Genomic DNA, 54,536 nt, shown 5'->3' on the forward strand with positions numbered 1-54,536 from the left:
CAGGCGGCCGCAGTCAGGGCAACGACACTGACCAGCAGCGAAGCACCCAGCCTCGATAGGTAACCGGGTCGCGTTTTCAACTTCATGGTGTCCTTCAGCTTCGAAAAATCGGGGGGTTCGCATAAATCCGAGCACTGCTCGGATTTGGCAAGTAAACCTCACCTAAGTACATCCGTCAATCGCTTGCGTCGACTACGCACACCGATCCGACGCCGCTAAGCTCGGTCGGACCATGACTGCGCCATCACCTGACAAGAAGTCCGCCGCGACATCGGAGCGCCGCCGGAGTTACAACACCGGGATCACTGCGGACGCGGTGCTGACCGTGGCGTTCGGGCTCAGTCGCGAGCACGGAGTCGAGGGCTGGTCGCTGCGGCAGCTGCTCGGCGAACTCGATACGTCGTTCTCCGTCGTCTATCGACTCGTCGGAGATCGGGACGCACTCTCGGCTGCGGTGGTCGACAGTGCGGTGTCGGCCGTGAACGTGCCATCTGCACAAGAAGATTGGCGTCAATGGCTGACGCATCTGCTCTTGCAGATGCGAGAGGCCTTGATCGAGTGTCCAGGCGCGGCACAGTGGCTGCTGATGAACGGAGTTGCCACCCAGCGCAGCCGGGAACTCATGGAGGCCGGATTGGCATCGCTGATCGACGCCGGGTTCGGGGAAGAAGCCGCTCAGGCTTACACCGTCGCCTTCACCTCGACAATCACACTGATCGCCATGAACGACGCCAGGCGCATTCCCAGCGGACAGCCTTCACCCGATCACAGCGCGATGCTGGAACGACTGAGTAACGACGGACCCTCAGATCCTCGTTCATCGATGGAGACACTGATCGGGAAGTTCGCCGGTCCACCGGATGCTGCGGAAGCAACACGGGCAGAACACTATCGCTACACACTCGACCGTGTCCTCGACGGCCTCGAGGCGCGGCTGAACGCAATCAAGGAGTCACAGAAATGACCGAGGGTCGCTGTCGCAGTTGTGCGACAGCAACCCTCGGATGAGTTGGATTCTCGATATGTCTAACGGAACAGGTTCGCGACGAACGGAATCGTGTCAGCCTGTGATTCGACCAAAGCGCCGCTGTGATCGGTGTTGTAGGTCTTGAACGTGACCGGTTCACCGTTGGCGACCAACGCTGCAACCAGCGAAAGTGCAGACGGTGCAGGGACATCCACGTCGAGCAAGCCCTGGCCGATGAAGATGGGGCGATCGTATCCACTGGTCGGTACACCCATGTAATCGTTCAGCAGACCCTGGAAGTTCGGGATCTGACTGAGCGGGCGGGAGAAGATGTCACCGAGGACCAGATCCTTGGATGCCTCGTCCAGGTCTGCGGCGCAGAGCTTTTCGGCCGAGTCGACCTTTTCCCTTCCCAAGTCGTTCAGGTAGGAATTCAAGTCGATCTCGGGGTGCGCTTCCCGCAAGCCCGCGAGGATGTAGAGCGCGTACGACGTCAATCCGCCGCCGAGGGCGATGGGCGGGAAGCCCGGACCGGCAGGCAGGAGGGTCAACTCGATGTTGGCCGGCACTCCGGTACCCACCCCGCCGCGATAGTCGAGAGAATCCCCACCGTATTCAGTGGCGTAGCGCGCCGTCGTGATGGCCGCACCGCCGCCCTGCGACTGCCCGACCACTGCCCAACGATTCGAGATCGAGGAGTCGATGACCCGTGCCGCCTTGACCGAGTCGACTACGCTGTGCGCCTCCACCTTTCCGTCGAGGTACGGCATCAGCCCTGGTGTACCCAGACCGACGTAGTCGGTGGCGACGACGGCGTAGCCCTCGGAGAGCCAACTCCCCAGGTAGGGGTAGTCACGCTCGGGCAGGCCAGGACCGACCAGCGAAGGGGCACAGGAATCGTCGAGTCCCGTGGTGCCGTGCGCCCAGGCGATGACGGGCCACCCGCCTTCCGGTGCCGGACCGGCCGGGACGTAGTACGCGCCACTGCTCAGCGCAGGCCCGCCGTTGGAACCGATGGTCCAGTACGTGAATCGCTTGGCGTCGGCGGTACCCGGAATCCACAGATCTTTCGGTAGCGGCTCACTCGACACCACAGTGCCGGTGGCTTGCGACGCGCTCGGTGCCTGTGCGGACGCGATGGGCGCAGCAACGGCGGAGCCGATCGTTGCAGCACAGAGGGCTGCGATGGATATGCGGGCAAACGACTTCGACTGGAATTTCACGTCTGACGACTCCGGTTCGTGCGGTGGGCGACCTCGTTGGACGTTATCGTAGATTTTGTTTAACCGATCGGTCAAGCAAAATCTTGCAGCTTCGTGAAACGTATATGTCGAGATTCCGGCCCCAACTCCGACCTAGCATCGAACCGCACGAAAAAACAGTAGGAGGATGTGTCCATGGCACACGTACAGCGTTTCGACCACATCGGCATCACCGTCGCGGACCTCGAATCAGCGACGGCATTCTTCGTCGGTCTGGGTCTCGAGGTGGAGGGCACCGGATCCGTGGAGGGTGAGTTCGTGGAAACCGTCTGCGGTATCCCTGGAGCCAAGTGCGAAATCGCCATGCTGCGCCCGCCGGGCGAAGGATCACGGCTCGAGCTCTCGTCCTTCGTCACGCCCGAGCACGTACCCGGATCGCCTGCTCCGATGGCCAACGAGATCGGGATACGCAACGTGTCTTTCGAGGTGGGCGATCTCCAGGTTGCGGTCGACGCGGTGGCTGCGGACGGTTACGGACTCATCGGCGGGATCGGCGAGTACGAGAACAGCGTGCGCATGGCCTACGTCCGGGGGCCTGAAGGGATCATCGTGTCCCTGTTCGAGCAGATCGCCTGAAGCGTCACGGCATTCGGAGCGTCAGATCGCCTTCCAGGAGCTGGCCAGAGCGCCCATCGCGGCCGCGAATTCGGCGAACGCCGCGTCGATTCTGACGCGGTCACCGGTGGTCACCAGATCGAGCGTCAACCCGCGAATCTGCGCCAACACGATCGTCGCGTAGCGATCAGCGCGATCGGGTGGACATCCGTGCGCGAGCGCAGCTTCCGCCAAACCACCCAACCAGTCCCCCACCACATGGTCGAGAAACTCGCGATACCGCTCCGGATGCAACAACGCCTGTCCGTAGATCTCGAACATCAAGCGAAAGTTCGGCAACGATTCCGCTGATGTGCGCCCATTCCAGTAACTCGTCAACATCTCGACGATGTCGGTCCCGGAAGAGATGTCGAGAGAAGAGCTGTCTCGCAGGGTGGCAACTACTTCAGTGAGCAGTTGTTCCTTCGAACCGAAATGATGGATGAGTGTCGCATGACTGATCCCCAGATCCTTGGCCAATGGCCGCATGGACAGTTCACCGACGCCGTTCGCCGTGACGTACGCGGTTACCTGCTCGAGCAATTCGGCACGGCGATGCTGGTAACGCAGTTTCCGGCCGTCGACCGGCGTGCTGTCCTCCACCTGCAGGAGCCTACGCAGTACCGGAAACACAGCAGTACCGGAAACACGGCAGTACCGGAAACACGGCAGAACCGGTTACACGGTGACGTGGTGGCGATCCGATCGACTGATCGTCACAGCGGCGACGACAACTCCGATCACCACGCCGATGAGAGTGTCCGCGACGCGAGCCACTGCCGCTTCGGTCCCGATCGGAGCACTGAAACCGATGAGGAGCAGTGCCATCGGGGTGACGGCCAGTGATGTCAGTGCATAGTTCTTGATCACGAGCAGCTCAGCAGCAGTCTGCAGAATCACGACCACGGCAACCGCTTGCCAGTAGCCGAGCGTCAATGCGATGAGAGCAGCAGCGACGACGGCGCCACCGACATTTCCCACCAACCGCTGAATCCCACGCTGGACGGTCTGCTTGTAGTTCAGCCCCTGCATCGCGGCGATGGCACCCATCGACGCCCAGAGCGGATGCTCCAACCCGGCTCCCGCCGCGAGCCAACCGGCCAGAGCCGACGCTGCCACGATGCGGAGAGCATTCATCCGCACCGGGCGCGAATACAGCCGATTCAATCCTTCGAGAAAATAGCCTTCGGGCGCGGCCAGGTTCTTTGCCGGTGCGAGATCGTGTTCGATCATGCTGGATCGCTTGAGCTTCCGAAGCTCCTTCTCGTGCCGAGCAATGCTGCGAATCAGGGTGGCGTCGCCGTGCAACTGCCACTCCTGAACTGCCGCTTCTGCTTCGTCGAGCACCGCCACCAGTTCGCGTCCGTGATCGACGGTCGACTTGATCCGGCCACTCGACGCAATAACCAAGCGGGCGTTGGCAATCGATCCGAGCGCCGGTTCCACTCCGTCTGCGCCGGACTGTTCGAGACGCCCCACCGCAGAAACTGCACGGGCAACTGCCAGGCGGGCAGGTCCCATCGGCAGTACGAGCGCTGGGAGCATCGCGGCCGCCCAACCGACCAGAACTCCGAGCGCACCGGCAGTGACCAACCGCGCCAAATCATCAACGCTGGAGGCATATCCGGCTGCACCGGTCGCCGCGAAGACGAGGATGACGGGCCCTGGCCCGGTGATCCGGAAGCCCGACATGAAGCAGTACGACGCACCCGCAAGCAAAGAGAGGATGCCGATCTGCAACCACATCGGAACGCCCGCGACACCCATGGCGCCGCCGAAGGCAATCGAAACCACCAGTGCAGCACCCACCATTGCCAGCTTGCCGGCCAACCGTGGATACGGCTCGTACCTGCCGAACGCGGCGCACAGCGCGCCCAAGGCCGCGAAGCCAGCCAATTCCCGATGCCCGAGCAGTCCGCCGACCACGAGGACTACGGCGGTGGCGAGCCCGACCCTGATCGCGGGGGCGATGGTCGCGTCGGCAGATCCGACGCGAAAAGCCGCTCGCCACGTCGCCCGGAGACGGTATGTGCAATGGCTTCACTCGAATGAGTGAGACGGCTGGGCGTCCTGGCTGCGGTTTCGGTTCGGCTCACCCACCCAGCATACATTTATTTCACTAGTAAATTACTTGTGAAGTAATGTGAAATCTGTCGCTAAGATGGGGCCATGGGCGCGGCGAACAGATCCGAAGACGACTTCATCGACAAAGTCCGTCGCGAATGGAAGCGCGCCTACCCGGAGTTCGACACCGCCCCCGTCGAAGTGATGGGCCGGATCGCCCGCATCAACGCGCAGTCTCTTCACCAGCTCGACCGCGCACTGGCGTCCAGCGGGGTCTCTCGCGCCGAATTCGACGTGATGAGTGCACTCGCTCGCAGTGACCGTCCCCTGCGGGCGAGCGAAGTCACCGCCGTCACGATGGTCAGCGGCGCCGCCACCACAAAACACGCAGACCGCCTGGCCAAGCTGGGCTTTGTCGAGCGTCAGCGCTTCGAACACGACGGACGAGTGGTTCTGCTTCAACTCACCGATGCCGGTCGCGCATTGGTCGAGGCAGAGTTTCCCCGACGCGTCGAGCGAGACCGTCAAGTACTCACCGGACTCGACGAGGACGAACGTGCCCAACTGACGGCACTGCTCAAACGCATCTCACTCAACATCGACTCGGGGATCTGGGACTGACCTACTTCGGCAGCGGCACGTTCTGCAAGCGCACCTGACCGCGCGCCACCTCTTTCCCCGATTCCGGATCGGTGATGACCACCGACCACAACTGCTGAACGCGTCCCTGCTGTATCGGCACAGCCACGACGTCCACGCGCCCACCCGTACGCGCCCGCAGGAAATCCGTTCCGTTGTGCACTCCGACGGCAAATTCGCCACGGTACGCCACTGCGGTACTCGCCCCGATGCTCGCGGCCGACTCGACGGCAGTCGTGTAAACGCCGCCGTGGACAACGCCCCACGGAGTGTGGTGTGCCTCGGACAGATCGATGTGCCCGACAACCTTCGTGCCGGACACCTCGTCCAGTTGCAATCCGGCAGCGCTGACGAATCCGCTTGCTGCCTCGAGATTCAATTCCGTCATGACGACCCCTCATCTGCTCCGTTGGATTTCTCGACCTACCTTCCGCCCTCGAATACATGCCGTCAAGTGCTAAGTTGGAATTCCCAACTAACATTTCCAACTAACAGGGGCCCAGAGATGACGGCGACAAAAGGACGCAACTGCTCCATCGCCAACGCCTTGGAGGTCGTCGGCGAGAAGTGGTCACTGTTGGTGCTCAGAGAAATCGCCCTCGGGCAACGACGGTTCGACGAGATCGCCGCGGGCACGGGTGCGAGCCGCGACATCCTCGCCGCGCGTCTACGCACCCTTGTCGACGCCGACGTCCTCACGAAGCGACGCTACGAAGACCATCCACCGCGCTACGAATACGTCGCCACCGAATCAGGGAAGGCGCTCTATCCCATTCTGATGGCGCTCATGGAATGGGGGGACGCCTTTGCGACGACGGGTCCACCGCCAACCGTCGTCGAACACCGTTGCGGTGAGATCCTGCACGCCCAAGTTGTGTGCGCGCACTGCAAAGAGCCGCTGGCCGCCAAAGACGCGCATGTAGTCGAACTCTCGCCGCCTGCTCGATAGCGTCAGCGTCCGGGCGGAAACCCGCCTGTTGCGATCGGACCCCAGGAGTCGACGGTGACGCGGATCAGGCTCTTACCCTGCTTGCGCATGGCTTCGCGGTACTCGTCCCAGTCGGGATGATCACCGGCGATGGATCGGTAGTAGTCGACCAACGGTTCCACCGAGTCCGGGAGGTCGATCAACTCCGCGGTTCCGTTCACCTGGACGTACGGGCCGTTCCACTCGTCGGAGTGGATACACAGAGACACCGCCGGGGTGCGGCGGACATTCGCGGCCTTGGCCCGTTCCGGGTACGTGGAGATGACGATCCGACCCTCGTCGTCGACCCCGCACGTCACCGGAGAGATCTGCAACTCGCCGGATTTCTTCACCGTGACGAACGTGGCCCGATGGCGCGGCCTGACGAATTCGAGGAGCTCGGCAAACGACACACGATCTGCGCTGGCGATCTTGGACATGACCTCAGCCTAATTCGATTTACGAACTGACGCTCAGGGCATCTCGATGGTCTGAGCACGTGCGATTTCGCCGATTGCACGAATGATGTACGCGCTCTGAGCTTTCTTCACTCCGGTCGACAAACTCCCGATGACCAGAACCGCCGAACGCAGGTACGCGCCGTGCCCGATACGGAACGAATCGTCTTCCAGATCCGAGATCCCGAGCGCCCCGGTGTAGACCGCAGCGAGCGCCTGCACGTCCAGATCCGGCAGCCACACGATCGTGGACTTGGCGCAGGCGGTGAGCGCATCCTGCACGTCCTCGCTGGACAAGCCGTCCGGATGCGTGTCCTCGAGCAATTCGCGCACGATCGCCGCGTGAACCGAGCTGACCTGCTCGAAAGAGAGCCCGCGCAGTTCCTCGACAGCCACGAGTAGTCCGTCACGATTTGCCGCCCGCACCGCGGCGAGTGCGTCGGCCGTGGCATCGGCGATGTCACGGGCGACCTTCGGCCAATGCGTCGGCCAGCTCTGTTCTGGCGTCCGCTGTTCTGGCGTCATCGTGGTATCTCCTCGGTCCTCGTGTTCATGCGGAAGCCTTCCACATCCCACCGACAGGCCAGGCGATCCGTCAGCGCAGCCGCTCCAACAAGGACATTGCGTTGTGCGGCGCAAAGCCTTTCATGTCGTTGTCGAAGTAGACGCACACGTCGAGGCTCTCGTCCATCCAGTCCCGAAAGCGCTTGGACCACTTGTCCAGAGCTTCGTCGGTGTACCCACTCGCATACAGTTCCTTGTCCCCGTGCATCCGCACATAGACAAAATCGGCAGTAGGAGTGGTGATGCGGGGATACCTGCCGGCTGTGTCTGCGACGACAAAACCGATGGAGTGCTCGCGCATCAGGTCCACGGCTTCGTCGGTCTCGAAGCTGGCGTGCCGCGCTTCCACCGCGTAGCGAATCGGCACGTCCCTCTCGGTCTGGGCGAACACTCGGTCTTCGGTGAGTTTGTCGTCGTGCTGTGCTGCCAGATCGGCTGCAGCCTGAGTGGTACGGGGAAGACCGTCGAAGAAGTCGGCCAATCGCTGCGATTCGAACTGCAGCGTCGGAGGTAGTTGCCACAGAATCGGCCCGAGCTTGGGGCCGAGGGCGAGTGTTCCGGCGGCAAAGAAGTTGGCGAGTCCGTCACGGGCGTCGAGCAGCCGTTTCATGTGTGTGATGTACCGGCCGCCCTTGATCGCGAACACAAAATCTTCGGGAGTTTCGCTGCGCCATTTGGTGTAGCTTTCCGGCTTCTGCAGCGCGTAGAACGAGCCGTTGATCTCGATCGACGTCAATCTCTCTGCGGCATAAGACAATTCTTTGCGGTGAGCAAGACCTTTCGGATAGAAATCTCCGCGCCACGCGGGATACGTCCACCCGGAGATACCTACCCGAATATCTGCCATCGATTCAGACTAAGCGGCACTCGAGCGTTTTGGCACTCCGTGTTTCAAACTCCGGCGCTGAGCGCGACGGATACCGGTACGACGGTCAGGCACACCACCGCACCGACGAACAACGCGATCACGAGGCGACGGTCCCACTTTCCGCGTGCACCACTGGCAGCGAGCATGAAGATCACAAAACCTACACACACGGACACGATAGTCACGATCACCGGAGTTCCAACCATGCCGTGATTGTCCCCTACCCATTGCCACCGAGCGCCCTACGGGTACACGATCGAAGTACCCATCCCGAGCTAGGAGTGGAAATGCCGAAATACCTCTGGCAAGTGACGTACTCACACTCCGGCGCCGCCGGTCTACAGCAGGAGGGAGGCACTGCGCGGCGCGACGCGATAACGCGAATGGTCGAAAGCATCGGTGGCACTGTCGAATCCTGCCACTTCGCACTGGGCGGTCACGACATGTTCGTGATCGGCAACCTGCCGGACGACGTCGCGGCAGCCGCATTGAGCATTCGCACGGCTGCGGCAGGTGCAGCACGCTCGGAGTCGATCACACTGCTCACGCCGGAGCAGATCGACGAGGCAGTCAAGCGACCGACCGACTACCGCGCGCCGGGCAAATGACGACGGAAGGAATAGATCCCGGCAGCAGCCGAGTTGCACCCGCTGTGACGGAGACTACGAAAACACCTGACCTGGGAACCTACGGAATCTGGCGAGGAGCGGCTGGTTTGCCGCCCGAGCTGGGAACTGCGATCGAGAAACTCGGTTTCGGCACCATCTGGATCGGCGGCTCCCCACGCGCCGATCTACGGATCGCCGAGAAACTTCTCGACGCGACCGAGCACATCACCGTGGCAACCGGAATCGTCAACATCTGGTCCTCACCTGCGGCTGAGGTGGCGGAGTCCTATCACCGACTCGAAGCCGCGCACCCGGGTCGATTCCTGCTCGGCGTAGGCGTCGGACATCCGGAGGCTACCGGCGACTACACCAAGCCGTACGCCTCGCTCGTGTCGTACCTCGACGAACTCGACGCGGCCCAGGTCCCGGAAGCGCGGCGCGTCCTCGCCGCACTGGGGCCGAAGGTGTTGAAACTGTCCGCCGCTCGCGCCGCCGGCGCGCATCCGTACCTGACCACCCCCGAACACACGGCCGAAGCTCGCGAAATCCTCGGCCCTTCGAAGATCCTGGCCCCCGAGCACAAGGTTGTCCTGGAAACCGATCCGGAGAAGGCCAGAGCAATCGGTCGCCCCGCCGTCGCCAACCCGTATCTGTATCTGCGCAACTACACGAGCAATCTCGAGCGCCTCGGTTTTGCGCCCGAAGAGTTGGCCAACGAGGGGAACGATCGCGTCATCGACGCCCTGGTTGCGCGGGGTACCGCGAAGTCCATCGCGGATCGACTTCGGGAGCATGTCGCGGCGGGTGCCGATCACGTTGCGATCCAAGCACTTCCCGCCGAAGGTGATCCGATCGCGACCTACGAAGCACTGGCCGCCGAACTCTTCGACTGACCGGGCAACCCTTGACTTGGATAAGTAGTGTCCGAGTATACTTGGACACTACTTATCCGAGTAAAGGAGAAAAACATGAAGATCGTCATTTTCGGAAGCGGACTCATCGGAAGCCAGGTCGCCGCCAAGCTCGCTGACGCCGGGCACGACGTGAAGGCGCTCGGTCGCGGCGACGGGATCGACATCACCACCGGCGCAGGTATCGCCGAGGCAGTCGAGGGTGCCGACGTCGTCGTGGATCTGACCAATTCCCCTTCGTGGTCGGACGACGACGTCTTGGCCTTCTTCCGCGACGGAACCGGCCACATCCTCGCCGCGGAAGAGAAGGCAGGCGTCGGGCACCACGTCATACTGTCCATCGTGGGTGCCGATCGACTGCCCGATTCCGGGTACATGCGAGCCAAGGTCGCCCAGGAAGACCTGGTCAAAGCGGGCCCGACCCCCTACACGATCGTCCGATCGACCCAATTCTTCGAGTTCGTCGCCGGAATCGCCGACGCGGGAACCACCGACGGCGCCGTCCACGCAACGCCGGGACATCTGCAACCCATCGCGTCTCGAGACGTCGTGTCCCACGTCGCCGAGGTAGTGACCGGCGCGCCGCAAAACGGCACGGTCGAGATTGCCGGACCCGAACCGCTGGGCATCGACGAACTGGTCCGGCGCTTGTTCCTCGTCACCGGCGACAAGCGTTCGGTTATCTCCGATCCCGAAGCCGGCTACTTCGGCGCGAAACTCGACAACTCGGCACTGACCCCGACGCCCGGTGCAGATGCATGGATCGCGCCGACAACATACGACGCGTGGCTTGCCGAGAAGGCCTGACGTCGACAACTCGAGCGACGTCCGGCCCGCACCGCTTTCCGCGGCGTCGATAGAGTCCAATCATGAAGCTTTCCGGAGGCGTGGAGTGGTCACTCCACTGCTGCGTGGTTCTGAGCCAGTCCGAGGGGCCGGTACCCACAGCCAGACTCGCCGAACTTCACGGGGTGTCGAAGACATACCTGGCGAAGCATCTGCGAGCGCTCGCGCACGCCGGTCTGGTCAATCCGACCGAGGGCCGAGACGGCGGGTACGTTCTCACCCGGGCTCCCGAGAAGATCACCGTTCTCGACGTCGTACAGGCCGTTGACGGCACCGAACCTGCGTTCCGGTGCACGGAGATTCGACAGCAAGGAATCCTCGCCGCCCCACCGGAACAGTGCCGTTCCGCCTGCGGAATCGCCAAGGTCATGGCCGACGCCGAAAAAGCCTGGCGCGCATCACTGTCGGGGGTCACTATTGCAGATCTTGCTGCAACCCTGGACCTTCCGGCACTCAGAAAGATCCTGACCACACCGATCACACCCTAGAGCAGCCCACACCCCACGAGACGGCAATCCATCGTTCAACTATCGGGTACCTTGTTCGGGGATCAAATCTTGACGAAGAATCTTCCGGGAATTTTCGCAAGATCTCGGAGGGGGTTTCATGGGAGTCAGTGGCGCTGCGGGGTTGGGGCAGAACATTCGTCAAACAACGGGACTGTTGAGTCGCTGGTGGTCTCTTGCGTACGACGGCGAATGGTTCCCGAGGTTCCTGGCTGCTCGATCGATGTTGGGGACAGCCAGGGTGGTCGTCACCTTTTGGTGTGCTGTGTTCGTGGCACTCGCCGTACTGGCTCAATTCGTGAAGGGTGGCGCAACCGAGCTCCCTGAACGGCTCGCGGCGGGCGCAGCATGCATGATCGCGCTCTACTGCATGATTCGCTGGTCACTCGGACGGTCTTGGCCGAGTCACCATCAATCCGTTCGTTTCGTTTCGCTCACCAATATCTGCTTGTCCTTGATACTTCTCGCCGGAATCCAATCGAGCTTCCTGGCATTGACCGGCACCGTCCTGTTCGTGGTCGTCGCGAACTATTCGTCGGTATTCCACAGCCCTCGAATAGTCACCGCACAGATCACCGGCGCGCTGTTCGTCGTTGCGCTACTGACAATTCGAGCTGTAACCGATCCGGATACCGACTCTTCGCTGTCGGTGTCCACTGGATTCGTCATCGGGTGTGTTATCGCTTCAGCTTCGATGACCGTGCATTTCCTCGTCCTGTATTTGACCGACGACGCACGACACTCTTGGCGTGATCCACTCACCGCTGCCCTGAATCGACGTGGGCTGCACAATGTCTGGCAACAGTTGTTCGGTGTCGGCGAACTCCAAGGACACGTAGTCCTTGCGGTGGTGATCGATGTCGATTCGTTCAAGAGCGTCAACGACAAACTGGGTCACGCGGAAGGCGATCGGATGCTGGTGACAGTCGGCCGGCGCCTGAACTCGGTGGTCGGAGAGGTCGGACTGGTTGCGCGGACTGGCGGCGACGAGTTCGTGATTCTCATGCCCGTGGAGCCACGTCGCATCGAACAAACCGTGGTGGACATTCACAATTCGATATCGCGGCCCGCCGGCCGGCAGTCGATTTCCGTGAGCGTCGGAGCCAGCGTGTGGCTGTCCTCGACAATCCCGGACGCTTCGGGAACCATCGATCGGATTCTTGCCGATGCCGACAACGCGATGTATCGGGCGAAACGACGAGGTGGAGACCAGGTAGCTTGGGCAGTAACGCATCTGAGCTGAATCGGCACGATTACCTGCCGATCGAATTCAGAGCGCCGCTTCGCTGTCGTTCGCCGGATCCAGCTGATCCTGGGTTGCCGCCCAACTCGCCAAGAGTTTGAGTGCGTCAGCCGTGGGCGTCTCCGGCGCCGCGGTGTAGACCAGCAGTGTCAGCCCGGGATTGGACGGCAGTTCCATCGCCTCGAAGTTCAGCTCCAGGTCGCCGACGACGGGGTGACGAACCTTCTTGAATCCCGTCCGATGAAAGCGCACATTGTGTTTCGCCCATCGGGTGCGGAATACCTCACTGCGAGTGGCAAGTTCGCCGATGAGCTCGGTCAACGCCTTGTCATGAGGATTGCGCCCCGCTTCCGAGCGGAGCATCGCGGCGATGTCGTCTGCCGCGCGCTCCCAATCCACGAAGAAGTCCTGCGATGCCGGGTCCAGGTACACGAAGCGGGCGTTGTTCGCCGGCCTACGTGGATCGGCCAACACCGGCGAATACAACGCGCGCGCCATACGATTGGCCGGCAGCATGTCGTGCCTGGCATTACGTACCCACGCCGGTGCGTCGGTGATGGCGTCGAGTATCTGCTGAATCGCCGGGCTCACGCCTTTGGGGGCGGGCCGCTTTCTACTCGGTGCGCCTGCACTGGCGGCCTTCGCGAGGTCGTACAAGTGGGCAGTTTCGGCTTCGTCGAGTTGCAGTGCTCGGGAAAGGCTTTCGAGCACCGAGTCCGACGCTCCCGCCAGATTTCCGCGTTCCATGCGCACGTAGTAGTCGATGCTCACACCGGCGAGCAGAGCGACTTCCTCACGGCGCAACCCCTTGACGCGACGGTTTCCGCCGTAGGCCGGCAGCCCTGCCTGCTCGGGTGTGATGCGAGCACGACGGGAGCTGAGGAATTCGCGGATCTCGGCTCGGTTGTCCATGCAGTTCACGTTACTCGAGCGGAGAAGACCGAGGGAGGTACTGCCGTTACCTGGAACAACAGACACTCCCGCGCCCGCGAGGCGCGGCGTTGACTGATTGCAGTCGACCGGTCCACGCCGAAACGTCGACTTCCAAGCACGCGACACCAGAAGCAAGAGGGGACACCATGCGAGCAACCATCATGTACGGCGCCGGAGACGTTCGAGTCGAGACCGTGCCCGATCCGGCACTGCAGCAGCCGACGGACGCGATCGTGCGGGTCGTCAGGGCGTGCGTTTGCGGCTCTGACCTGCACCCTTACCACAACATGCCGGCCACGCCCGGTGGTTCCCCGATGGGCCACGAATTTGTCGGAGTGGTGGAAGAGACCGGTCGCGAGGTGTCCACGTTGAAGAAGGGCGACTTCGTCATCGCCCCCTTCGCCTGGTCCGACGGGACGTGCGACTTCTGCCGCGAAGGCTTGCAGACGTCTTGCCGACACGGTGGATTCTGGGCCGGAAACGGGATCGGAGGCGGTCAGGCAGAGGCCATCCGAGTGCCGTTGGCAGACGGCACCCTGGTCAAGGCGCCGGTCGGTGAGGATTCCGAACTCCTACCGTCACTGCTCACACTCTCCGACGTCTTCGGCACCGGCTATCACGCGGCGGTCAAGGGTGGCGTCAACCAACGCACGACGGTCACGGTCATCGGCGATGGAGCCGTGGGGCTGATGGCAGTGCTCTCCGCCAAACGCCTCGGCGCCGAGCGCATCATCCTCATGGGGCGCCACAAGACCCGCACGGATCTCGGTCTCGAGTTCGGAGCCACCGACGTGGTTGCCGAACGTGGAGATGAGGGCATCGAGAAAGTCCGCGAACTGACCGGAGGCGACGGCACTCATGTCGTCCTCGAAGCGGTAGGTCACATGCCTGCCTACGAGCAGTCGCTCGGAGTTGTCCGACCGGGCGGCGTCATCAGCCGAGTCGGGGTACCCCAATACGAAGAAGCTCCAATCGGATTCGGGACACTCTTCGGACCCAACATCACACTCACCGGTGGACCGGCCCCGGTGCGCGCGTACATCGAAGAGCTGATGCCGGATGTGCTCGATGGAAAGATCGAGCCGGGCAAGGTCTTCGACCACACCGTCGGACTCGACGACGTAGCGGAAGGCTACCGAGCCATGGACTCCCGTGAATCGTTGAAGGTCCTCGTCCGCCCGTAGTCCACCACTTGCGAAAGTCCACCACTTGCGAAGAAGATGCGCGTGACCCACATTGCCACCCGTCCTGTTGCCGGTCGCATCAATCCCACCGCGATCCTGGCGATCATTCTGATCAGCTATTTCATGATCCTGCTCGACAATTCGATCATCTTCACTGGGCTACCCAGCATCCAAAGCAGCATGGGTTACTCGGCAACCGGGCTGTCCTGGGTCCAGGACGCCTACACCCTGGTGTTCGGCGGGCTTCTCCTGCTGGGTGCTCGTCTCGGGGACATCTTCGGCCGTCGTCGCGTATTCGTGGCCGGTCTCGCGATTTTCGCGATTGCGTCGTTTCTCGTCGGGGTCGCGCCGAACGGTTGGTGGCTCATCGCAGCGCGCGCTCTCCAAGGCGTCGGAGCAGCAGTGGTCGCCCCGGCGTCGCTGTCACTGCTGACCGCCAGTTTCCCGCCCGGCCCGGAGCGAACGCGCGCTGTTGCCTGGTACGGCGCTGCTGCGGGAATAGGCGCCAGCCTCGGACTCGTGATCGGCGGCGCCCTTGCCGACTGGGTGTCTTGGCGCGCAGGCTTTTTCATCAACGTTCCGATCGGTATCGCGATGATCGCTCTCGCTCCCCGGTTCATTCCGGAAACCGAGCCCAACTCCGGACGTTTCGATGTGGCCGGCGCTGTTCTCGCCACACTCGGGATGACCGCGTTCGTCTTCGGCACCGTCAACTCGGCCGAAGCGGGGTGGACCTCACCGATCACCGTTGCGACACTGGCGGCCGGGGCGATACTACTGACCTTGCTCTTCCTCAACGAAGCGAGAGCGGAGCAGCCGATCATGCCACTGAGGTTGTTCCGTAGCCGGGAGCGATCCGGGGCGTACGCCGCCCGAATGCTCTATCTGGGTGCCATGATCGGATTCTTCTACTTCACGACTCAGCTACTCCAAGGCGTCATGGGCTTCAGCGCGTTCCAAGCAGGCATCGCCTTCTTCCCGATGACGATCGTCAATTTTGCTGTGGCGATGCTTATTCCGCGACTGACACCGCGATTCGGAAATTCCGCAATTCTGTCGGTTGGCATTGCCGTCACCCTAGCCGGGATGGCGTGGCTCAGTCTGGTCCATCCCGGCAGCACGTACCTCACTGCGATAGCACTTCCGATGATCTTGATCGGCGCCGGACAGGGGTTGGCTTTCGCCCCACTGACTTCTGCCGGCATCTCCGGGGTACAGGCCGAAGATGCCGGTGCCGCATCAGGATTGGTCAACACTGCACATCAACTGGGCAGTGCTCTCGGACTCGGCATCCTCGTCGCAGTCTCCGCGGGCGCCGGATCCTCTGCCGACGACGCTACAACGGCACTCACCGATCACGTATCAACGGCTCTCACCGCAGGCACCGCCCTGCTCGCCGCTTGTCTCGTCATCGTCCTCGCACTGATCGTCCCGGCTACGAGAACGCGAAGTACCGCAAAGCAATTCGACCAGGAGAAAGGAAGCCGAGATGTCGCACTCGTGGACCGAGGCTGAACTGACCAAGATCGGCGACGCCGAGGAGTTGCAGGTCTCCTCGTACCGCCGAGACGGAACCGCAAGGCCGTACGTCACGATTTGGGTTGTCCGTACCGACAACCAACTGTACGTTCGCTCGGCCTACGGAACCGACAACCCGTGGTTCGTCCGAGCAACGGCAAGTGGAACGGGCCGAATCCGAGCAGGAGGAATCGAGCGGGACGTGGCGTTCGAGTCCGCCGCACCGGATGCCCACTCGTCGATCGACTCCGCCTATCACACCAAGTACGACCGCTACGGCCCGCAGATCGTCGGCTCCGTCACCGGCCGCGCCGCCGCACCCAACACCATTCGACTTGTTCCGCTGACGCAGAACTGAACCGCCCCTTTCGATTCCGAGGAGACCTCATGGAAATCTTGAAGCCCCAGCCCACCAGCAAAGCACCCAGCGACTGGTTCACCGGCGACGTCTGGTGGGACGTCATCTACGCCGGCCAGGAGCCGTCGAGGATGCGCGCCAACATGGTTCGCTTTGCACCGTGCGCGCGAACCGACTGGCACTCCCATGCAGTCGGACAGACCCTCCACATCGTCTCCGGTACCGCGCTGGTTCAAGCTCGCGGCGGCGAGATCGTCGAAGTCCACCCGGGTGAGACCGTCTACACCCCAGCGGGAGAGGAACACTGGCACGGCGCGGCACCCGACCGTTTCATGAGCCACCTCGCACTGTGGGAAGGACCCGGCGACGGAGGCACCGAAACTACATGGGGCGACAAAGTCACCGATGAGGAATACGGCGGTCCCCGCGCCAAACGTCGTTGAGACCGGACACCTCTCAGATACGGCGCATCACGGAAACAACTTTGCCCAGGATGACCGCGCGATCGCCGTCGATGACGCTGTATGCGGGATTGCGAGGCTCGAGGTACACGTGACCGTCGCGACGCCGGAGCACCTTCACCGTGGCCTCGCCGTCGATCATCGCGGCGACGATCTCACCGGAATGAGCTTCGTCCTGGCGGCGCACCACGACGACGTCACCGTCACAGATCGCTGCGTCGACCATCGACTCACCACGCACCCGAAGTCCGAACACCGTGCCGGAGCCGACGAGCTCGCGAGGAAGCGCAAGCACCTCGTCGGCGTGCTCCTCCGCGAGGATCGGCGCGCCGGCCGCGATGTCACCGACGACCGGAACCGTCACCGTATTCGACGACGACTGTTCCTTCGCGCCTACGAGGAACGGCCGCACGTCCAACTGCCGAGCCATGGCCGCTCCCCTACGGAGGAAGCCCTTCTCTTCGAGACTCTTGAGGTGCTTGGACACCGTCGACGTCGAGCGCAGACCAACCGCGTCTCCGATCTGCCGTGTGCTCGGCGTGCACCCGTTGGCAGCCAAGAGATCCCGGATGGTCATCAGAATCTGCTGCTGGCGGAGCGGCAGGGAGGAGGCGTCGAGGCCACCGAACATGTCGAGATCGTCGTAATCGGTCACGATGAGAATCGTAGTGAGGGGTCCCGACATCCAGGCCAGGCAGTCGGAGTCTGCCAGAAACGGCACAGGCAGTTTGTTTCCCGAGCGGCGCATGGCACGCTGAGCTGATGGAGCCTCTCGAACCGATGCGCCCGGTCAGTGTTCCCGCCGACACCCATAAGTCGACGCCGATCTGGAAGTCGGCACCGGTCACTTTGGGAACGGTGGGTGTGTTTGCCTACGCATTGATGTCCGCGAGAACCGGCGTCGTCGAAGTTGCACTTGGCGCGGCGATCGCGATCGCCGGCGCCGCCCCTCTACTGCATGTCAGTGATGCGCACGATCAGAGAAAACTCGTGCAGCCGCGTACCTCTGCTCGGAACCCCACCCGTCTCGCCCCGTGACGTCGACCTGCTCGCCGGGGCCGGGATGCCCTTGATCATGGGCGGATCGTTGCTGGCCATACGAGCAGCGGGATGGACCTGGCCATATCTCTATCTCGGACTGCTCGCCGTGATCATGGTCGCTACCTATGTTCTTCCCGTGGTGGTGCACAACCGACGATTACGGAAGCGAACTCACCGATCGCAAACCCCGTGACGCGGGTACGTCGACGCAACATCTCCAGCACATTCTCCGACGTCCCCACTGGTACGACCGGTCCATCCCCCGGTAGAGCCGACTATGCGCTGGCGACCTTGCTATCAGGCACGACAGCAATATCGACCTTGCTGAACTGCAGCACACCGTCTTCGATCTCGGCGTCGTGCATCAGCTTGCGGTCGCGGTAGTAATTGTTGACCACTTTCCACGCACCGCGGGCACCCTGACGCGGCATCTCTCCGTCGCCGCGCTGGATGTAGCCCGAGGTCAGGGCTCCGCCCATGAGAGATTCTTCGGCGAAGTCCTCAGGTTCGGCGTGAACCTCGAAAGTCGTGTAGTCGCGCTTACGCATGATCTTGAGTACGTGACACAGATAGGACGCGGCCAGGTCGGCCTTGAGCGTCCAGGATGCGTTGGTGTAGCCGAGGATCATCAGGAAGTTCGGGATGTCGGAGTAGAGCACGCTCTTGTAGGCGACCGTCTCGTTGAGCTTGACGGGCTCGCCGTCGATGCTCATGGTCGCCCCGCCCAGGATCTGTACGTTCAAGCCGGTCGCCGTGACGATGACGTCGGCCTCGATTTCGCGGCCCGACTCGGTCACGATGCCCTTCTCGGTGAACGTGGCGATACGGTCGGTGACGATGTCGGCCTTGCCGCTCTTGAGCACCTTGAACAGGTCCCCGTTGGGAACCACGCACAGGCGCTGATCCCACGGGTTGTAGTTGGGGGTGAAGTGACGCAGGTCCACGTTCTTGCCGAGTTGCAAGCGGATCTGGGTGAGGAACAGCTTCTTCGCCAGCTTCGGATTGGTGCGTGAGAGCTGAAAGCTGGCGCGTTGCAGTGCGATATTGCGGGCTCGACCGATCTTGTAAGCGATCTGATCGGGAACGCGTGCAAGCTTGAGACCCTTGGCCACAGGGTCCTCGGACGGTAGCGCCTGGATCCACGTGGGCGAGCGCTGCAGCATGGTGACGTGACCGGCAGTGGGGGCCATCGACGGGATCAGCGTGATCGCGGTGGCACCGGAACCGATGACCACTACCTTCTTTCCGGTGTAATCGAGATCCTCCGGCCAGTGCTGCGGGTGCACGATCTGACCGCGGAAGTCGTCCTCACCGGGGAAGGCGGGGCGGTATCCCTTGTCGTAGTTGTAATAACCACAGGCGCCGACGAGGACGTTCGCGGTCCACGTCTCGGTCTCCCCCGTCGCCTCGACCAGGACGGTCACGGACCACTGTGCAGTCGCGCGATCGAAGTCCATTGCCACGACCTTGCGGCCGAAGTTGATGTGGTCGGTGACGCCGTATTCCTTGGCGGTTTCCTCGACGTAGTCACGGATACTGGCGCCGTCTGCGAGCACTTTGGTTCCGATCCACGGACGGAAACCGAATCCGAAGGTGAGCATGTCGGAATCCGATCGGATGCCGGGATACTTGAACAGGTCCCAGGTGCCACCGATGTTCTCGCGGCGTTCGAGGATCGCGTAAGTGCTTCCGGTCTGCTCACGAATGAGGTGGCAAGCCGCGCCGATTCCGGACAAGCCAGCGCCGATGATCAGTACGTCGACATGCTGTGTCATGAGGAAACTCGTTTCGTCGGTCGTCGCGAAGCTACTTCTGGCGTCGGCAGTGACCGAGAACGATCGGCCGGTTCAGGCCGGGTTCCCTAAGGTCAGCGCCAATGAACAGGGTATGTGCAACTGACGGTAACAGTCAATATCTCGACCCGGCCGCGTACGGAACATTGAGGCGCGACGCACCGGCCTCGCGGAAACTCGATCGAGACGCCTGAATGCCTCGAGCCATTGGGGAGTCGTTCACGTCGTCGACGGAACGCCTAATGGCTCGTCTACGCGGGATACTCATCGCCCAAATATTCAGCGCCCCAGCATAATTCGAAGGTCCACGATCAGGTGTCGAACGCGCGAGTTTCCATGGGAGGACGGGCAACTGCGATATCGCCGTAACCTTCGTGCGCATCAGCGGAAAGGTCACTGCGATAGCTAACCTGCTGACGAAACCACGCTGAAAGCAACGGTTTTGGTTCCGCAGCGAAGAGAGCGGGCGGAGTGGACCTCCACCGGAGATGTAGTCGCTATGACACTCTCCAGCACAGTCACCCTGTACACCACTCATAGCGATCGAGAGTTCGCCAATGCAATCGCTGCCGGAATCAGCGCCAGGGCTTATTCCGAGCCACAAACCGCAGACATGAGCCTGTTAAGGCATCACACCAGCGATCACGGTAGAGCGCTCGTTCTCCTACCACTCGGGGGCGTCGATTGGCAGGTGAAGGAGCTCTCCGCGCTCGAGGGATCGGTCCTGGTCGGCGATCTCAGTAGCGGCAACTCCATGATTCGGGGGCTCGCAGCGGGCGCCCACGCCGTGCTCAACTCTCAACTGCCATTCACATCCCTGCTCGATGAGCTGCAGGCCGCGATCAACCCCAACTCCGCTCGGTCTGCACACGACAAGTCCTCGCTCGTACAACGCATCCGGTTGCGCACCGAAGAATTCGCACGAATCAGCAGTCTCACCGATCGCGAGTTCGAGATCGTGGGCCTTCTCTACGGAGGCTCGAATGTCGACTCGATTGCTCGAACCGCCCACATCGCACCGACCACGGTTCGCGCCCACATCCGAAGCATCCTGCAAAAACTGGGGGTGCATTCCCAGCTGGAGGCATGCGCGATGCTCCGCCGCTCTGGTCACGACGCACGCAGACACCCACTGGAACTTCGGATCGGACGCTTCTAGCAGGAAGTGCCCCAGACACACTCGCCGAGATGGGGTGCCGCCCCTGATCGAACTCGACCTTCGAAAAGATCGTCAATTTTGACGATTCGATGACGCGCCCGGACGTCGAATATTAGGTCCTACACGACACCGAAGACACGAGTGAACATCGAAAGGTGCATTCAATCAATGGAATACACACGCACAGTGCCGCGGCATCTCGTCCACAGACATGCTGTTGCCGAGGTTTTCTTGACGGACTACCGGATCGAATCGGACTCGGCGTACCAGGTTGCTGTGCAACTCCCGGTCTCGCACCGGATATTCGACGTATCGAGCGAGCAACACGATCCGCTCGGGGTGGCAGAAGCATTTCGACAGGCAGTGGTGCTTCTGTGCCACACCCGATACGAGATTCCACTGCACTACAAGTTCCTCATGGAAACGTTCAGCTTCGAGATGCTGGACGCGCTCGACGTGCAATCAGTCGCGGAGCCGTTGAGTTTCTCGATGACAGTGGACAACCTCACTCATCGCGACGGAGCGGTTTCGGGGGTCGAAGTGTCGGGGATCCTCAGCGAGGGCAACCGGCACGTCGCCAGATGCAACGCTGTTGCGCGAGGAGTCAGCCCCGAGGGATACCGTCGAATTCGGCAAGGACGAGAAGACCACCGCCCGAGCCGGCGCATCCTTCCTTCCGGAGCCGCGGTGGTCGGATCGGAGCGAGTCGGACGCCTAACCGATGGAGATGTGCTCATCAGCACTGATCCTGCTCGGCACGCGATGTTCTGCGCTCCCGATCCACGCAACCACTCCCTTTTCGACCACCCCGTCGACCACATCCCAGGAATGATTCTTTTCGAGGCCGCCCGACAAGCGCTCCGATTTCACATCGGCAACCCAGCAACAAAGATCGCCTCACTCTCGGCGGTCTTTCCGAGGTTCACTGAATGGGAAACGCCGTGCGAGGTGTCAACGATCCCCCTTGACGCGTCGGGCCATGTGCACCGAGTTCGGTTCACTCAAGAACTGGAAACCACCGCGGAACTCGAAATTACAGTTGCGGACCAATCATGAGAGGGAACGAACACGTTCTTCTCGTCGCGTCTACCACGTCAAGCGCTCGGTGCTTCCCACTCTCTCGGTGCAAGCGCCGCCAGTTGCATGACGTGCGCCAACTTGTCCTCGCGGACGATCGTTGGCAGCACCAGGTTCCACATCTGACTCAACCGCTCGTACAGATCGGTTCTGCCCGTCAGCATTTCCGAGAGAATCTGCACTCCGGTGAACGACCCCACCACAAATCGAGCCAACGCGTCTATATCGGTGCCCGGGACGATATCGCCGGCTTCGGCCGCTTGGGTTGCCACCTGCTTGATAGCCTCGATCCAATCGAGGTACGGCTGTTCGATGGGGCCTTGAATACTGCCGATCTCCATCGTCAACCGCATGCCACCTCGCGCGATGGGCTCGGTCACAAGCTGCCGAGCCATCTCCTGCGAAACGAGGACCAGGGTTTCGACCGCGATGTCGGAGTGCGCAGCAACCCGCCGGGTACCCTCCATCGCCATACCGTGCTGCGCTGCGATGACCGCGTGCGCAAGCTCCTCCTTGGACGCGAAATGAAAATACATCGCCCCCTTCGACACACCCCCGTGCTGCAAGATCGTGCCCAAACTGGCGGAGTACCCGAACTTCTCGAAGCTCTTCGCAGCACCCAAAATGACGGCCTGGCGCGTCAGGACAGCACGCTCCTGCATGATCTACCCAGCTCTCGTTGCCGACGGAATGAATCTCAACGATACGTCGAAAGAGCTCGCAGCAACGCTCTCGACACGGACACACCGTGACGACTCTGGTACTCGGGGCCACTGGTTTCATCGGCTCCGCAGTGATGAAACAGCTGGTTTCCCGCGACGGAAACGCTGCAATCGGTTTCGTTCGCACGGCCACCGCAGCCAAACAGTTCGGCCGTGAAGGAATCGCCACCGTGATCGGCGACATCAACGAAAGTGCTTCTCTACGAGTTGCAATGAGTCAGGCGTCGACCGTCATCTGTTGCGTGTCGTACGTGGGCGACGACGAACAACAGTGCGTTCACGTCAACCAACACGGCGTACAGAACGTTGCGTCGATGGCCGCCACCGTCGGCGTCGAACGCTTGCTCTACGTCAGTACCGCGGCCGTGTACGGGCCGGGACCGTTTCGAGACTTGCCGGTCAACGGCGCACCTCTCAGCCCCTTCTCACCTGCCAGTCGCACGCGCGCTCTCGCCGAGAAGTTCGTGCGCGACGCCGGAGGCCTGGTCGTCCGGCCGCATCTCGTGTACGGACCCGGCGACAGATGGTTTCTTCCGACACTGACGCGAATTGTCTCTCGCCTCGACTCGATCATCGACGGCGGTAGCGCTGTCCTGTCGGTAGTCGACGTAGACCTACTCGCCCGATCCATCTACGAGTTGTCGGTAGAACAGCAATTTCGCTACGGCTCAACACTTCACGTCAACGAGCCTGTCCCGCGGACAGTCATCGACCTTCTCGAGCAACATGCGCGGGAGACCAACTGGACTCTGCCCCAGAACTCTATCCCCCGCGCCGACGCGGTGAAAGCTGCTGCCCAGCTGAGTCTCGACATGCACCAGATCGACATGATCAGCCTCGATCACTGGTTCCGGTCGAGACTGTACTGATGGCACACGGATCACTCTCGCCAAAACACCTGTCTCCCAACATTTTCAGCCCTCCCTATTGTTCAGCCTCAGCAATCAATACGACCTATTTCGCAGTCACTACAGGCGAACAGAGAGCTCTGATCGACGAAAACCACGGCTGCACAAAGACGGCAGTGATCGCGCACACCAAAGAAGCGGCGTTCACGCGACTGGCAGCAGCCTGGGGCTCCCTTCCGTCCGCCTTCGCCGCCGAATGCAGTTTGTGACGATCTAAGTCGTGCGCGACTAAAGGGCCAGGAGCTCTGACATCACGGGAGAAGGCTCTCCATCTCGCTGACCTCGGCTACCGTCAGCTGAACCAGAAAACGGGAGAACAGATGCTCACTGCGGATATTTTGCTGTCGGGCCCGCGCGGACGCCGGATGCTGCTCGCGTATGCGATCGACGCCGAACGCGCCCTGCGTCCCGAGCCAGGCGACGACATGTTCCGCATCAACGCTCACCGGGCGGCGTATCACCTCGACGTCGGACAAGGAACCTCCCGAGTGTTGTTCGGCCCGGGCGCCGAAGAGGCCCGGCAGACCATAGTCACCGCGGAGGGCGTGGCGCGCAGCCTCACGGAAATATCGCTCCCCGACGTCACCGCCGTCGATCTACGCTCCGCCCTCGCAGAAGCGGTCGATGCGGCGCGTTACTGGCAGGATCCCGACGGAGAAGACGTCCTCGTCGCCACCGAAGTTATGCGCGATGAGCTTCGACGCGTCGCCGAGCACATCGCCGGCTCCGAATGCGCGCGGTGGTGGTCAACCTCGCTCGCCTCATCCGACCAATGGTCGATTCTGAGCAGAGGTGAGGAATCTCCGGACACAGACGAAGTGCCTGCTGCGCAACAACTCCTCAGCGAGTGGCGCACGAGCACCCTGGAATCGGAAGCGAGAGCTGAACGTGACCGCCCGGTGGACCCCGCGGCGAACTGGTCAGGTTATTGGTGGTCGAATCCACCCACTCAGGGTTCGACGAGGGCGCTGTTCGACGGGACTCCGGCGGGCTTGTGGTTCGTCGAAGACAGCATGGGATGGGAACGGGTCGTCGTCCGAGCATTGCGGCCACCGACTGGCGCACGCATCTACGAGATCGACAGCGCGCAAGCCTGGTCGGAGCTGTGCAGACGGTTCCCGCTCGAGGTCACCGCAGAAACGCGGCAGGTTTGGTATCGGACTACCGGCCGATCAGGCAGGTGGGTCATCCCCGACTGGGTGCAGGTCGCGGAAAGATTTGAGGGAGTGCACCTTACCGTGACGGGATACCTCGCGGCAGCAGGAACCGCGATCGAGGTCGATACCGAGACGGCGAGCGTCATCGCGGGCTGGGCACCCGACGAAACATACTGGTTCACCGATGCTGCCACCTACATTTCCGAGCCGTGTGCTTGGGTGCTGCACGACGGCCCGGAAGTGACCGACCAGCCCGCATGGACGCTGGAATCGCAGCAATGACCCGCACGTGAGGGTCTGCTAGGCATGAGCTTCCGTGAGGAATCGATCGCAGTTGCCCTCCGAGTCGAGTCAACTACCCCGTGCGCGGTCGGCAGGAGCACTCACGTGCACGCAGACATGCGGAAGGGCGGTACCCCGCCCAGGCCGATCCGAACCCGAGTGCCCTAGATCACAAAGGTAAACCTATCCACAAATCGCCAAATGTCCTACATTTGACTCATGCCGGATTCCCGTATCGCACCCACCGCACGCAACATCCCACTTTCAGTGCAGATCGCGGAACAACTGCGGTCCCAGATCACTTCTGGCAACTGGGAATTAGGGGAGAAGATCCCCGGCGAGCATCAACTTGTCGAAATGACCGGCGCGAGCCGCAATACAGTCCGGGAGGCCATTCGCGGCCTCGTCCATGCCGGCCTCCTCGAAGCACGCCCGGGAGACGGAACCTACGTCTGCGCGAGCTCAGAACTCGAAATTGCACTTCAAAGACGTGCAGCGGCGGAGAACGTGCTCGAAATCTTCGAAGCCCGTGAAGCTTTGGAGCTCTACGCCGCCCGACTCGCTGCCGAACGAGCCCTGCCCGAAGACATCGACCGCATGACTCGGGCTTTGGATCGCCGAGACGCTGAGCCCGACGTCGCCAAATCCGTCGAGTACGACCTCGACTTCCACCTGGAGATGTTCGCAGCGAGCGGGAACCAACTGATAGCGGACATCTACCGCAGTCTCGATCGCTCTGACACCATGAGCATCCCACAAGGTAAGTCCGACAAGGAGACTCGACAGCTATTCATCGGGCCTTGGACCGACGACGACCCACACCGGCAGCTGCTTGCGGCCATCCGTGACCGCGATCCGGACGGCGCAGCCGCCGCAGTGGTCCGACTGATGGACCACAGCCGATCCCTCTTTCTGCAAAACATGCCGAAGTAGCTGACACACAAGAGGTTCAGCGCACAGACAATCTCAGAAGGGCACACCTATGGCTAACGCCATCTCCGACACCGAAAACGTGGCGTCTGCCCCGAGCGCGATACCGATAATGCGCCGAGGACTCGTTATCGCTGGCATTCTTCTCATCGCAGCCAATCTTCGAGCCTCAATCACAGTCGTCGGCCCGCTACTCGGTGAGGTACGCACCGATCTCGATATCTCGTCGACAACAGCATCAGCGCTGATCAGCCTTCCACTGCTGTGCTTCGCAGTGTTCTCCCCCGTTGCCCCGGTCATCGCAGCTCGGTGGGGAATGGAACGGACACTCGCAGCAGCACTCGGCATGCTCGCCTTAGCGATCGTGATCCGCTCTGTTCCGTGGATGCCTGCGCTGTGGATCGGTACCGTATCGCTCGGCATGTCCATCGCAACAATGAACGTTCTACTGCCGGCGCTCCTCAAACGAGACTTCCCGACCGAAGCCGGCCGTTTGACCGGCATCTTCTCGGCGGTCTCTGCAGCCGTCGCCGCAACCGCATCCGGACTTGCCGTGCCGATCGCCGGTCTCACCGATCACGGTTGGCGGATCGCATTCGGAATCTGGGCCGCTATGGCTCTCATAGGATTTGGGGTGTTCCTTCCCCAACTTCGCCGACGCACGCTTCCGAAACACGATCACGCTGCGGCTTTGGATCCCCATCCAGGCGGCCATCGCTCCCCATGGCTCTCAGCACTCGGGTGGCAGATCACAATATTCATGGGCGTCCAATCTCTCTTCTTCTACACCGTTCTGACATGGTGGCCCACCATTGAAGAATCACACGGCACTACCGCGGCTACCGCCGGACTGCATCAAGGCATCATGCAAATATTCTCGATCATCGGCAGCCTCCTCACAGCAGTGCTCCTGCACAAACTGCCCAAGGATCAGAGAGGAGCCGTCCTCGGGCTGGTGTCGGTCGCCGCAGTGGCAGTTCTCGGCCAACTCCTCCTCCCCTCCTGGGCCCTGCTGTGGAATGCATTCCTCGGCATCGGCATCGGCGGATCGATTGTCATTGCCTTGTCCTTCTTCGCAATACGCACTGTCAATCACGGTCAAGCAGCGGCACTCTCGGGTATGGCACAGTCCGTCGGATACCTTCTGGCCGCCACCGGTCCCCTCGTTTTCGGTGCACTGCACGACGCCGTCGATTCCTGGACGACTCCTCTGATCGCGTTGCTGGTGCTGCTGGCCGTGCAACTCGTCTTCGGCTCCCTCGCCGGCCGCAACAAGACACTGGGATAAGCGAACCACGGTCGCCTCGAATCCACCCACCAACCTCGCCAGACCCGTGCCGCGACCCGAACTGTCGTCGACGTGCTGAGGTCCGAGGATGTCGACGAGACAGCGGGGCGCTCAACGGCCTACCGAATTGCACCCGGCCCATCCCCGACTGGTGGATCGGAGCCGAAAGTCGATAATGAGGGCATGAACGAGACACAACCCCACAACCTCGAACGAGAGCGCTGGCGCACGCTGCCAACTCCACCGTCGACCGAGTTGATCGAGATGGTCGGGGACGGACCTTCGAGCGCAGACTTCGACCCTGCTGCACCAGTGACACAGCAGGGGTGAGACAGTCACGACATTCCGGTATCCCGCAGGGTGATGTTCAGCCGCCCGGACGGCAGACCTATGTCGGGACTTGCACTTCCCGCAATAACTTTCGGCACTCCGTGATATGCGAACCGAGACTCTCCACCGAAGACGAAGAGATCACCCGAATGGAGTTCGACATCGGTGTACGGCTTGTTCCGGTTCTCGGAATTCCCGAATCGAAAGACACAACTCTGCCCGACACTCAGTGAGACGACGGGAGCGTCGCAGCGCTCGTCCTTGTCCTGGTGCATGCCCATCCGAGCGCCCTCGTCGTAGAAATTGATCAGCGCGGTGTCCGGCGTGTACCGCTCCCCCGCAGTCGGATCATCATAGGCAGCGGCAACTGCGGCCCGGCCGAGGTCGACGAGCCAGTCAGGCACCGCTGCGACAGGCGCACCGTTCACGTCGTCGGCGGTGCGCGTGTACTTGTACGGCTGCCAATGCCAACCGAGACAGACTGTTTGCACCGACATCTTGTGCCCACCAGGGACAACAGCGGAGCGCATCGGTACGGGTGCGGTCGCCCACCGTCGACACTCGGCCACCAAGAAGCGTTGCTGTTCGACGCTGAGCCAATCCGGAACGAGGATCGCCCCCGGCGCCACTTCCAATCGTGGCCGAGGAATCAGAGCGTTCATGGTTTCCACGCTAATCGGTTTCGAAGCATTGACACCCTCGGCATGGGCTCGTATCGTAATCAACAGGTTGGTTGATAAAGGAGATGGTTGACAAGTGATCGTGGATCCAGGGGCAGACGAGCGTCTCGACAAAGCGTTCATGGCGCTTGCCGACCCGGTACGACGGCGGATCATCGCCCGCCTGAGCACCGGCCCCCAAACGGTCAACGAGTTGGCCGAGCCGTTCGAGATCACGAAACAGGCCATCTCCAAACATATTCAGGTACTCGAAGCCGCGGGTTTGGTCACTCGCAGCCGCGAAGCCCAGAGGCGGCCGGTACATCTCAACGCCGCAACTCTCGAGGCTTTGACCGCCTGGATCGACCGCTATCGACTGATCCACGAACAACAGTTCCGCAAGCTCGATCACCTACTCAGCACCACACAGAAGGAGACTTAGCCATGGCTACCACCAATCCCGTCACCATCACGGCTCCTGAGGGCGTGCCGTACATCGACATCACCCGCGAATTCGACGCACCCGTCAGTGCCGTCTTCGCAGCTCATTCGAATCCCGATCTGGTCAAGCAGTGGCTCGGCCCCAACGGATACGAGATGGAGATCGACGAATACGAGTTCGTGAGCGGCGGTCGATACAAGTACGTCCATCGCAACCCCGAGGGCGAAGAGTTCCGGTTCAACGGTGTATTTCACGTCGTTCGCGAGAACGACTTTGCCATCCAGACCTTCGAATACGAGGGATTTCCCGACGTCGTCAGCATCGAATCGATCACGTTCGAGGATCTGGGCAACGGACGCACCCGCCTCTCCGGCCATTCCGTATATCCGAGCCTCGAAGCGCGAGACGGAATGATCGAGAGCAATATGGAGCTCGGCGTCACCGAAGGTTACGAACGCCTGGACAAGATCGTCGCGCAACTCTGACCACCTGTTTGCCCGAACCTCCTCAGCGAAAGGCAGTTTCATGGACTGGACCCTCGAAGTAGTCATCGTTCCCGTCAGTGACCTCGACCGTTCCATCGAGTTCTACCGTGACAAGGTCGGTTTCGATCTCGACCACCACACCGTCAACGAACACATGACGGTCGCCCAGCTCACTCCGCGTGGTTCGGGCTGCTCGATCGTCATCGGCAACCTGCCGTCGCAGACCGAGATGGCCCCTGGTTCGTTGAAGGGATTGCAGTTGGTCGTGGCCGACGCTGCAGCGGCTCGCCAAGAGCTCATCGGCCGCGGCGTCGATGCCAGTGAGGTCACCGTCTTCGACGAGCGTGACGGGGGCACCTTCTTCGGATTCGCCGACCCGGACGGCAATACCTGGGCTGTCCAGCAGCTGAAGGTCCGCGGCGACAAGCCACTCATTCCGAAGGAGTACCGCGACCGCTTCGGCGCGTAGCAACTCCCTTCCAGGCTGCGTAACCTTCGGGCATGCAGACGGCACAGGGGCGATAGCCGGCCGCAATCGCGGTCGGCTCGTCCGCGAAGAACACCCGACTGGCGACATACCCGCCACGCGCGATTGCCTGCGCGGCCCCTCGACAGTCGAGTCGCCCGTAGATCTTCGTTTTCCGGTGCCCGCCAAGCACACCGGGCGTCGAACTCTCGTAGGGTTTGTTGCGAGCGTCGCGGAGAATGTACGTCTTACTCGGCATCGTGAAGCACCAATCCCAATGTTCGACGCGTACCCGAGTGCACCACGCTGACACCATGTCGCACAGGGGCTCTCGACCACCCACGAGAACTCTGCACCGGTCGATCCCGCGTGGTGAAGATCAACGCGTGACCTTGCTCGAGAACTGTCACCGTCCCTTTCGACTGGGCGCGCGGCCGCTGTTCCACGAGCAAGAACTCGCCGCCGACGTGGTCGATGCGAGGTCTGTCGAGCCCGATCACGACTTGCAAGGGAAACACCAACTCTCCGTACAAGTCCCGATGCAATGCATTCCAGTCACCAGGTCCGTAGGACAGAAGGATCGGGGTAGGGCGATTCTGACCGGCGTCGTGACACTGATCGATCCATTCTTCGAAAGAATCCGGCCACGGTGCACCCTCGCCCAGCTTGAACGCCCACTCCCGCGCCACGGGCAGGAGGTGTCGGTAGAAGGCGGATCGCATAGCCGTGATCGGCTCCGGTACGGGATCACCGAAGTACCGGTACTCCCCTTGACCGAAGCGGTATCGAGCCATGTCGACGGTGCTCCGGAACCGGTCGACCTCCGAGTACCAGGAAGCAATTTCGCGACACTCCGACTCGTCGAGTATCGGCGCCGTCTGGGCACACCCACCGGAGTTGATTCCCTCGATCAACGCAGGCCAATCGAGGGAATCAACTTGAGCAGACAGATCGGTGAAGAGGTCCATACGTCGTAGACGACGCGGCGGTCAGGAATGTGAGAATGCCAGCAGCTGGTCAGCCAGATTGTTGTACGTACGGGCGATCCCGGCATAACTGAGCACGGGTTCCGGATTCCAGGTCCCGATCTTTCCCGCCTTCACCGCGGGCAAGTTGGACCACGCAGGATTGGTTCCGAGCGTATCCAGTTGCAAACTGGACGGGCGATCGTCGAGGAAGATCATGTCGGCCGGATAGTGGTCCGCCATCTCCCAAGCCAGTTTCTCGACGTAGACCGACGATCCCGCGGCCGGATCGACGACGGCAAGGCCCAATCCCGCCAGATCTGCAAGGATCGGGAAGCCCGAACGACTGACACGAATCGTGTCCGGATCTGCGGACGCGAACAAAACCTGTGAATTATTCAGCGAAGAAGCAACTTCGGAGATCCGTGCACGCGCAGCGTCGTAGTCTTTTCGCTGAGCCTCCATATCCTGGTCCGCCCCGAGTTCCACGGCCAGTTCCACGATCTCTTGCACGGCTCGGTCGATGGTTCCTGCTGCCGTTTCCACGAACAGTACTGTCGACAAGCCTTTCACCGCATCCAAGTTCGCCTCGTCGAGTAGTGCCGAACCACGCAGCTGAGGGACTATGACGACGTCCGGCTCCAGCGCAGCGATCTTCTCGAGTTCCACTTGTCCCCAGAGCTGCCCGACCATCTCGGTCTTCGAGAAATCCAAATTGCCGGAGATGCTGGTGTCCGTTGATCCCGGCGATCGTGTCAGTGCCCCGAAAACTCCGACAGGCACCAGTCCGTAATCCCACAGAGCACCCGCGATACCGGTGTAGGTGACAAATCTCCTTGGTGGTGAATCCAATTCGATCAGATTGCCGCGATCATCGGTGAAGGACCAGCCTGCATCGCCTTCGCCCCCGGCGTCTGCGTCCGAACGCGAGCAACCGGCCGCTGCCAGCGCAGCAGCCAATCCTGCTGCAGCGCCGAGAAACCTGCGGCGATTCCAGTCCACCTCGATACGCCGGTGCGGTCGTGGAGTGAACAGCGTGGTCATGTGTGTGCCCTTTCGGCGATTGGTTGAACTGTTGCAGGAGTTGACGAACGAGAAAAGAGAAGGATCGACACCAAACCCGTGAGCATTCCGACGCCGGCACAGAAGACCAACGGCCACAGCAAGGCGAACTCGTCCGGACCGACGAAGAGCGAGCCGCACAACGCAATTCCGACGGCAAGCCCGAATTGACGCGACGAGTTGGCTGTTGCCGAAGCCGTCCCGGCGCGCTCTGCCGGGGCGTCCGACATCGCGGCACCCGGCAGCACCGGCGACACCATCGCCGAACCGACACCGGTCAGAATCAGCCCGGCGATCAGTGCGGGCCAGAGCGGCTCGGCGAGAACGTACAGCATGGCCACGCAACCGATTCCGCAAAGGATCGTCCCGAATCCGAGCGACAGTCGAAGGTCGACTCGCTGAAGCCGTGATCCACACAAGGCCGATACGAAGACAAAAGCGAGCGGTTGAATCGAGAGCACGAGTGCGGCCGCCGATGCCGACAGTTCCAGCCCGTTCTGCAGCCACAGTGAAAGGACTACGAGCGGGCCGTAGGCCGCGAGGTAGTACCCGAAAGCAGCGACGAGGACGCCGTCGAATTTCAGGGATCGGAACAATGCCGGATCGAGCATCGGACTGCTGCCTCGACGCTGCCAGAACACAAACGCCGTCAGCGCACCGATTGCGATCAGGAAGGCAAGAGCTGTCGACGACGAAGCCCACCCGATGTCGCCGCCCCACGTCACGCCGAGAACCGCGGCAACGGCAGCGAGGGTGAACAAAACGATTCCGGCCCAGTCGATGTTGTCGTCGCCGCGCTCACTGTCGGCGAAACAGAACACAGCCATTGCGAGCGCCACTGCGGCCACGGGGATTCCGGAATAGAAGACCGCACGCCAGTCGAAGAACTGCGTCAGCAGCCCTCCTGCAACATTGCCGATTCCCGCCGCCAATCCAGCGACGGCACCCCACGCGGCAAAAGCCACGTGCCGATCGCGGCCCGAATATGCCTCGCCGAGCAGAGGCAGGAGTGTCGCGAACATCGCCGCACCGGCAATTCCTTGCGCGCCGCGAGCAACGACCAGAACCGTGACGTCCGGAGCAATCGCGCACACGGCCGTTGCAACCAGGAACACGACCAGTCCGCAGATGTAGAGGCGTTTGCGTCCCCACGCATCGCCGAGTGCGCCCATGCCCACAAGAAGCGCGGCAAGAGCCAGCGTGTAGGCGTCGACGACCCATGACATCGCGCCCGTACTGCCGTCCAAACCGACTGCGATGGCCGGCACCGCGATCGTTGTGATCGTGGCGTACGTCAGTAACAGGAAAGTTCCGATGCATGCGGCGATGAGCGGCAGCCATCGTCGTGCCGACATGGTCAACCTCCGGAATAAGGCGGTAAGTGCGCCCTAACTATGAAGGTTCAAGTGAACTTGAAGTCAAGCGCCGCTTCGACACGAATGTCGAGCTGCTCGAGCAACCACGGGCACTGCATCGGACGCTCTTGCCGACACGTCAGGTGATGCTCGAGGATCAGCTTCGCTCGCGTAGCAGCGGCGATCTGTGCCTCGAGTGTCGACACTTGATCTGCGAGAACCGTCGAGAACTGGTCGGACGTGGTGTCGGTTTCGATGAAGGACCGCACCTGTTCCAAGGACATTCCCGTCTCGGTGTACATCCGGATCAATGCCAGCCGGCGCAGCTCACGCTGCCCGTACCAGCGTTTGCCGCCAGTTCGCGACCGCGCGGACAGCAGTCCTTCGTCCTCGTAATACCGCAAGGTCGACGCCGCGATTCCGAACGATTTTGCAACCTCGCCGATCGGGATCAAGTGCTCACGCATTCACCGATCGTAGGCTGAACGCGTAGGCGGTTCCGGCAGTTATGTGTGACTTGGCATACTGACTAACGGAAGGGGTCGCGTAAGTGATCTCACGGCAAAATGCTGGATGCGCTCGTTGAACGAGGGAGAGCTGTGCTGGATCCAACGCGACCTGTCGGGCCGTACTCGTCAGGAGTGCCCGCCACTGCCCTCGAAGTCCACATGCCGGACCTCGAACGCTTCGGCCTCGCCCAGTTGTGGCGTTCCGCGATCATCGCCGTCGTGTTGTCGACGTCGATCATGCTGGCACTGATCGTGTGGCCTTTCCGCAAGCGTGGACGCACGTGGGCTGACGCCGCCTCCGACGGGATGGTCGACGGCTTCATCGCGCTGGGTCCCACCTTCGTCAAGCTCGGGCAACTGGTCGCGTCGTCGTCAGGCCTGTTCCCCGCCCCCGTCGCCAATGCATGCCTACGTTGCCTCGACGACGTTCCGTCATTTCCTGCCGAGCAGGCCAGAAGCGTCGTGCACGAAGACCTCGGATACTCCGTAGACGACCTGTTCGCGAAATTCGACGACGTACCTCTCGCGGCCGCGTCGGTAGCGCAGGTACACGCGTGCGTTCTGCACGATGGCCGCGAGGCCGTCATCAAGATCCAGCGTCCGGACATCTATGCGCGGATGCTGATCGACCTGCGGGCGGCGTACTGGGGCGCGAACATCCTCGAGAAATTTGTCGAGTTCCTTCGAATTGCCAATGCCACCGCCATCATTCGCGATCTGCACAACGCCACGATGACGGAATTGAACAGCGCGGTCGAGGCCGACCGGCAAACCACTTTCCGGAACAACATCAGTGCGTTCGGCGACAACAAAGGAGTCACGACACCGGAGGTTTACTGGGACTACTGCGGCCCCCGAGTCATCTGTATGGAACGCATGCGAGGCGTTCCGCTCGATCGGTTCGTCGCCGGTCCGGACGGTATCGACGAAGCCCGCATGCTGATCCGACGCGGAGTGAAGGTCTGGCTCGAATCAGTCATCGTTCACGGTCCGTTCCACGGAGACGTACATGCCGGGAATCTGTGGGTCCTCGACGACGGCCGGATAGCCATGCTCGACTTCGGCATCGTCGGCGTCCTTCCCGAGACCTGGAGATCCATCCTTTCCGACATGTTCCGAGCGACCCTCATCGACGGTGATTTCGCCCGTGTCGCCCGCGGAATTCGATCCTTGGGATATGCAACCGACTACGAGGTCGACGACGATCAGCTCGGTATGCAGGTCGCAACGGCCCTGGCCCCGATTCTCGGCCGTGACCTGGGTGAACTCAAGCTCAGTGAATTGATCATGGCACTGATTCAGTTGGGCAAGCAGTGGGGCGTTGCGAGTCCCGAGGAATTGGTTCTTTTCGGTAAACAACTCGGATACTTCGAACGATATGCGACGGCTTTGGCACCTGGTTGGGTGATCGGACAAGACCTTTATCTGTTCAAGAACGTTTTTCCAGAGGCAGTCGCCGAAAAGGTGCAGGAACTCGGCATCACCATGCCTGACGAATAAATTTGTCCCCTATTTCCTTATTCTGCATTTCGTCTGTCGGGGTTAGCCTGTAGTGACCCACTGGCCGAGGAGCAAATGTGCAGCCACTTTCTGTAACCCTCCCGCAAGCGTCGACAGGTCCGAGGAATAACGGGCCGAGTGTCGGCACCACCCTCGGCGCCCTCATGCATTCCACGGACAAGTCCGTGATCGAGCTTCTGGAAAGCCCGGACGGACTCGATGTCGAAATCCGTTCGATCGCCCTCGTCGAGTCCTCCGATATCGACGGCACCGACAGCCGTGGTGCGATCTCCGACATTTACCTCCCCGTGGGGGTTCCCGAATCGACGTTGACGCAGTGGTTGCGAAAGTTCGAAGGCAGGCCGGCGAGGCGTCGTCCGAAGCTCTTGCTCGTCAAGAATGCGCGCGAGGCGACGACGCTTCTGACCGCCGCACGCAACATCGGAATCGCAGTGGCCGCGGTACATCCGCAGGCTAGTTCCGGACACGTCTATTCACTCGTACAACGACTTCTGACACCGAGCATGTACCGTTCGCGGGCCGTCTCAGGAGCTGTGGCCGGTGGCGATTCGGATCTGTTCGCGCTCTCGGAGACGATCGCCGAATTGACCGGCGGACTCGTGACGATCGACGACACGGCACTCCATGTCATCGCATATTCAGCTGCTCACGAAGGTGAAGACGAACTCCGTCAGCTCTCCATACTGGGCCGGGAGTGGCCGATCGAATACACCGAATGGATAGAGCGCAGAGGCGTGTTCGAGCATCTCAGGCGATCGGACGAGGTCATCAGTCTGCCGTCCGAGCCGAGCATCGGAGCCGCGCACAGGTTGGCTGTGAGCATCACCCGCCCGGACCTGTCAGCGCCGACGGGTTCTGTTGCACACCAACACAATCTCGGCAGCATCTGGGTGCAGCGCGCCTCTGAACCTCTTTCCGACGACGCCCAAGCGGTATTGCGGGGTGCAGCGGCAGTCGCCGCACGCATTCTCATGCGAACCTTGGACGCCTCCAGCCGCGAGAATGCCCAGTTACAAAGGCTGTTCGGCGTTCGCTCCGGCGGAGTCGACATGCACTCGCTGGCCGGCTCCTTCGGCATCAACACCGACGGACCGTCTGCGGTCATCGGATTTGCGACATCACTCGCGCCCGGATCGAATCTCGATCGAATCACCAACGCCTTGCGCCTGCGCGCCAGCGCATTCCGCAGCGACGCGGTCACAACGATCATCGACAACCGGATCTACGTGCTGTTTCCTCAGGCCGAACACGAGGTCGCGATCAGCGACTGGGCTCACGACACCGTGCGAGTAGTCGAGGCCCGTGCGGGCATCAGCGTGCGCGCCGCCGTCGCGGTCCCGATCGCGCGATTGCACGGCGTACCCGAGGCGCGTCGAGAAGTGGACCGCGTGCTCGATACCACTGATGATCACGAAACCTCGAAGGTCACCACACTCGCGGCGTCACGCACCGCGGTGTTGCTGGGCGAGATACTCGACCTCGTTGCTGATCACGAGCGATTGCGAGACCCTCGTATCGACAGACTCGTCTCCTACGACGACAAGAACACCTCTGACATGCAGTTCACGCTCACGGCCTACCTGACAGCTTTCGGGGATGTGAAGAAGGCCGCCTCGTCTCTGAAAGTACATCCGAACACCCTGCGCTACCGCATTCGGCGCGCTGAACAGATCATGGGCATTTCGTTGGACGAGCCGGATACGCGACTGCTCACCGAACTGCAACTCGCCATCTTGGGACGCACCCCGGACGGGTCTGAAAGATACGAAACGTCCGATCAGTGAGATAGGCCTCGAGCCCGTCCTGAACTCTCGAGTAGACAACTGAGGAAGCCGAAGAACAACTCTTACCTCAGGAGATACCTTGCGCACTCGTGGAGCCGTCATTCGCCAAGCACCAGGCACATACGAGGTGGTCGATCTCGAACTCGATTCACCCCGCAGCGGCGAACTCACTGTCAAAATGGTCGCCTCAGGCCTGTGCCACTCGGACGATCACATCGCCAGCGGCGACCACGGAGTCGGCCGCTACCCCATCTGCGGCGGACACGAAGGCGCCGGAATCGTCGTCGAGGTCGGGCCGAACACGGAAGGATGGTCCGAGGGCGATCATGTCGTGTTCTCGTTCCTCGCCGCCTGCGGCCGTTGCCGTTGGTGTGCAAGCGGAATCCAGAACCTCTGCGACAACGGCGCCGCCATCATGACTGGCAGCAGACCCGGCGAAACCTCGAGTTACAGAATGTCTCTCGACGGTCAGCCCGTCGCACAAACCTGCGGCCTGTCCACCTTCAGTGAATACACCACGGTCAGCACTCTCTCGGCTGTGAAAGTCGACAAGCACCTGCCACTCGACGCTTTGTGTCTGCTCGGCTGCGGCGTCGGAACCGGTTGGGGCGCCGCGGTCAACTCCGCTCAGGTGTATCCCGGGCAGACGGTCATCGTCATGGGCGTCGGCGGAATCGGAATCAACGCGGTGCAGGGCGCCTCGCATGCCGGCGCCGCCCACGTGATCGCGGTGGACCCGGTTGCGTTCAAGCGCGACAGTGCATTGAAGTTGGGCGCCACCCATGCCGTGGCCACCATGGAGGAAGCCACCGACATAGCGCGCTCGTTCACCAACGGCCAGGGCGCGGATTCGGCCATCGTCACCGTCGGCGTGACCACCGGAGAACATGTCGCGCAGGCATTCTCGTCGATCCGCAAGGCAGGAACCTGCGTCGTCACCGGCCTCGGGAAGATGACGGACGTCGGAATTCCCGTGAGCCTGATGGAACTCACGCTGTACCAGAAGAGAATTCAGGGATCCCTGTTCGGTGCATCCAATCCCACCGCCGACATTCCCTGGATGATCGATCTCTACACCAGCGGCAAGCTCGAACTCGACGGACTGATCACCAACCGATACACCCTCGACCAGATCAACGACGGTTTCGCCGACATGCATGCCGGTCGCAACCTCCGTGGAATCATCGCCTTCTGAGCGAGTTCTCTCCGGACTTTCGATCGAGAGCAAGTCCGGAGAGATCCTCACTACAGCTTCACCAGGCGTTCATGGTGTCGAGGATTTGTCCTCTGGCCATCCACAATTCAGCAGACCAATACGGCCACGAGTGAATTCCGGCGGGCGGAAAGCTGTACGTCGCTGGGATTCCCAAGGATTTCAGGCGAATTTCGAATGCACGCGCGTGCACCCACGAGAGCGCCTCGAGCCCCATACCCGTCGCCGTGTGGAAGTAATCGATCGGCGCAGAGGGATGATCGTACGGTCCCGGGATGCCGTTGGACGACGAAATGTACATCGACAGTCCGCGAAGCGATTCCGCGTTGACGAACGGGTCGTTGCGAAGCCATCCGGATGACCACGGCGGGCCCCACATCGAATCGACGTTGTACCGGCCGGCGTCGAACATGGCTACGCGGATCGCTTCACGCATACCCGGACCCGAGATATTGATGTAGCCGGACAGCGAGCCGGCGAACTTGAACTGATCCCGATGATGCCCCGCCAGGTTCAACGCGGCACTGCCGCCCATCGACAACCCGATGATCGCATTGTTGGTTGGTGAAACACCATACCCTGCAAGGAAGTCCGGAAGCTCGCGGGTGAGGAACGTTTCCCACCTGTACGTTATCGGCTGAGCGTTGAAATTGGACGGCGCGTACCAATCCGTGTAGAAACTCGACTCACCGCCGACCGGCATCACCAACGTGATGTTGTCATTGCGGTACTGATCGAGTGCGTTCGTTTCGAAACTCCAAGCATTTCTGTCGTTTTGCGCGCGAAGACCGTCGAGCAGGTACAACGCGGCGTTGCCACCGCGCGCGGCCCACTGCACCTGAACCTTGATGTTTCCCATCGAAGACGGGACCCACAACTCGTCGTACCCACCCCATGGCGCCGAGCGCGCCGGAGTAGCACTCGCGGCGGTCGGACCGAACATACCGCCGAGCAGGAATATCGACAACAACGCCGCTACGAGCACCCGCACCCGCCGTGTATTGCGTTCGGGCAACGTGAATCTGATTCTCTGCAAGGTTGTGTCTTTCCCCGAAACTGCGCATCAAGAAACTCGCTTCGGTAAGTGCATCGTCGGTTCCACTGTCGACGTGTTTGTCCCTTTCCGGGGGCTCCGGTGTTACAAAGTCGAGGTCATCGCAACAATCGGACAACTGTCGTGCCGAGCGAATCCAGGTGGCGAAAAGCACAATTCACGAAGCACGCTGAATGCGCTCACTCAGCCGAGTGACGAAGCGATCGCATCACGACCTGCGGCAGCACACGCTTGGTCCTGCATTCCGTCTGGAGCGCCACCGACACCGATACCGGCGATCGACCCGGCTCCAGCCTTCAATGTGACTCCACCTGCAAGGAAGAGAGTGCCGGGAAGGTCGGCGATGGTTGATCCTTCGCCTTTGGTACGCTGCGAGAGGTCACTGGTGTCGGCTCCGAAAGCTGCAGAGGTGTATGCCTTCTCGCGTGAGGCTTCCACCGTGTGCTGGGCTGCGTTGTCGCCGCGCACCATGGCGATGACATTTCCCGCGCGGTCTACGACGGAGACGGTGACGAAGCCGAGACCGTCGGCGCGGCATTTCGCCAGGGCCGCACCAGCAGCCTTCGCTGCTGCGTCGGCACTGAGTCGATTCTGAGTGACAATCGCCGAATCACCGGTCGCGGCAGGCTGCTGCGTGGCAGTAATCGACGTCGTGCTCGATGCGTTCGCCACCGGTGTGTCGGTGGTCGAGCATGCGGCGCTGGCAAGGATTGCGACAACCGGAACGGCGACAGCGAGCGTACGGGGAAGTCGTGTGTAAATGCGGTGGTTCATGTCGGGCACACTTTCAATCGAATGGTTCGAAACCGTCCACTACAGCGTCGCGTCCGGGGGCGGGTGCGCACATCGGGCGCTCGGGTGACGAACCGTGCCCCCTACGGCTACCCGGATATCATCCGAATGGTTGATACGACGGCCTGGTGCCCTCCGTAACATTCGAGGGATGAGTAACGGAGCCATGAACGCCGACGCCGAACGCGGCCTACGCGGCCCGTTGGCGTATGCGATCCACGCGTCGTTCTTCGTACTGCTGTCTACATCGGGAGTTCGGTACGTCACAGTCCACGGGACCAGCGGTCGGTTCGGGGTTGTACTCGTCCTGGCCGTGGTCCTCGCCCTGCTCTACGCCGTCATGGCCACGGTGTCCTCGCGAGATGTGGTTCGCCAACGGCTGTGGATGTGGCCGGTACTGAGCGCATGGGCAGCGCTGGTCTGGCTTGCCCCGAGTTTCGCGTGGTGTGCGTTTCCCGTTCTCTTCCTCTGCATTCGTCTGTATCCGAGCAAGATCGCCTACCCCCTCGTCGGGATCCTGGGCGTCCTCGCCGGTATCGCGTTCTACCGGGTCACCGGTCGTGCCGAATTGGTGACACTTCTCGGGCCGCTGTGCACCGCGGCACTGGTCGCGGCCGCGTACGGGCAGATGGAACGCGATGCCCGAGAACGCCTTCGGCTTCTGCGTCAGGTAGCAGAAGCGCAATCTGCATTGGCAGATACCGAACGCGCTGCCGGCGTTGCCGCTGAGCGAGAGCGCCTCGCGCGCGAAATCCACGACACAGTTACCCAGGGACTGGCGAGCGCCCTTCTACGGCTCGAGGCAGCCGAACAAACGTGGAATACAACGGGTTCGCCGTCTCGAGCCGATGTCGATGCCGCAGCAGAGAACATCCGAACGAGCTTGATGCAGAGTCGCGACCTCGTCCACGATCTGGCGCCGACCAAGGGCGGTACGGGCGACTTCGACGCCTTGGTCGTGGCCGCCGCCCGCCAGTTCGTCCCGGCCGTTCGGATCCGCACCGTCGGTGAAGCCGTCATCTTGCCCTCGGACGTAGCTCATGCCGTCGTGCGAGTGGTCTCGAGCGCGTCCTCCAACATCGCCCGCCACGCTCGCGCCGAAACGGCGGGCGTGACGATCACGTATCTCGACCACTCCGTCTCCGTAGACATCTTCGACGACGGCGTCGGCTTCGATCCGGGAAAGCTCGCCGACCATTCTCGGTACGGTGGATACGGCCTGCGTGCGATGCGAAGCCGCGTCGCACAGCTCGGCGGATCGTTCACCGTGGAAAGTGCACCGGGAGACGGCACCGTCGTCGCGGCCCAGTTCCCTCTCGAACGGAGGATCCGGTGACCACCATCATTCGCGTGTTCCTCGTCGACGATCATCTGGTCGTGCGAGCCGGGCTGAGAGCGCTGCTGAACACTCAGCCGGACGTCGAAGTAGTAGGCGAAGCATCGTCCGGCGAGGAGGCGGCCACGGCGATACCGTCGGCCTCACCGGATCTGGTGATGATGGATCTGGACATGGGCACCGGCATGCACGGTGCAGAAGCGATCAAACGCCTGCGAAGCGACGGTGTCGATGTTCCCGTACTGGTTTTCACGACGTATGACACCGACGCCGACGTCGTGCGGGCCGTGGACGCCGGTGCCATCGGTTACCTACTCAAGGACTCGACTCCTGACGAGATCTTCGGCGCGGTGCGCGGCGCGCTCGCCGGGCGCAGCGTCCTCTCCCCCGCCGTGGCCTCTCGTCTCGTCCAGCAGATGCAGCGCCCGCAGGAAGCGCTCACCGCCCGTGAGTCCGAACTGCTCAGCCTGCTCGCCGAGGGGATGACCAACCGCGAGCTGGGTAAAGCGCTCTTCATCAGCGAAGCGACGGTGAAAACACACCTCGGGCACATCTACGCCAAACTCGGTGTCGATAACCGCTCTGCCGCAGTGTCCGTCGCACTACGTCGCGACGGAATACGCTGACCTCGGTGGCAGCCGAACAGCTCAGCCGCCCATCGCCTTACGCACTCCGTCGATCAGTTCGAGGAATTCAGCCTTGGGAGCAAAGTCGACATACTCCGAGTCATCGATCGCTCCGGGAACGTGACCGGGTGCCCAGTAGAACACGTCGCCGGCATCGTAGGTTTGCCGACCTGCTTCGGAATCTGTGTAGATCCTTCCTTTCAAGACGTATCCGTAGTGCGGACATTGACAGCGCCCGCCTTCCAATTGTGCGAACGGTTCGGCGAAGTCTGCACCAGCAGGAATTTTGACGAAGTTGACGATCATGTCGCCTTCTTCTCGCATCCGCAATTCGAATTCGCCGTCCTGCAACACGATGGGAAGATCGTGAGCCGAGATGGTGCGCATAGGAGTACCTTTCGACTTCAGAAGGGGAAGGTCTGCGCCGCTGGCCGGCTGGTTCGCCACTGCCAGGTGGTGAATTCGTCCCAACTGCTTTGAGTTCCGAATCTCGCGCCGTTTCCGGAGGCACCCGTGCCACCGAATGGTGCATAGGCATCGTTGTTCAAAGTCTGATCGTTGATGTGCACGATGCCGGTACGCAGTCGGTCCGCGATCCGCTCGCCGCGTTCAGCCGATCCTGTTTGAATGGCAGCAACCAGACCGTATTCGCTGTCATTGGCCGACCTGACTGCCTCGTCTTCGTCCTTGACGATCACGACGGGCGCCACGGGCCCGAAGATTTCTTCACGGAACGCGGGCATGTCCGAGGTGACTCCGGCCAGGACGGTCGGCTGATAGAAGAGCCCTTCGTATGTTCCACCGGCGCGGATTTCGGCGCCGGCCGCCTTGGTGCCCTGGACGATTCGATCGACGTTCGCAATCTGCCGCGCGTTGATGAGCGGTCCGAGAGCGACGTCGCCTGTATTGGGATCCCCGACCGGCAGGACCGCTGCGCGCTTGGCCAGCAGGTCCAGGTACTGATCGGCGACCGATTCCAACACGATGTGGCGGCCTGCGGTCATGCAGACCTGCCCCTGATGCAGGAACGAACCCCACGCGCCCGCCGAGCTCGCGGCATCCAGGTCTGCGTCGTCGAGGACAATCAGCGCATTGTTCCCACCCAGTTCCAGCGAGACACGCTTGAGCGTGCGACCGGCAGTTGCCCCGACCTGACGGCCGACGGCGGTCGAACCCGTGAAGGACACCATCGCGATGCTCGGGCTCTCGCACAATGCCTGACCAGGTTCCGCGTCACCGGCGAGCACATGCAGGAGGCCTTCGGGAAGACCTGCGGACGTGAACAATTCCGCGATGACCGCACCCCCGCTGATCGCGGTTTGAACATCCGGCTTGAGAACGACGCCATTTCCGAGCGCCAAGGCGGGGGCGACAGCGCGCATGGCGAGGAGAAGCGGGAAATTCCACGGGCTGATCACGCCGACCACACCCAGGGGCACCCGGCGACCGATGCTCGTGCGCCCCTCCTGGCTGGCGGGCAGAAGGTGCCCGAACGGCTGTGTCGGCAGTGCCGAGGCTTCCCACAGTTCGGAGATGACAAGATCAACTTCGAATGCGGCTTTCCCTGGTACGGAACCACCTTCACGGATCAACCAGCGCTCCACCTCGGCTCGCTCGGCTTCCAAAATCTGCGCTGCCTTACGGATCACCGAAGCGCGAGCCTGCCCGATCGTCGCCGCCCACGCCGGCTGCGCGGCCGACGCGATGTGTGCCGCTCGATCGATATCCGCAGCAGTCGCCGTGCCGATCACCCCGAGCACCTCGCCGGTAGCCGGTTCGAGCGACTCGACGGTGTCACCGCCTCCGTCGATCCATTGGCCGTCGAAAATCTTTCCGTGCCATTGCTGATGAGCGAGCAGATTCGTCATGCGTTCCTCGATTCGTAGCTTTCGCTGCGGTCCTCGCTGTTCGTGGACCTGAGCTCTTCGCGAGCCTGAAAAAGCGATCTGAAACACACTCTGCCCCGGTATTCGGGCTCCCAGTTGTCGTGATCGGACACGTTTGTTGTTCGGATGCGACAGATCAGTGACGTTCGCGGGCGTTCGGATCAGGCGAGTTACGTACTTCCGACGGCGCCGCACCGAATTCCGCTTTGAACGCCCGCGAAAACGCTGGTGCGTCATGGAAACACCATCGTGCGGCCAGGATGGAGATCGAATGACCCCGCAGTGAGACGTCGGTGAGATCGCGGCGTACGCGGATCAACCGTTCGCGGCGAATGAGCGCACTGAGGGTCAGATCCCCGTCACCGAAGTGACGCTGAACGGTTCGCGGCGACAGGTGCAACGCACCGGCGATCGACGCGACCGAGAGGTCTGGTGAGTCGAGATTCCGAAGCGCATATCGCAAGATCTCCTCTCGCGTCGAACGTCCGGGTGTCGCGGGCGCAGATCCTTGCATCAGAACTGCCGAAGCGAGATTGACTCCAGCATCTCCGAGAAGCCCGGCTGCGCTGCCGTCGACCTGGGATGCAACAGCGCCCGAGATGAAATTTTCCAGCAATGCACCGGACCCACGCCGACCGTCGTGGGTGCGCTCGAGCGCGCAATTCAGTTCTCGCTCGGTCAGACTCACCGCACTGCGCGGTAGAGTCATGACGGTGCACGACCAGTGACCGTCGAAACGCAGCGCGTACGAATGCTCGACGTCGTAGAGAATCATCGCGCCGGGCGGGGCCGTCAACTCGCGGTCCGATTGGCGCAGTATCGCGCTCCCGGTTCGGACCGTGCAGATCTTGAGCAGATCACTACCGTGTCGCTTTGCTGCGCGTGCGCTCCGCCGCAGTATCTGCGGTGAACCGGAGATGTCGAAAGCGCCTACGTCCCCGAGACTTACGCCGCTGACCGTACCGACAGGCGCGGCATCGACGGAACTCTCGGGGCACAGGCCACCGAAGGTCTCCGACATCTCGCAGTGCCACTGCTGCACAGATTCCGGCAGGCTCGCAGGCGTGGCAGACACGGCAGACATGGCGGGCTACTTGATCGAAGATCCGTGCTGCGTCAACGGCATGACCTCGATGGTCATGTACGGGAACAGGGGCAGGTTCCAGAGAATCTCATGGAGTTCGTCAGCCGACTCGACATCGAAGATGCTGATGTTGCTGAACTGTCCCACAATTCGCCACAGATGCACCCACTTTCCCTGTCGCTGAAGGTCTTGCGAGTACGCCTTCTCCGTTGCGACGGTATCGGCGCGTACTTCCGGATCCAGGTCGCGCGGAATATCGACGTCCATCCGAACGTGAAAGAGTGCCATGTTCTTCTATCCTCTAGTTCCTGGTCCAGGTCTTGACGGCGTCCATGTTCAGTTCGACTCCCAGGCCAGGTCCGGCGGGGAGGTGCAACTGGCCCTCGGAATACTTCAGGGGTTCCTGAAGCAACTCTTCACTGAAGAGCAGTGGGCCGAAAAGCTCTGTTCCGAAGTTGATTCCGGGCTCGGCGCACGCGAAGTGCAACGAAGCGGCGGTGCCGATCGGGCCTTCGATGGACGTCGCACCGTGGCACGCGATACCGGCGGCCTTGGCAATCGCGACGATGTCGCGGCTGCGCTGGAGGCCACCACATTTGGTGGTCTTGAGGGCGATGACATCGGCGGCGCTCCGGCGGGCGATTTCCAGAGCGTCGTGTGGGGTCTGCACACTCTCGTCGGCCATGATCGGAATCGGTAGAAGCCTACTGAGTTCGGCGAGGACCTCGATTTGGTCTGCCGGAGTGGGTTGTTCGATCAGTTCGACTCCACCCTCGGCGAGTTGCGGCAAGTACCGCAGGGCAGTGAAGCGATCCCACCGTGCGTTGACGTCGACACGGACTCCGGCGTGGCCTTCCAGCGCCTGCGCGATGCTGACGATGCGCGCGACGTCGACCGCCGGATCGAGTGCTCCCATTTTCAGTTTGAAGCTGAAATTGAGCCGGGATTCGAGCTTTTCGTGAGCTTCTTCGATGATCTCGTCCGCCGGCGCAGCACCCAGTGCCCACGTGACGTCGACACTCTCGCGGAAAGCCCCGCCGAGGAGCGTGTGCACGGGGACTCCCAGGCTACGCGCCCAGGCGTCGTGCAACGCCACGTCGACGGCGGCCTTCGCGAATCGTGCATTGGCAACAACTTTTTCGATGTCGGCCATGATCGCGGTGATGTGATCCACGCGCCTGCCGACCACCACGGGAGCGATGTACTTCTCGATGATGACCTGCATCGTCTCCACCGATTCGCCACCCCACCACGGCCCGCCCGGAACGACTCCTTCGCCGTATCCGATCACCCCGTCGGAGGTGCGAATCGCGACCAGCAACAACGGCTGCGCCGTCATCGACGTGGTGGCGAACTTGTGGGGGCGAACCAGCGGAACGTCGAGGATGGTCGTCTCGATGGAGACGATCGACAGGTCTGTCATCAAATCACTTTCTTCAGAGCAGTTGTGGATCAGGCCGGATCGAGCACGAAGTCGTATGTGACCCGGTTGGTTCCGTCGGCACCTGGCTTCGGATCGAGAATCAGTTCGGGCTTCGTCGCCGTTGCCACGTCGTTCTCGATCCACTCTCCATCCTTGAAATAGAGCTGGGTGGTGATGGTGCGCTTACCGGGAGCCTTCACCATGAGGTGCAGGTGAGCCGGACGCCACGGGTGCCAGCCGGCCTTCTCGATGAACCAGCCGGTGGGGCCGTCGGTCGGGATCTGGTACGGCGCAGGCTGAATCGTGGTGATCTCGAAGCGTCCCTCGTCGTCGGCGACGATCGTTCCGCGGAGATTGCCGTCGGGGATGTGCGGCGCGAAATGGGAGTAGTAGCCTTCGTCGTCCGCGTGCCAGAGTTCGACGGTTGCACCGCCCAACCCCTTGCCGTCGAGATCGCGAACCTGGCCCTCGAAGACCAGCTTCGATCCAACCTCGTTGTCACGCATCGGAAGTTCACACTTGGCAGGCAACGTCTTGGCATCGGCAACGTAGTACGGGCCCTCGATGCTTCCCTTGGTGCCGTGCTGGCCGCGGTACGCAACCTCCTCGACGTTGTGCTCGAGGAAGACGTCCAGCCACAGGGGCCACTCGCCGAACTGGCCGATGTCGATGAGCCACTGCTTGAGGACGCGGTACTCGGGGTAGGTGATGCCGTGCTTGTCGATGACGCCTGCGAGTGCCTCGAGCACGTCCTTGGCGATGGCCGAGACGCGTTCGGGCGGGGTGTCCGCGCTGACTCGTTCCTGGAGGAACTTGTCGGTGGCGGCAGTACCCGAACCTACTGCGGTGGGGCTCTCGGAAGTGGTCATGTGGTCCTCCTCGGGGCCGTATGTGGCTGTTACCGGGTGGGTGCCGTACTGCTGGGCTGCGTCGGCTCCCCAAGTTTGGGTTGTACGCTCTGCGTACCTCTGTTACGCTGTGCGTACGCTTGTACTGTGCGCCCAGTCACAAGGTTTGTCAACCTTCGAAGGCGTCGATCGGGCATACCCGCAGATGAAAGGCCATTCCGTGAGCGAGAACGATCGCGATTACATCCAGAGCATCGAGCGTGGATTTGCTGTGCTGACGGCCTTCGACGAGAAGAACCCCAACCCGTCGCTCGCCGATCTTGCCGCCGAAACGGGTCTCTCCCGCCCAGCGGTCCGGCGCATCCTCCTCACGCTGCAGAAGCTCGGATACGTCACCGGCAACAACAGTCGGTGGTCGCTCACCCCACGCGTTCTGAGCATCGGGCAGCACTTCTCGGCATCACATGCCTTGACGGAGGCGGCGCTCCCTCGCCTGTTGGAGATCGCAGAACACACCCACGAGTCGGCGTCGCTCGGGGTGCTCGACGGTGTCGACGTGGTCTACGCCGCGCGTGTACCCGTCCGGCGGATCATGAGCATCAACGTCAGCGTCGGCACCAGAGTGCCTGCATATGCCACCTCCATGGGTCGAGCCCTGCTAGCTTGGGCGCCAACCGAAATCGTCGACAACGTCATCGCGAACTCCACGTTCGACGCCCTCACGCCCACCACGATCACCGACGAAGGCGCATTCCATACCGCCCTCCGGGTGGTGCGCGAGCAGGGTTACGCACTCACGTCCGAGGAACTGGAAGACGGCCTGATTTCCCTCGCTGCTCCCGTCCGCGACGCCGGTGGAAGCGTCGTCGGAGTGACAGCGTGTTCGACCTCGGCCGGACGAACATCCCCGGAAGCTTTCCGCGCCGACGTCGCGCCTTTCCTCGTCGAAAAGGCGAACCAACTCAGCGCGGACATGGGGTACCGAAGCTAGCGCCTCAACACCTCGGAAGGCAGCAATCCGTACTTACGCCGAAACGACGACGCGAACCGTCCGGTGTGCGTGAAACCCCATCTCACAGCGACATCGGTGACCGTCGTCGAGTCGTCGGCATCCACCAGATCTGCATGGACCCGCTCGAGACGGATGTCGAGCAGGCATTCCGACGGACTCCGGCCCACGTACTGCCGAAATCCCTCCTGCAATCTCCGTACGCTGACGCCCGCCACCTCCGCCATCTCAGCTGCGGTCCACACGCGGGCCGGGTCGTCGTGCATCTCGTCGAGCACCCGCTTGACGATGCGTGGCCTGGCGTGTCGCACCGCGTCCTCGCTTTCGGGCATTGCGGCAAGGACGAATGCCGTGACCACGGCGCCGGAGAGCTGACCTGCCACCAGTTCGTTGTGCAGCACGCCGACCGGGCCGAGTATCTGATCCGACAGTGAGCGAACAAATTTCAGCCATCTGGCTCCGTCGTCGCCCCGAAGATCCACCTGATCAGGCAAGTGCATTCCGGGTCGACCGAGAACCTTTTCCATCTCACCGTCGAGGTACTGACGGTCCATCCGGACTCCGACGATCTCGCAGTCCGCACTCCACCGCGTAATTCTCGTCGTGATGTCGGGTGGACATACCGTCGCAACACCCTGCGTCGAGAGCACGTGCGAGCCCCCGAACACCGACTCGAGCTCGCCCGAGAGCGGGATGTTCACCCCATAGGCACCGGGATGATCGGATTCGACGGCGACGTCAGCTCCCCACCGAATATGAGCGATCCTCAGCGGTCCCAACTCGGTGGTGCACACCCCGACTCCACTGGCCGCATGCCGAGACAACGGCGTCAGCGTGTGCGGAAAGTAGGCGTCCGAAACCGCATGACACGCCTCGTCCCAGTCGCGGGGAGCTGTACCGATCATGGAGTCGACCATCGTCCTTCTTCACCTTCCAAACCCGTGACCAGCCACATTGCCGAGCAAGGGCGCTGAACATCATTGAACACTGTGTCCCCGGTCACTTCCAAGAGAAAACGGGTACGGGCCGCGATCGGGTGCGCAATCCGGATAGCCACCGCGCTGTACGGATCGACCGAAGCCTGCGCCCGCCGTACGTTCGTCTTCACTCCCGGCGCGAGTCGCCCACTACTTCCCTCCCGCACTTCGCGGCACTCTCACTCAACCGCCATCCGACAAGGAGGTCCGGTCATGGAACAAAATCAGCTTCGAGGAATCTTCGGTCAATTCGCGAGCGGCGTCACCGTCATCACCTGTACCAATGCCGACGGTCAACCACACGGAGCCACGGTCACCGCATTCACGGCCATTTCCCTGGAACCACGGCTGTGCCAGATCACGATGACTCGCAAGTCCAAGGCGTGCGGCTACCTCGGCAACGCGCCGTTTGCGGTCAACATCCTTGCCTCCGACCAAGTGGACACGGCCATGCATTTTGCCGGCCGACCGCAGCGCACCGAGCCGAGGTGGATCGACGGACCGACCGCTCCCCTGCTCGACGGCGCCGCAGCAACCATCTCGTGCGTCCCGTGGAGGGAGTACGACGGCGGTGACCACATCATCTTCATCGGCGAGATCGTCGACGCTCAGTCGAGTGGCAAGGATCCGCTTCTGTTCTACCGAAGCACTTTTCACGATCTAGGCGCTACCTCGTCGACCACAGTCTGGAACGGAAGTCAGGACGACCCCCACAGCGGCTGGTTCGACGCCACCACTTCGTTCACCCCGATTCATCTTCAGCCCGCACCCCAAACGATCTGAAAGGCTTTGCCATGACGACCACCGAAATTCCTCCCACCGGCGTCGATCCCGCAGATTCCGGAGCGCCACAGGTCAATCCGGCCGCCGATTGCGAAGCCAACCGCACGAAGAACTTCGCCACCCGACCGATGACCGGTGACGAGTACATCTCGAGCCTGCAGGACGGTCGCGAGATCTGGCTTCACGGTGATCGCGTCAAGGACGTCACGACGCACCCCGCGTTCCGGAATCCGATCCGCATGACCGCAAGGCTGTACGACGCTCTACATACGGGCGAGCACGTGGACGCCCTGACCGTTCCGACGGACACGGGCAACGGCGGCGTCACCATGCCGTTCTTCCGCACTCCGACGTCCTCGGCTGATCTGCTCAAGGAACGCGACGCCATCGCGACGTGGGCACGTATGACCTACGGCTGGATGGGCCGCTCCCCCGACTACAAGGCAAGTTTCCTGGGAACCCTCCACGCCAACAAGGAGTTGTACGCACCGTTCCAGGACAACGCCGAACGCTGGTACCGCGAATCGCAGGAGAAGGTTCTGTACTGGAACCACGCGATCATCAATCCCCCGGTGGATCGCCAACTTCCACCGGACGAAGTCGGCGACGTCTTCATGAAGGTGGAGAAGGAAACCGACGCAGGTTTGATCGTCAGCGGCGCCAAAGTGGTCGCCACCGGATCGGCGATCACGAACTACAACTTCATCGCTCACTACGGTCTGCCGATCAAGAAGAAGCAGTTCGCCCTGATCTGCACGGTACCGATGGACGCGCCGGGTGTGAAGCTGATCTGCCGCACCTCGTACACCGAACATGCTGCGGTGATGGGCAGTCCGTTCGATTATCCGCTGTCGAGTCGCATGGACGAGAACGACACCATCTTCGTCTTCGACAAGGTGTTGGTTCCGTGGGAAAACGTCTTCATGTACGGCGACGTCGACCGGATCAACGCATTCTTCCCTCAATCGGGCTTCCTGCCGCGCTTCACCTTTCAGGGCTGCACTCGCCTGGCCGTCAAACTCGACTTCATCGCCGGACTGTTGATGAAGGCACTCGAAGCCACCGGCGCCGGCGGCTTCCGCGGAGTCCAGACCCGTGTCGGTGAGGTGATCGGGTGGCGAAACCTCTTCTGGTCGTTGACCGAATCGATGGCACGCGATCCCGAACAGTGGGTCGGCGATTCGGTGATCCCGAAGCTCGAGTACGGCCTCACCTATCGAATGTTCATGATTCAGGGGTACCCGCGGATCAAGGAGATCATCGAACAGGACGTCGCGTCGGGCTTGATCTACCTGCCTTCGAGTTCACTCGACTTCAAGAGCCCGGACGTGCGTCCGTACCTCGACAAGTACGTTCGCGGTTCCGACGGCATCACCGCCGTCGACCGCGTGAAAGTCATGAAGGCGCTGTGGGATTCGATCGGGACCGAGTTCGGCGGCCGACACGAACTCTACGAGCGCAACTACTCCGGCAATCACGAGAACGTCAAAGCGGAACTGCTGTTCGCAGCCCAGAATCGTGGACACGCAAGTTCCATGAAGGGACTGGCCGAGCAGTGCCTGAGTGAATACGACCTCGACGGCTGGACGGTCCCTGACCTCATCGGCAACGACGACGTCTCGTTCTTCAAGAACCGGTAGCTCACGCGGTACGAATACTGCACCCTTGGTCAGGACTAGGCAATTGCCTAGTCCTGACCTGAGACACACGATGTCAAGGTGAATCAGCTGGAGTACGCCCATGACGGATATGTTTCTCGATTCGAAACCCAGAAACTACTGTGCGAGTTGGGTTGCGGGTGGCAAGCGACGTGCAGGATCGAGGGTTCAGCGGGCAGTCGGGAGTTCGACGGCGCCGTTTTCGAGGAGAACGTGTGCGTCGATCATCTGACCGCCCCGTTCGACGTAACCCATCAGGTTCGCTCCGGACCCCCAGCCGAGCAGTCGCTGTACCTCTTCGGAAAGATCAAGCAGTTTTTCACGCGGGATTGACAGGTATTGGTTCTCTTCCTGACGTAAGCAGGCGAGGTCGAATGCCATCGTCAAGCCGGTCCGTGGCGCCTCGGACGAGTTGTTACCACCGCCGTGGTACGTAGAACCGGTCCAGATGAGGGCAGCACCGGCCCGCATTACGGTCGGCGCCGCTTCGGCTTGTTTCGGGCCTCGTTGGTCGTCCCACCGATGGCTTCCGGGTATGACGAGGGTGCCGCCGTTTTCTGCTGTGAAATCGCTGACCGCCACCATGATCTGCAGTCGGCCCTCGCGTCCGTAGTCGGGGTGGCGCCACAGAAAGCTCGTGTCGTCTCGATGGAGACGCTGGGCACCCTGCCCTGGGTGGATTTCGATTGCCTGAGTGACACCGATCTGGATATCAGGCGTGATTTCGATCTGGTCGTCTCCGACCCAGACGGACAGGGGCACCTGAAGGATCTTCTTGGCGGCCCCGTAGTAGAGCGGGTGGAGCGCGATCTCGGGCATGAGGTCGATCCGACCGAACAGCCCTCCTGCTCTTCGCGTTTGGGTTCCGGCGAAGAATTCGTCTTCTCCGTAGCCGGTGCTTTCAAGGACGGGGCCAAGTTGGGCGCGCAGCTCGTCGAGCTGGGGGGTGTCGAGGAAATCTTCGACGATGACACCGCCGTCGCGGTGGATCACGTCGACGATCTCGTCGACTGTTGTTGTCGAGGGCAGGGCGGTGAGGTGATTGGCCATGGTTGTCATTGATGTCTCCTTAGATTGCGGATTGAGGGTTGGCGGAGAGTGTTTCGATTTGGGCGAAGATGCCCTTGTCCCCGTGCCCGGCTGCGCATGCACGTTGCAAGTTGTCGAGATTCGCCGTCATCAGAGCGGCGCGTTGGCCTGCTCGCTGCATCGATTGTTGCCAGGCTTCTACTGCGGCTGCGTATACGTTCAAGGTTGCCTGATCGGTCTCGTACTCTCCGGATTCGAACGCTTTGAGTGCTTCGTGAAGGAGTTCGAGAAGTTTGTCGGTCCACAGGTGCAAACTGTGGCGCATCTCCGCGATCGCGACGTCCTCGGACCGCACGTACGCTGCTGCTTCGTGGAAGGCACCGAGCGCGACGTTGAAGAATGCGCCTGCCATGGCCGCGTCGATCACGTTGGCGGCACCGGGACGGGCTCCGACATATCGTGATTGGGCGGCGATGGGTGTCAGAAGGCTCTGGACGTCCTCCCACACGTCCTCGTCTCCGGAATAGTTGATCCCTGAACTTTCGGTTCCGATGTCCTCCGGGTATGCAGCTATGGCTCCGTCGAGGTACCGAGCGCCTCGCCCTGCGATCCACTCGGCGAACTGGTTCGCTTCCTCCGGCGTACCGGTTGCGGTGTTGACGATGATTTTTCCGGCAATCGAATCTGCTTCTGTAACGACATCTTTGGCGATCTCGTAGTTCAGGAGACTGATGACGATTAGCGGGCTGGCCGCAATCGCAGATTGTGGAGATTCGGCGACTGTGGCTCCAGCCGCAGCGAGGGGTAACGCTCTGTCGGCGGTTCGATTCCACACCGTCACCTTTGTCCCGCTGCGTATGAGCGCCTGAGCGAGAGCTGTTCCCATCAAGCCGGTGCCGAGTATTGATACGTCCATGTTGTTCATCCTTTGCCTGTCGTCAGTGCACGGAAGTCGGACTTGCGGAATAGCCTGGTGCGCAACCAGTATTCGATTGTGCTGGCCGGCCACAGGGTGTCGATTCGACCGTCAGCGGATTGATACCAGCTGTCGCAGCCACCCGATGCCCATACAGTTCGGCGCATGCGTTCTTGGGTGGCGGCGTAGCTGCCTGTCTGGACGGTGCGATCGAGTTCGAGGGCAGAGATACTTTTTCGGCGCATGTACTGCACTGCCGAAGCGATGTATCTGGCTTGTGCTTCGATCATGAAGATGATCGAGTTGTGACCGAGACCGGTATTCGGGCCGTTGAGGAACCACAGGTTCGGGAACGCGGCGGATGCAAGCCCGAGCTTTGTTGCGGCGCCCTCGCGCCAACTGTCGGAGAGTTCGACTCCTTCGCGGCCGAATACTTTCATCGGTGCCAGGAAGCTGGTTGCCTGGAATCCGGTCGCGAAGATCAGGGTGTCGACTTCGTGTTCCGCTCCCTCTGAGTCAATGATCGAATGCGGGCGGATCTCGGAAACCCCCGAGGTGTTCAAGTGCACATTTTCCCGTTGCAGCGCGGGGTACCAGTCGTCGGATATCAAGCGACGTTTACAGCCGGGATCGTAATCTGGGGTGACCTTCTGCCTCAAGTCCGAATCCGGCACTTGCTGTTGAAGATTGGCGAGCGCCTGGGATCGGTACTGTTCGACGAGTTTGCGATTTCCGAGGAAGGCGCTGGCGAGCTTTTCGAATGCCCAGTAGGTCCGCCATCGCAGCCACCGTTGACGATAAGGACGCCGTGAGAATCTTTCGCGGGTGGCGGGCGACAGCGCGGCATCACCACGTGGCATGACCCAGTTGGGTGATCGCTGAAACACATGCAGGGTCTCGGTGTGCGGGGCGATTTCGGGGACGAACTGGATCGCACTGGCGCCGGAACCTATCACCGCGACACGCCTTCCCGACATGTCGAGGTCATGTCGCCACTTGGCGGAGTGGAATGCGGC

Annotated in this window: 63 protein-coding genes (2 of these 63 running past the window's edge); 32 read left to right on the plus strand and 31 right to left on the minus strand. The window is 61.7% G+C overall.

The genetic code is table 11. From position 1 onward, the window contains the following. Positions 1-86, minus strand: partial view of an ABC transporter substrate-binding protein gene (locus tag ACVZUB_RS26535; RefSeq protein ID WP_482627902.1) — the 5' portion only. The gene continues 937 nt to the left of window position 1, outside the view; only the first 86 of its 1,023 coding nucleotides appear in the window; its start codon is at positions 84-86; the stop codon falls past the left edge of the window. A gap of 146 nt (positions 87-232) precedes the next feature. Between ACVZUB_RS26535 and ACVZUB_RS26540 the strand changes: the two genes are divergently transcribed. Further along, a complete protein-coding gene (locus ACVZUB_RS26540; protein WP_054827015.1) occupies positions 233-964 on the plus strand; it encodes a TetR/AcrR family transcriptional regulator in 732 nt (243 codons plus the stop codon). Between the two features lie 62 nt (positions 965-1,026). Here the strand turns inward: ACVZUB_RS26540 and ACVZUB_RS26545 are convergent, their stop codons facing one another. After that, the gene (locus tag ACVZUB_RS26545; RefSeq protein ID WP_312637906.1) at positions 1,027-2,190 is read right to left on the minus strand and encodes a lipase family protein; all 1,164 of its coding nucleotides are present in this window, start codon (positions 2,188-2,190) and stop codon (positions 1,027-1,029) included. Between the two features lie 174 nt (positions 2,191-2,364). Here ACVZUB_RS26545 and ACVZUB_RS26550 point away from each other — a divergent pair, with 174 nt between their 5' ends. Continuing rightward, positions 2,365-2,805: a VOC family protein gene (locus ACVZUB_RS26550; RefSeq protein ID WP_007729713.1), complete on the plus strand. Its 441-nt coding sequence runs from the start codon at positions 2,365-2,367 to the stop codon at positions 2,803-2,805. A gap of 21 nt (positions 2,806-2,826) precedes the next feature. On the opposite strand, the gene ACVZUB_RS26555 is transcribed toward ACVZUB_RS26550, so the two are convergent. Both ACVZUB_RS26555 and ACVZUB_RS26560 read right to left on the minus strand, forming a co-directional pair. Beyond that, positions 2,827-3,426 carry a TetR/AcrR family transcriptional regulator gene (locus ACVZUB_RS26555; RefSeq protein ID WP_030536496.1) on the minus strand — a complete coding sequence of 200 codons (600 nt, stop codon included), beginning with the start codon at positions 3,424-3,426 and terminating at the stop codon, positions 2,827-2,829. A gap of 75 nt (positions 3,427-3,501) precedes the next feature. Then, the gene (locus ACVZUB_RS26560) at positions 3,502-4,749 is read right to left on the minus strand and encodes an FUSC family protein (RefSeq protein ID WP_482627903.1); all 1,248 of its coding nucleotides are present in this window, start codon (positions 4,747-4,749) and stop codon (positions 3,502-3,504) included. A 243-nt stretch (positions 4,750-4,992) separates the two neighbouring features. Between ACVZUB_RS26560 and ACVZUB_RS26565 the strand changes: the two genes are divergently transcribed. Then, entirely contained in the window at positions 4,993-5,508 is a 516-nt protein-coding gene (locus tag ACVZUB_RS26565) for a MarR family winged helix-turn-helix transcriptional regulator (RefSeq protein WP_003940222.1), read from the plus strand. A gap of 1 nt (position 5,509) precedes the next feature. On the opposite strand, the gene ACVZUB_RS26570 is transcribed toward ACVZUB_RS26565, so the two are convergent. Next, on the minus strand, positions 5,510-5,914 hold the full coding sequence (locus ACVZUB_RS26570) for a PaaI family thioesterase (protein WP_482627904.1): 405 nt from the start codon (positions 5,912-5,914) through the stop codon (positions 5,510-5,512). A gap of 117 nt (positions 5,915-6,031) precedes the next feature. Between ACVZUB_RS26570 and ACVZUB_RS26575 the strand changes: the two genes are divergently transcribed. Further along, on the plus strand, positions 6,032-6,475 hold the full coding sequence (locus ACVZUB_RS26575; RefSeq protein ID WP_042447121.1) for a winged helix-turn-helix transcriptional regulator: 444 nt from the start codon (positions 6,032-6,034) through the stop codon (positions 6,473-6,475). Positions 6,476-6,477: 2 nt separating this feature from the next. Here ACVZUB_RS26575 and ACVZUB_RS26580 read toward each other — a convergent pair whose 3' ends face one another. From ACVZUB_RS26580 to ACVZUB_RS26595, 4 genes are all read right to left on the minus strand, one after another. Further along, positions 6,478-6,933 carry a PPOX class F420-dependent oxidoreductase gene (locus tag ACVZUB_RS26580; protein ID WP_030536493.1) on the minus strand — a complete coding sequence of 152 codons (456 nt, stop codon included), beginning with the start codon at positions 6,931-6,933 and terminating at the stop codon, positions 6,478-6,480. Positions 6,934-6,966: 33 nt separating this feature from the next. Next, positions 6,967-7,476 (minus strand): hypothetical protein, encoded by a 510-nt coding sequence (locus tag ACVZUB_RS26585; RefSeq protein ID WP_030536492.1) that lies wholly within the window; start codon positions 7,474-7,476, stop codon positions 6,967-6,969. A 70-nt stretch (positions 7,477-7,546) separates the two neighbouring features. Further along, a complete protein-coding gene (locus ACVZUB_RS26590; RefSeq protein WP_217017929.1) occupies positions 7,547-8,362 on the minus strand; it encodes a DUF72 domain-containing protein in 816 nt (271 codons plus the stop codon). 44 nt (positions 8,363-8,406) lie between these two features. Continuing rightward, on the minus strand, positions 8,407-8,589 hold the full coding sequence (locus ACVZUB_RS26595; protein ID WP_007729726.1) for a hypothetical protein: 183 nt from the start codon (positions 8,587-8,589) through the stop codon (positions 8,407-8,409). 81 nt (positions 8,590-8,670) lie between these two features. On the opposite strand from ACVZUB_RS26595, the gene ACVZUB_RS26600 reads away from it, so the two are divergent. The 5 genes from ACVZUB_RS26600 to ACVZUB_RS26620 all read left to right on the plus strand — a co-directional run bounded on the left by ACVZUB_RS26600 (position 8,671) and on the right by ACVZUB_RS26620 (position 12,497). Then, positions 8,671-8,991 (plus strand): GYD domain-containing protein, encoded by a 321-nt coding sequence (locus tag ACVZUB_RS26600; RefSeq protein ID WP_217017931.1) that lies wholly within the window; start codon positions 8,671-8,673, stop codon positions 8,989-8,991. Between the two features lie 44 nt (positions 8,992-9,035). Continuing rightward, positions 9,036-9,884, plus strand: coding sequence for an LLM class F420-dependent oxidoreductase (locus ACVZUB_RS26605; protein ID WP_039973116.1), 849 nt, complete (start codon positions 9,036-9,038; stop codon positions 9,882-9,884). A gap of 75 nt (positions 9,885-9,959) precedes the next feature. Continuing rightward, positions 9,960-10,709, plus strand: a complete 750-nt coding sequence (locus ACVZUB_RS26610; protein ID WP_047271926.1) for an SDR family oxidoreductase — start codon at positions 9,960-9,962, stop codon at positions 10,707-10,709. A 62-nt stretch (positions 10,710-10,771) separates the two neighbouring features. Continuing rightward, positions 10,772-11,236: an RrF2 family transcriptional regulator gene (locus ACVZUB_RS26615; RefSeq protein WP_039973110.1), complete on the plus strand. Its 465-nt coding sequence runs from the start codon at positions 10,772-10,774 to the stop codon at positions 11,234-11,236. 118 nt (positions 11,237-11,354) lie between these two features. Beyond that, on the plus strand, positions 11,355-12,497 hold the full coding sequence (locus ACVZUB_RS26620) for a GGDEF domain-containing protein (protein ID WP_050656051.1): 1,143 nt from the start codon (positions 11,355-11,357) through the stop codon (positions 12,495-12,497). Between the two features lie 27 nt (positions 12,498-12,524). Here ACVZUB_RS26620 and ACVZUB_RS26625 read toward each other — a convergent pair whose 3' ends face one another. After that, complete coding sequence (locus ACVZUB_RS26625) at positions 12,525-13,409, minus strand: helix-turn-helix transcriptional regulator (RefSeq protein WP_217017934.1); 885 nt, start codon at positions 13,407-13,409, stop codon at positions 12,525-12,527. A 167-nt stretch (positions 13,410-13,576) separates the two neighbouring features. Here ACVZUB_RS26625 and ACVZUB_RS26630 point away from each other — a divergent pair, with 167 nt between their 5' ends. Genes ACVZUB_RS26630 through ACVZUB_RS26645 form a run of 4 tightly spaced genes read left to right on the plus strand, consistent with a single transcriptional unit; the run spans position 13,577 to position 16,933 of the window. Continuing rightward, positions 13,577-14,614, plus strand: a complete 1,038-nt coding sequence (locus ACVZUB_RS26630) for a zinc-dependent alcohol dehydrogenase family protein (RefSeq protein WP_030536486.1) — start codon at positions 13,577-13,579, stop codon at positions 14,612-14,614. Between the two features lie 36 nt (positions 14,615-14,650). After that, positions 14,651-16,129, plus strand: a complete 1,479-nt coding sequence (locus ACVZUB_RS26635) for an MFS transporter (RefSeq protein WP_257233531.1) — start codon at positions 14,651-14,653, stop codon at positions 16,127-16,129. Further along, entirely contained in the window at positions 16,104-16,490 is a 387-nt protein-coding gene (locus tag ACVZUB_RS26640; RefSeq protein WP_007729735.1) for a DUF2255 family protein, read from the plus strand. Before ACVZUB_RS26635 ends, ACVZUB_RS26640 begins: the two co-directional genes overlap by 26 nt. 29 nt (positions 16,491-16,519) lie before the next feature. After that, positions 16,520-16,933, plus strand: a complete 414-nt coding sequence (locus tag ACVZUB_RS26645) for a (R)-mandelonitrile lyase (protein WP_007729736.1) — start codon at positions 16,520-16,522, stop codon at positions 16,931-16,933. A 13-nt stretch (positions 16,934-16,946) separates the two neighbouring features. On the opposite strand, the gene lexA is transcribed toward ACVZUB_RS26645, so the two are convergent. Then, positions 16,947-17,636, minus strand: a complete 690-nt coding sequence (gene lexA, locus ACVZUB_RS26650) for a transcriptional repressor LexA (protein WP_482628554.1) — start codon at positions 17,634-17,636, stop codon at positions 16,947-16,949. A gap of 77 nt (positions 17,637-17,713) precedes the next feature. Here lexA and ACVZUB_RS26655 point away from each other — a divergent pair, with 77 nt between their 5' ends. Further along, the gene (locus ACVZUB_RS26655; RefSeq protein WP_482627905.1) at positions 17,714-17,989 is read left to right on the plus strand and encodes a hypothetical protein; all 276 of its coding nucleotides are present in this window, start codon (positions 17,714-17,716) and stop codon (positions 17,987-17,989) included. Between the two features lie 278 nt (positions 17,990-18,267). On the opposite strand, the gene ACVZUB_RS26660 is transcribed toward ACVZUB_RS26655, so the two are convergent. After that, a complete protein-coding gene (locus ACVZUB_RS26660; protein ID WP_482627906.1) occupies positions 18,268-19,767 on the minus strand; it encodes a flavin-containing monooxygenase in 1,500 nt (499 codons plus the stop codon). 517 nt (positions 19,768-20,284) lie between these two features. Here ACVZUB_RS26660 and ACVZUB_RS26665 point away from each other — a divergent pair. Together ACVZUB_RS26665 and ACVZUB_RS26670 are read left to right on the plus strand one after the other, a co-directional pair. Continuing rightward, positions 20,285-20,944 carry a LuxR C-terminal-related transcriptional regulator gene (locus ACVZUB_RS26665; RefSeq protein WP_209448018.1) on the plus strand — a complete coding sequence of 220 codons (660 nt, stop codon included), beginning with the start codon at positions 20,285-20,287 and terminating at the stop codon, positions 20,942-20,944. A gap of 168 nt (positions 20,945-21,112) precedes the next feature. After that, positions 21,113-22,000 (plus strand): ScbA/BarX family gamma-butyrolactone biosynthesis protein, encoded by an 888-nt coding sequence (locus tag ACVZUB_RS26670; RefSeq protein ID WP_021331802.1) that lies wholly within the window; start codon positions 21,113-21,115, stop codon positions 21,998-22,000. Between the two features lie 38 nt (positions 22,001-22,038). Here ACVZUB_RS26670 and ACVZUB_RS26675 read toward each other — a convergent pair whose 3' ends face one another. Continuing rightward, complete coding sequence (locus ACVZUB_RS26675) at positions 22,039-22,683, minus strand: ScbR family autoregulator-binding transcription factor (RefSeq protein WP_003940238.1); 645 nt, start codon at positions 22,681-22,683, stop codon at positions 22,039-22,041. Between the two features lie 86 nt (positions 22,684-22,769). On the opposite strand from ACVZUB_RS26675, the gene ACVZUB_RS26680 reads away from it, so the two are divergent. From ACVZUB_RS26680 to ACVZUB_RS26700, 5 genes are all read left to right on the plus strand, one after another. After that, entirely contained in the window at positions 22,770-23,612 is an 843-nt protein-coding gene (locus ACVZUB_RS26680) for an NAD-dependent epimerase/dehydratase family protein (protein ID WP_063315603.1), read from the plus strand. 359 nt (positions 23,613-23,971) lie between these two features. Continuing rightward, positions 23,972-25,090 carry a hypothetical protein gene (locus tag ACVZUB_RS26685; RefSeq protein ID WP_063315601.1) on the plus strand — a complete coding sequence of 373 codons (1,119 nt, stop codon included), beginning with the start codon at positions 23,972-23,974 and terminating at the stop codon, positions 25,088-25,090. A 219-nt stretch (positions 25,091-25,309) separates the two neighbouring features. After that, positions 25,310-26,023 (plus strand): FadR/GntR family transcriptional regulator, encoded by a 714-nt coding sequence (locus tag ACVZUB_RS26690; protein ID WP_063315600.1) that lies wholly within the window; start codon positions 25,310-25,312, stop codon positions 26,021-26,023. A 49-nt stretch (positions 26,024-26,072) separates the two neighbouring features. Then, positions 26,073-27,308, plus strand: coding sequence for a CynX/NimT family MFS transporter (locus ACVZUB_RS26695; protein WP_063315599.1), 1,236 nt, complete (start codon positions 26,073-26,075; stop codon positions 27,306-27,308). A gap of 183 nt (positions 27,309-27,491) precedes the next feature. Further along, positions 27,492-27,638, plus strand: coding sequence for a hypothetical protein (locus tag ACVZUB_RS26700; RefSeq protein ID WP_165639009.1), 147 nt, complete (start codon positions 27,492-27,494; stop codon positions 27,636-27,638). Between the two features lie 5 nt (positions 27,639-27,643). Here ACVZUB_RS26700 and ACVZUB_RS26705 read toward each other — a convergent pair whose 3' ends face one another. After that, positions 27,644-28,300, minus strand: coding sequence for an alpha-ketoglutarate-dependent dioxygenase AlkB family protein (locus ACVZUB_RS26705; protein ID WP_037128920.1), 657 nt, complete (start codon positions 28,298-28,300; stop codon positions 27,644-27,646). Between the two features lie 94 nt (positions 28,301-28,394). Between ACVZUB_RS26705 and ACVZUB_RS26710 the strand changes: the two genes are divergently transcribed. Genes ACVZUB_RS26710 through ACVZUB_RS26720 form a run of 3 tightly spaced genes read left to right on the plus strand, consistent with a single transcriptional unit; the run spans position 28,395 to position 29,693 of the window. Continuing rightward, positions 28,395-28,739, plus strand: a complete 345-nt coding sequence (locus ACVZUB_RS26710; protein WP_003939956.1) for an ArsR/SmtB family transcription factor — start codon at positions 28,395-28,397, stop codon at positions 28,737-28,739. A 2-nt stretch (positions 28,740-28,741) separates the two neighbouring features. Further along, on the plus strand, positions 28,742-29,224 hold the full coding sequence (locus ACVZUB_RS26715) for an SRPBCC family protein (RefSeq protein ID WP_003940319.1): 483 nt from the start codon (positions 28,742-28,744) through the stop codon (positions 29,222-29,224). A gap of 40 nt (positions 29,225-29,264) precedes the next feature. Beyond that, positions 29,265-29,693 carry a VOC family protein gene (locus ACVZUB_RS26720; RefSeq protein ID WP_063315598.1) on the plus strand — a complete coding sequence of 143 codons (429 nt, stop codon included), beginning with the start codon at positions 29,265-29,267 and terminating at the stop codon, positions 29,691-29,693. Here ACVZUB_RS26720 and ACVZUB_RS26725 read toward each other — a convergent pair. The 5 genes from ACVZUB_RS26725 to ACVZUB_RS26745 are packed head-to-tail and all read right to left on the minus strand — an operon-like array spanning position 29,656 to position 33,539. After that, positions 29,656-29,949 (minus strand): Ada metal-binding domain-containing protein, encoded by a 294-nt coding sequence (locus ACVZUB_RS26725; protein WP_063315597.1) that lies wholly within the window; start codon positions 29,947-29,949, stop codon positions 29,656-29,658. The two genes, ACVZUB_RS26720 and ACVZUB_RS26725, sit on opposite strands and share 38 nt — an antisense overlap. Beyond that, positions 29,939-30,658, minus strand: coding sequence for a 2OG-Fe(II) oxygenase (locus tag ACVZUB_RS26730; protein ID WP_063315596.1), 720 nt, complete (start codon positions 30,656-30,658; stop codon positions 29,939-29,941). The genes ACVZUB_RS26725 and ACVZUB_RS26730 overlap by 11 nt, the downstream gene beginning before the upstream one ends. A gap of 21 nt (positions 30,659-30,679) precedes the next feature. Beyond that, the gene (locus ACVZUB_RS26735) at positions 30,680-31,699 is read right to left on the minus strand and encodes an ABC transporter substrate-binding protein (RefSeq protein ID WP_063315595.1); all 1,020 of its coding nucleotides are present in this window, start codon (positions 31,697-31,699) and stop codon (positions 30,680-30,682) included. Beyond that, positions 31,696-33,072 (minus strand): MFS transporter, encoded by a 1,377-nt coding sequence (locus tag ACVZUB_RS26740; RefSeq protein WP_063315594.1) that lies wholly within the window; start codon positions 33,070-33,072, stop codon positions 31,696-31,698. The genes ACVZUB_RS26735 and ACVZUB_RS26740 overlap by 4 nt, the downstream gene beginning before the upstream one ends. A gap of 47 nt (positions 33,073-33,119) precedes the next feature. Then, positions 33,120-33,539 (minus strand): MerR family transcriptional regulator, encoded by a 420-nt coding sequence (locus ACVZUB_RS26745; protein WP_021345761.1) that lies wholly within the window; start codon positions 33,537-33,539, stop codon positions 33,120-33,122. 132 nt (positions 33,540-33,671) lie between these two features. Between ACVZUB_RS26745 and ACVZUB_RS26750 the strand changes: the two genes are divergently transcribed. The 3 genes from ACVZUB_RS26750 to ACVZUB_RS26760 all read left to right on the plus strand — a co-directional run bounded on the left by ACVZUB_RS26750 (position 33,672) and on the right by ACVZUB_RS26760 (position 38,081). After that, a complete protein-coding gene (locus ACVZUB_RS26750) occupies positions 33,672-35,081 on the plus strand; it encodes an ABC1 kinase family protein (protein ID WP_019745620.1) in 1,410 nt (469 codons plus the stop codon). A 77-nt stretch (positions 35,082-35,158) separates the two neighbouring features. Beyond that, a complete protein-coding gene (locus tag ACVZUB_RS26755; protein ID WP_482627907.1) occupies positions 35,159-36,886 on the plus strand; it encodes a PucR family transcriptional regulator in 1,728 nt (575 codons plus the stop codon). A 79-nt stretch (positions 36,887-36,965) separates the two neighbouring features. Beyond that, complete coding sequence (locus tag ACVZUB_RS26760) at positions 36,966-38,081, plus strand: NDMA-dependent alcohol dehydrogenase (protein WP_042447159.1); 1,116 nt, start codon at positions 36,966-36,968, stop codon at positions 38,079-38,081. A 58-nt stretch (positions 38,082-38,139) separates the two neighbouring features. Here the strand turns inward: ACVZUB_RS26760 and ACVZUB_RS26765 are convergent, their stop codons facing one another. Both ACVZUB_RS26765 and ACVZUB_RS26770 read right to left on the minus strand, forming a co-directional pair. Then, positions 38,140-39,090 carry an alpha/beta hydrolase gene (locus tag ACVZUB_RS26765; RefSeq protein WP_003940156.1) on the minus strand — a complete coding sequence of 317 codons (951 nt, stop codon included), beginning with the start codon at positions 39,088-39,090 and terminating at the stop codon, positions 38,140-38,142. A 246-nt stretch (positions 39,091-39,336) separates the two neighbouring features. After that, the gene (locus ACVZUB_RS26770) at positions 39,337-39,927 is read right to left on the minus strand and encodes a GlcG/HbpS family heme-binding protein (RefSeq protein ID WP_063315592.1); all 591 of its coding nucleotides are present in this window, start codon (positions 39,925-39,927) and stop codon (positions 39,337-39,339) included. Between the two features lie 184 nt (positions 39,928-40,111). On the opposite strand from ACVZUB_RS26770, the gene ACVZUB_RS26775 reads away from it, so the two are divergent. Both ACVZUB_RS26775 and ACVZUB_RS26780 read left to right on the plus strand, forming a co-directional pair. Then, a complete protein-coding gene (locus ACVZUB_RS26775; RefSeq protein WP_030536467.1) occupies positions 40,112-41,281 on the plus strand; it encodes a sensor histidine kinase in 1,170 nt (389 codons plus the stop codon). Beyond that, entirely contained in the window at positions 41,278-41,907 is a 630-nt protein-coding gene (locus tag ACVZUB_RS26780; protein ID WP_082845721.1) for a response regulator, read from the plus strand. The genes ACVZUB_RS26775 and ACVZUB_RS26780 overlap by 4 nt, the downstream gene beginning before the upstream one ends. 21 nt (positions 41,908-41,928) lie before the next feature. Here ACVZUB_RS26780 and ACVZUB_RS26785 read toward each other — a convergent pair whose 3' ends face one another. From ACVZUB_RS26785 to catA, 6 genes are all read right to left on the minus strand, one after another. Then, positions 41,929-42,294 (minus strand): cupin domain-containing protein, encoded by a 366-nt coding sequence (locus ACVZUB_RS26785; protein WP_065351503.1) that lies wholly within the window; start codon positions 42,292-42,294, stop codon positions 41,929-41,931. Between the two features lie 17 nt (positions 42,295-42,311). Continuing rightward, positions 42,312-43,775 carry a benzaldehyde dehydrogenase gene (locus ACVZUB_RS26790; protein ID WP_482627908.1) on the minus strand — a complete coding sequence of 488 codons (1,464 nt, stop codon included), beginning with the start codon at positions 43,773-43,775 and terminating at the stop codon, positions 42,312-42,314. Positions 43,776-43,929: 154 nt separating this feature from the next. Further along, positions 43,930-44,877, minus strand: coding sequence for a helix-turn-helix domain-containing protein (locus tag ACVZUB_RS26795; RefSeq protein ID WP_042447166.1), 948 nt, complete (start codon positions 44,875-44,877; stop codon positions 43,930-43,932). 6 nt (positions 44,878-44,883) lie between these two features. Continuing rightward, the gene (gene catC / locus ACVZUB_RS26800; RefSeq protein ID WP_003940264.1) at positions 44,884-45,165 is read right to left on the minus strand and encodes a muconolactone Delta-isomerase; all 282 of its coding nucleotides are present in this window, start codon (positions 45,163-45,165) and stop codon (positions 44,884-44,886) included. 13 nt (positions 45,166-45,178) lie between these two features. Then, positions 45,179-46,300 carry a muconate/chloromuconate family cycloisomerase gene (locus ACVZUB_RS26805; protein ID WP_482627909.1) on the minus strand — a complete coding sequence of 374 codons (1,122 nt, stop codon included), beginning with the start codon at positions 46,298-46,300 and terminating at the stop codon, positions 45,179-45,181. 29 nt (positions 46,301-46,329) lie between these two features. Next, on the minus strand, positions 46,330-47,169 hold the full coding sequence (catA, locus tag ACVZUB_RS26810; protein ID WP_003940427.1) for a catechol 1,2-dioxygenase: 840 nt from the start codon (positions 47,167-47,169) through the stop codon (positions 46,330-46,332). Positions 47,170-47,368: 199 nt separating this feature from the next. Between catA and ACVZUB_RS26815 the strand changes: the two genes are divergently transcribed. Continuing rightward, on the plus strand, positions 47,369-48,139 hold the full coding sequence (locus tag ACVZUB_RS26815) for an IclR family transcriptional regulator (RefSeq protein WP_003939932.1): 771 nt from the start codon (positions 47,369-47,371) through the stop codon (positions 48,137-48,139). Here the strand turns inward: ACVZUB_RS26815 and ACVZUB_RS26820 are convergent. Then, positions 48,136-49,074 (minus strand): AraC family transcriptional regulator, encoded by a 939-nt coding sequence (locus ACVZUB_RS26820; protein ID WP_482627910.1) that lies wholly within the window; start codon positions 49,072-49,074, stop codon positions 48,136-48,138. The two genes, ACVZUB_RS26815 and ACVZUB_RS26820, sit on opposite strands and share 4 nt — an antisense overlap. 273 nt (positions 49,075-49,347) lie before the next feature. On the opposite strand from ACVZUB_RS26820, the gene ACVZUB_RS26825 reads away from it, so the two are divergent. Together ACVZUB_RS26825 and ACVZUB_RS26830 are read left to right on the plus strand one after the other, a co-directional pair. Next, complete coding sequence (locus ACVZUB_RS26825) at positions 49,348-49,917, plus strand: flavin reductase family protein (protein ID WP_007729773.1); 570 nt, start codon at positions 49,348-49,350, stop codon at positions 49,915-49,917. An 11-nt stretch (positions 49,918-49,928) separates the two neighbouring features. Next, positions 49,929-51,557: a 4-hydroxyphenylacetate 3-hydroxylase family protein gene (locus ACVZUB_RS26830; protein WP_003939685.1), complete on the plus strand. Its 1,629-nt coding sequence runs from the start codon at positions 49,929-49,931 to the stop codon at positions 51,555-51,557. Between the two features lie 186 nt (positions 51,558-51,743). On the opposite strand, the gene ACVZUB_RS26835 is transcribed toward ACVZUB_RS26830, so the two are convergent. The 3 genes in view from ACVZUB_RS26835 to ACVZUB_RS26845 are tightly spaced (at most 10 nt apart) and all read right to left on the minus strand, a layout consistent with a single transcriptional unit that may run on beyond the window. Next, entirely contained in the window at positions 51,744-52,634 is an 891-nt protein-coding gene (locus ACVZUB_RS26835; RefSeq protein ID WP_030536462.1) for a phytanoyl-CoA dioxygenase family protein, read from the minus strand. A gap of 10 nt (positions 52,635-52,644) precedes the next feature. Beyond that, positions 52,645-53,520: an NAD(P)-dependent oxidoreductase gene (locus ACVZUB_RS26840; RefSeq protein ID WP_020971038.1), complete on the minus strand. Its 876-nt coding sequence runs from the start codon at positions 53,518-53,520 to the stop codon at positions 52,645-52,647. Positions 53,521-53,525: 5 nt separating this feature from the next. Beyond that, positions 53,526-54,536, minus strand: partial view of a flavin-containing monooxygenase gene (locus ACVZUB_RS26845; protein ID WP_029256439.1) — the 3' portion only. The gene runs 471 nt beyond the window's last position; the window shows 1,011 of its 1,482 coding nt (coding positions 472-1,482); the start codon falls outside the window, past its right edge — the gene reads right to left on this strand; it ends in the stop codon at positions 53,526-53,528.

The sequence above is a fragment of the Rhodococcus sp. OS5 genome (genome assembly GCF_056837585.1).

Excerpts from the sequence above, each read along its gene's own strand:
- ACVZUB_RS26615 (WP_039973110.1), top strand. The coding sequence starts at position 10,772 with ATGAAGCTTTCCGGAGGCGTGGAGTGGTCACTCCACTGCTGCGTGGTT.
- ACVZUB_RS26600 (WP_217017931.1), top strand. The coding sequence starts at position 8,671 with ATGCCGAAATACCTCTGGCAAGTGACGTACTCACACTCCGGCGCCGCC.
- ACVZUB_RS26730 (WP_063315596.1), bottom strand. The coding sequence starts at position 30,658 with ATGGACCTCTTCACCGATCTGTCTGCTCAAGTTGATTCCCTCGATTGG.
- ACVZUB_RS26805 (WP_482627909.1), bottom strand. The coding sequence starts at position 46,300 with ATGACAGACCTGTCGATCGTCTCCATCGAGACGACCATCCTCGACGTT.
- ACVZUB_RS26740 (WP_063315594.1), bottom strand. The coding sequence starts at position 33,072 with ATGTCGGCACGACGATGGCTGCCGCTCATCGCCGCATGCATCGGAACT.
- ACVZUB_RS26610 (WP_047271926.1), top strand. The coding sequence starts at position 9,960 with ATGAAGATCGTCATTTTCGGAAGCGGACTCATCGGAAGCCAGGTCGCC.
- ACVZUB_RS26645 (WP_007729736.1), top strand. The coding sequence starts at position 16,520 with ATGGAAATCTTGAAGCCCCAGCCCACCAGCAAAGCACCCAGCGACTGG.
- ACVZUB_RS26695 (WP_063315599.1), top strand. The coding sequence starts at position 26,073 with ATGGCTAACGCCATCTCCGACACCGAAAACGTGGCGTCTGCCCCGAGC.
- ACVZUB_RS26570 (WP_482627904.1), bottom strand. The coding sequence starts at position 5,914 with ATGACGGAATTGAATCTCGAGGCAGCAAGCGGATTCGTCAGCGCTGCC.
- ACVZUB_RS26840 (WP_020971038.1), bottom strand. The coding sequence starts at position 53,520 with ATGGACGTATCAATACTCGGCACCGGCTTGATGGGAACAGCTCTCGCT.
- ACVZUB_RS26595 (WP_007729726.1), bottom strand. The coding sequence starts at position 8,589 with ATGGTTGGAACTCCGGTGATCGTGACTATCGTGTCCGTGTGTGTAGGT.
- ACVZUB_RS26790 (WP_482627908.1), bottom strand. The coding sequence starts at position 43,775 with ATGACGAATCTGCTCGCTCATCAGCAATGGCACGGAAAGATTTTCGAC.
- ACVZUB_RS26720 (WP_063315598.1), top strand. The coding sequence starts at position 29,265 with ATGGACTGGACCCTCGAAGTAGTCATCGTTCCCGTCAGTGACCTCGAC.
- ACVZUB_RS26745 (WP_021345761.1), bottom strand. The coding sequence starts at position 33,539 with ATGCGTGAGCACTTGATCCCGATCGGCGAGGTTGCAAAATCGTTCGGA.
- ACVZUB_RS26540 (WP_054827015.1), top strand. The coding sequence starts at position 233 with ATGACTGCGCCATCACCTGACAAGAAGTCCGCCGCGACATCGGAGCGC.
- ACVZUB_RS26775 (WP_030536467.1), top strand. The coding sequence starts at position 40,112 with ATGAACGCCGACGCCGAACGCGGCCTACGCGGCCCGTTGGCGTATGCG.
- ACVZUB_RS26630 (WP_030536486.1), top strand. The coding sequence starts at position 13,577 with ATGCGAGCAACCATCATGTACGGCGCCGGAGACGTTCGAGTCGAGACC.
- ACVZUB_RS26770 (WP_063315592.1), bottom strand. The coding sequence starts at position 39,927 with ATGAACCACCGCATTTACACACGACTTCCCCGTACGCTCGCTGTCGCC.
- ACVZUB_RS26675 (WP_003940238.1), bottom strand. The coding sequence starts at position 22,683 with ATGCAGGAGCGTGCTGTCCTGACGCGCCAGGCCGTCATTTTGGGTGCT.
- ACVZUB_RS26670 (WP_021331802.1), top strand. The coding sequence starts at position 21,113 with ATGGAATACACACGCACAGTGCCGCGGCATCTCGTCCACAGACATGCT.
- ACVZUB_RS26550 (WP_007729713.1), top strand. The coding sequence starts at position 2,365 with ATGGCACACGTACAGCGTTTCGACCACATCGGCATCACCGTCGCGGAC.
- ACVZUB_RS26590 (WP_217017929.1), bottom strand. The coding sequence starts at position 8,362 with ATGGCAGATATTCGGGTAGGTATCTCCGGGTGGACGTATCCCGCGTGG.
- ACVZUB_RS26655 (WP_482627905.1), top strand. The coding sequence starts at position 17,714 with ATGGAGCCTCTCGAACCGATGCGCCCGGTCAGTGTTCCCGCCGACACC.
- ACVZUB_RS26725 (WP_063315597.1), bottom strand. The coding sequence starts at position 29,949 with ATGCCGAGTAAGACGTACATTCTCCGCGACGCTCGCAACAAACCCTAC.
- catC (WP_003940264.1), bottom strand. The coding sequence starts at position 45,165 with ATGGCACTCTTTCACGTTCGGATGGACGTCGATATTCCGCGCGACCTG.
- ACVZUB_RS26640 (WP_007729735.1), top strand. The coding sequence starts at position 16,104 with ATGTCGCACTCGTGGACCGAGGCTGAACTGACCAAGATCGGCGACGCC.
- ACVZUB_RS26635 (WP_257233531.1), top strand. The coding sequence starts at position 14,651 with ATGCGCGTGACCCACATTGCCACCCGTCCTGTTGCCGGTCGCATCAAT.
- ACVZUB_RS26620 (WP_050656051.1), top strand. The coding sequence starts at position 11,355 with ATGGGAGTCAGTGGCGCTGCGGGGTTGGGGCAGAACATTCGTCAAACA.
- ACVZUB_RS26625 (WP_217017934.1), bottom strand. The coding sequence starts at position 13,409 with ATGGACAACCGAGCCGAGATCCGCGAATTCCTCAGCTCCCGTCGTGCT.
- catA (WP_003940427.1), bottom strand. The coding sequence starts at position 47,169 with ATGACCACTTCCGAGAGCCCCACCGCAGTAGGTTCGGGTACTGCCGCC.
- ACVZUB_RS26795 (WP_042447166.1), bottom strand. The coding sequence starts at position 44,877 with ATGTCTGCCGTGTCTGCCACGCCTGCGAGCCTGCCGGAATCTGTGCAG.
- lexA (WP_482628554.1), bottom strand. The coding sequence starts at position 17,636 with ATGTCGGGACCCCTCACTACGATTCTCATCGTGACCGATTACGACGAT.
- ACVZUB_RS26690 (WP_063315600.1), top strand. The coding sequence starts at position 25,310 with ATGCCGGATTCCCGTATCGCACCCACCGCACGCAACATCCCACTTTCA.
- ACVZUB_RS26575 (WP_042447121.1), top strand. The coding sequence starts at position 6,032 with ATGACGGCGACAAAAGGACGCAACTGCTCCATCGCCAACGCCTTGGAG.
- ACVZUB_RS26830 (WP_003939685.1), top strand. The coding sequence starts at position 49,929 with ATGACGACCACCGAAATTCCTCCCACCGGCGTCGATCCCGCAGATTCC.
- ACVZUB_RS26685 (WP_063315601.1), top strand. The coding sequence starts at position 23,972 with ATGCTCACTGCGGATATTTTGCTGTCGGGCCCGCGCGGACGCCGGATG.
- ACVZUB_RS26660 (WP_482627906.1), bottom strand. The coding sequence starts at position 19,767 with ATGACACAGCATGTCGACGTACTGATCATCGGCGCTGGCTTGTCCGGA.
- ACVZUB_RS26825 (WP_007729773.1), top strand. The coding sequence starts at position 49,348 with ATGGAACAAAATCAGCTTCGAGGAATCTTCGGTCAATTCGCGAGCGGC.
- ACVZUB_RS26705 (WP_037128920.1), bottom strand. The coding sequence starts at position 28,300 with ATGAACGCTCTGATTCCTCGGCCACGATTGGAAGTGGCGCCGGGGGCG.
- ACVZUB_RS26835 (WP_030536462.1), bottom strand. The coding sequence starts at position 52,634 with ATGACAACCATGGCCAATCACCTCACCGCCCTGCCCTCGACAACAACA.
- ACVZUB_RS26580 (WP_030536493.1), bottom strand. The coding sequence starts at position 6,933 with ATGTCCAAGATCGCCAGCGCAGATCGTGTGTCGTTTGCCGAGCTCCTC.
- ACVZUB_RS26665 (WP_209448018.1), top strand. The coding sequence starts at position 20,285 with ATGACACTCTCCAGCACAGTCACCCTGTACACCACTCATAGCGATCGA.
- ACVZUB_RS26585 (WP_030536492.1), bottom strand. The coding sequence starts at position 7,476 with ATGACGCCAGAACAGCGGACGCCAGAACAGAGCTGGCCGACGCATTGG.
- ACVZUB_RS26565 (WP_003940222.1), top strand. The coding sequence starts at position 4,993 with ATGGGCGCGGCGAACAGATCCGAAGACGACTTCATCGACAAAGTCCGT.
- ACVZUB_RS26735 (WP_063315595.1), bottom strand. The coding sequence starts at position 31,699 with ATGACCACGCTGTTCACTCCACGACCGCACCGGCGTATCGAGGTGGAC.
- ACVZUB_RS26700 (WP_165639009.1), top strand. The coding sequence starts at position 27,492 with ATGAACGAGACACAACCCCACAACCTCGAACGAGAGCGCTGGCGCACG.
- ACVZUB_RS26820 (WP_482627910.1), bottom strand. The coding sequence starts at position 49,074 with ATGGTCGACTCCATGATCGGTACAGCTCCCCGCGACTGGGACGAGGCG.
- ACVZUB_RS26785 (WP_065351503.1), bottom strand. The coding sequence starts at position 42,294 with ATGCGCACCATCTCGGCTCACGATCTTCCCATCGTGTTGCAGGACGGC.
- ACVZUB_RS26715 (WP_003940319.1), top strand. The coding sequence starts at position 28,742 with ATGGCTACCACCAATCCCGTCACCATCACGGCTCCTGAGGGCGTGCCG.